48 protein-coding genes (1 of these 48 running past the window's edge) are annotated in these 56876 nt (G+C 73.1%); 26 read left to right on the forward strand and 22 right to left on the reverse strand.

The genetic code is table 11. From position 1 onward, the window contains the following. Positions 1-46: 46 nt before the first annotated feature. Positions 47-277 carry an FmdB family zinc ribbon protein gene (locus tag FRCN3DRAFT_RS0204330; RefSeq protein WP_007518197.1) on the reverse strand — a complete coding sequence of 77 codons (231 nt, stop codon included), beginning with the start codon at positions 275-277 and terminating at the stop codon, positions 47-49. 109 nt (positions 278-386) lie between these two features. Further along, complete coding sequence (locus tag FRCN3DRAFT_RS0204335) at positions 387-1001, reverse strand: J domain-containing protein (RefSeq protein ID WP_007518195.1); 615 nt, start codon at positions 999-1001, stop codon at positions 387-389. Positions 1002-1308: 307 nt separating this feature from the next. Here FRCN3DRAFT_RS0204335 and FRCN3DRAFT_RS42590 point away from each other — a divergent pair, with 307 nt between their 5' ends. Further along, positions 1309-3291 carry a CoA transferase gene (locus FRCN3DRAFT_RS42590; protein WP_198535937.1) on the forward strand — a complete coding sequence of 661 codons (1983 nt, stop codon included), beginning with the start codon at positions 1309-1311 and terminating at the stop codon, positions 3289-3291. A gap of 276 nt (positions 3292-3567) precedes the next feature. Here the strand turns inward: FRCN3DRAFT_RS42590 and FRCN3DRAFT_RS51020 are convergent, their stop codons facing one another. The 3 genes from FRCN3DRAFT_RS51020 to FRCN3DRAFT_RS0204350 all read right to left on the reverse strand — a co-directional run bounded on the left by FRCN3DRAFT_RS51020 (position 3568) and on the right by FRCN3DRAFT_RS0204350 (position 5207). After that, entirely contained in the window at positions 3568-3798 is a 231-nt protein-coding gene (locus FRCN3DRAFT_RS51020; protein ID WP_083401564.1) for a hypothetical protein, read from the reverse strand. A 74-nt stretch (positions 3799-3872) separates the two neighbouring features. Next, a complete protein-coding gene (locus FRCN3DRAFT_RS0204345) occupies positions 3873-4442 on the reverse strand; it encodes a hypothetical protein (protein WP_007518191.1) in 570 nt (189 codons plus the stop codon). A 348-nt stretch (positions 4443-4790) separates the two neighbouring features. Continuing rightward, the gene (locus FRCN3DRAFT_RS0204350; RefSeq protein ID WP_007518190.1) at positions 4791-5207 is read right to left on the reverse strand and encodes a DUF2795 domain-containing protein; all 417 of its coding nucleotides are present in this window, start codon (positions 5205-5207) and stop codon (positions 4791-4793) included. 759 nt (positions 5208-5966) lie between these two features. Between FRCN3DRAFT_RS0204350 and FRCN3DRAFT_RS0204355 the strand changes: the two genes are divergently transcribed. Next, positions 5967-6464 carry a MarR family winged helix-turn-helix transcriptional regulator gene (locus FRCN3DRAFT_RS0204355; RefSeq protein ID WP_007518188.1) on the forward strand — a complete coding sequence of 166 codons (498 nt, stop codon included), beginning with the start codon at positions 5967-5969 and terminating at the stop codon, positions 6462-6464. A 96-nt stretch (positions 6465-6560) separates the two neighbouring features. Here the strand turns inward: FRCN3DRAFT_RS0204355 and FRCN3DRAFT_RS0204360 are convergent, their stop codons facing one another. The 4 genes from FRCN3DRAFT_RS0204360 to FRCN3DRAFT_RS0204375 all read right to left on the reverse strand — a co-directional run bounded on the left by FRCN3DRAFT_RS0204360 (position 6561) and on the right by FRCN3DRAFT_RS0204375 (position 10941). Further along, entirely contained in the window at positions 6561-7115 is a 555-nt protein-coding gene (locus FRCN3DRAFT_RS0204360; RefSeq protein WP_007518186.1) for a DoxX family protein, read from the reverse strand. Positions 7116-7429: 314 nt separating this feature from the next. Then, positions 7430-8089, reverse strand: a complete 660-nt coding sequence (locus tag FRCN3DRAFT_RS0204365) for a phosphoribosyltransferase (protein WP_007518184.1) — start codon at positions 8087-8089, stop codon at positions 7430-7432. Between the two features lie 77 nt (positions 8090-8166). Further along, a complete protein-coding gene (locus FRCN3DRAFT_RS0204370; protein WP_007518182.1) occupies positions 8167-9432 on the reverse strand; it encodes a DUF3089 domain-containing protein in 1266 nt (421 codons plus the stop codon). A 240-nt stretch (positions 9433-9672) separates the two neighbouring features. After that, positions 9673-10941, reverse strand: a complete 1269-nt coding sequence (locus FRCN3DRAFT_RS0204375; protein WP_027140245.1) for an XdhC family protein — start codon at positions 10939-10941, stop codon at positions 9673-9675. 216 nt (positions 10942-11157) lie between these two features. Between FRCN3DRAFT_RS0204375 and FRCN3DRAFT_RS42595 the strand changes: the two genes are divergently transcribed. Further along, complete coding sequence (locus FRCN3DRAFT_RS42595; RefSeq protein WP_269799848.1) at positions 11158-11850, forward strand: nucleotidyltransferase family protein; 693 nt, start codon at positions 11158-11160, stop codon at positions 11848-11850. Here the strand turns inward: FRCN3DRAFT_RS42595 and FRCN3DRAFT_RS0204385 are convergent. Then, a complete protein-coding gene (locus FRCN3DRAFT_RS0204385) occupies positions 11847-12095 on the reverse strand; it encodes a DUF6158 family protein (protein ID WP_007518175.1) in 249 nt (82 codons plus the stop codon). The genes FRCN3DRAFT_RS42595 and FRCN3DRAFT_RS0204385 overlap by 4 nt on opposite strands. Positions 12096-12548: 453 nt before the next feature. Continuing rightward, positions 12549-12827: a hypothetical protein gene (locus FRCN3DRAFT_RS0204390; RefSeq protein ID WP_007518174.1), complete on the reverse strand. Its 279-nt coding sequence runs from the start codon at positions 12825-12827 to the stop codon at positions 12549-12551. Between the two features lie 547 nt (positions 12828-13374). On the opposite strand from FRCN3DRAFT_RS0204390, the gene FRCN3DRAFT_RS0204395 reads away from it, so the two are divergent. Continuing rightward, positions 13375-15747, forward strand: coding sequence for an Hsp70 family protein (locus FRCN3DRAFT_RS0204395; RefSeq protein ID WP_007518172.1), 2373 nt, complete (start codon positions 13375-13377; stop codon positions 15745-15747). Positions 15748-16049: 302 nt separating this feature from the next. Next, positions 16050-19466 (forward strand): pyruvate carboxylase, encoded by a 3417-nt coding sequence (locus tag FRCN3DRAFT_RS0204400; protein ID WP_007518170.1) that lies wholly within the window; start codon positions 16050-16052, stop codon positions 19464-19466. 4 nt (positions 19467-19470) lie between these two features. Here the strand turns inward: FRCN3DRAFT_RS0204400 and FRCN3DRAFT_RS57030 are convergent, their stop codons facing one another. The 3 genes from FRCN3DRAFT_RS57030 to FRCN3DRAFT_RS0204415 all read right to left on the reverse strand — a co-directional run bounded on the left by FRCN3DRAFT_RS57030 (position 19471) and on the right by FRCN3DRAFT_RS0204415 (position 25116). Continuing rightward, on the reverse strand, positions 19471-21462 hold the full coding sequence (locus FRCN3DRAFT_RS57030; RefSeq protein WP_007518169.1) for a serine/threonine-protein kinase: 1992 nt from the start codon (positions 21460-21462) through the stop codon (positions 19471-19473). A 368-nt stretch (positions 21463-21830) separates the two neighbouring features. Continuing rightward, complete coding sequence (locus tag FRCN3DRAFT_RS0204410) at positions 21831-24227, reverse strand: glycosyltransferase family 39 protein (protein WP_007518167.1); 2397 nt, start codon at positions 24225-24227, stop codon at positions 21831-21833. Between the two features lie 259 nt (positions 24228-24486). Continuing rightward, positions 24487-25116 carry a DinB family protein gene (locus tag FRCN3DRAFT_RS0204415; RefSeq protein ID WP_007518165.1) on the reverse strand — a complete coding sequence of 210 codons (630 nt, stop codon included), beginning with the start codon at positions 25114-25116 and terminating at the stop codon, positions 24487-24489. Positions 25117-25438: 322 nt separating this feature from the next. Between FRCN3DRAFT_RS0204415 and FRCN3DRAFT_RS0204420 the strand changes: the two genes are divergently transcribed. Both FRCN3DRAFT_RS0204420 and FRCN3DRAFT_RS0204425 read left to right on the forward strand, forming a co-directional pair. Further along, positions 25439-26185 (forward strand): response regulator transcription factor, encoded by a 747-nt coding sequence (locus FRCN3DRAFT_RS0204420; RefSeq protein ID WP_007518163.1) that lies wholly within the window; start codon positions 25439-25441, stop codon positions 26183-26185. 82 nt (positions 26186-26267) lie between these two features. Continuing rightward, complete coding sequence (locus FRCN3DRAFT_RS0204425; protein ID WP_007518162.1) at positions 26268-26654, forward strand: response regulator transcription factor; 387 nt, start codon at positions 26268-26270, stop codon at positions 26652-26654. Between the two features lie 159 nt (positions 26655-26813). Here FRCN3DRAFT_RS0204425 and FRCN3DRAFT_RS0204430 read toward each other — a convergent pair whose 3' ends face one another. From FRCN3DRAFT_RS0204430 to FRCN3DRAFT_RS42610, 3 genes are read right to left on the reverse strand one after another with little or no spacing between them, the layout of a single operon-like run. Beyond that, positions 26814-29282: an FtsX-like permease family protein gene (locus tag FRCN3DRAFT_RS0204430; RefSeq protein WP_051466132.1), complete on the reverse strand. Its 2469-nt coding sequence runs from the start codon at positions 29280-29282 to the stop codon at positions 26814-26816. A gap of 3 nt (positions 29283-29285) precedes the next feature. Further along, positions 29286-31298 carry a sensor histidine kinase gene (locus FRCN3DRAFT_RS42605; protein WP_007520514.1) on the reverse strand — a complete coding sequence of 671 codons (2013 nt, stop codon included), beginning with the start codon at positions 31296-31298 and terminating at the stop codon, positions 29286-29288. A gap of 31 nt (positions 31299-31329) precedes the next feature. Next, on the reverse strand, positions 31330-32262 hold the full coding sequence (locus tag FRCN3DRAFT_RS42610; RefSeq protein ID WP_007520512.1) for an ABC transporter ATP-binding protein: 933 nt from the start codon (positions 32260-32262) through the stop codon (positions 31330-31332). A gap of 326 nt (positions 32263-32588) precedes the next feature. Between FRCN3DRAFT_RS42610 and FRCN3DRAFT_RS53865 the strand changes: the two genes are divergently transcribed. The 4 genes from FRCN3DRAFT_RS53865 to FRCN3DRAFT_RS0204460 all read left to right on the forward strand — a co-directional run bounded on the left by FRCN3DRAFT_RS53865 (position 32589) and on the right by FRCN3DRAFT_RS0204460 (position 35899). Beyond that, positions 32589-32756: a hypothetical protein gene (locus tag FRCN3DRAFT_RS53865; protein WP_007520510.1), complete on the forward strand. Its 168-nt coding sequence runs from the start codon at positions 32589-32591 to the stop codon at positions 32754-32756. A 202-nt stretch (positions 32757-32958) separates the two neighbouring features. Next, positions 32959-33630, forward strand: coding sequence for a hypothetical protein (locus tag FRCN3DRAFT_RS0204450; protein ID WP_232793918.1), 672 nt, complete (start codon positions 32959-32961; stop codon positions 33628-33630). 284 nt (positions 33631-33914) lie between these two features. After that, positions 33915-34535 (forward strand): TetR/AcrR family transcriptional regulator, encoded by a 621-nt coding sequence (locus FRCN3DRAFT_RS0204455; protein WP_007518389.1) that lies wholly within the window; start codon positions 33915-33917, stop codon positions 34533-34535. A 221-nt stretch (positions 34536-34756) separates the two neighbouring features. After that, positions 34757-35899, forward strand: coding sequence for an acyl-CoA dehydrogenase family protein (locus FRCN3DRAFT_RS0204460; protein ID WP_007518387.1), 1143 nt, complete (start codon positions 34757-34759; stop codon positions 35897-35899). Positions 35900-35979: 80 nt separating this feature from the next. Here FRCN3DRAFT_RS0204460 and FRCN3DRAFT_RS57035 read toward each other — a convergent pair whose 3' ends face one another. Beyond that, complete coding sequence (locus tag FRCN3DRAFT_RS57035; protein ID WP_007518385.1) at positions 35980-37407, reverse strand: amidohydrolase family protein; 1428 nt, start codon at positions 37405-37407, stop codon at positions 35980-35982. A gap of 401 nt (positions 37408-37808) precedes the next feature. Between FRCN3DRAFT_RS57035 and FRCN3DRAFT_RS0204470 the strand changes: the two genes are divergently transcribed. Both FRCN3DRAFT_RS0204470 and FRCN3DRAFT_RS49155 read left to right on the forward strand, forming a co-directional pair. Continuing rightward, positions 37809-38750 carry an acyl-ACP desaturase gene (locus FRCN3DRAFT_RS0204470; RefSeq protein WP_007518384.1) on the forward strand — a complete coding sequence of 314 codons (942 nt, stop codon included), beginning with the start codon at positions 37809-37811 and terminating at the stop codon, positions 38748-38750. A 164-nt stretch (positions 38751-38914) separates the two neighbouring features. Beyond that, a complete protein-coding gene (locus tag FRCN3DRAFT_RS49155; protein ID WP_007518382.1) occupies positions 38915-39328 on the forward strand; it encodes a hypothetical protein in 414 nt (137 codons plus the stop codon). Between the two features lie 74 nt (positions 39329-39402). Here the strand turns inward: FRCN3DRAFT_RS49155 and FRCN3DRAFT_RS0204480 are convergent, their stop codons facing one another. Together FRCN3DRAFT_RS0204480 and FRCN3DRAFT_RS0204485 are read right to left on the reverse strand one after the other, a co-directional pair. Then, complete coding sequence (locus tag FRCN3DRAFT_RS0204480; RefSeq protein WP_027140250.1) at positions 39403-40863, reverse strand: type I glutamate--ammonia ligase; 1461 nt, start codon at positions 40861-40863, stop codon at positions 39403-39405. A gap of 186 nt (positions 40864-41049) precedes the next feature. Next, positions 41050-41736, reverse strand: a complete 687-nt coding sequence (locus FRCN3DRAFT_RS0204485; protein ID WP_007518378.1) for a dTMP kinase — start codon at positions 41734-41736, stop codon at positions 41050-41052. A 122-nt stretch (positions 41737-41858) separates the two neighbouring features. Between FRCN3DRAFT_RS0204485 and FRCN3DRAFT_RS0204490 the strand changes: the two genes are divergently transcribed. The 8 genes from FRCN3DRAFT_RS0204490 to FRCN3DRAFT_RS57350 all read left to right on the forward strand — a co-directional run bounded on the left by FRCN3DRAFT_RS0204490 (position 41859) and on the right by FRCN3DRAFT_RS57350 (position 49812). Further along, a complete protein-coding gene (locus FRCN3DRAFT_RS0204490) occupies positions 41859-42053 on the forward strand; it encodes a hypothetical protein (protein WP_007518376.1) in 195 nt (64 codons plus the stop codon). Then, entirely contained in the window at positions 42050-43165 is a 1116-nt protein-coding gene (locus FRCN3DRAFT_RS0204495; RefSeq protein ID WP_007518374.1) for an AAA family ATPase, read from the forward strand. The genes FRCN3DRAFT_RS0204490 and FRCN3DRAFT_RS0204495 overlap by 4 nt, the downstream gene beginning before the upstream one ends. Before the next feature lie 153 nt (positions 43166-43318). Beyond that, positions 43319-44683, forward strand: coding sequence for a sensor histidine kinase (locus tag FRCN3DRAFT_RS0204500; RefSeq protein ID WP_051466134.1), 1365 nt, complete (start codon positions 43319-43321; stop codon positions 44681-44683). After that, entirely contained in the window at positions 44680-45324 is a 645-nt protein-coding gene (locus FRCN3DRAFT_RS0204505) for a response regulator (RefSeq protein WP_007518370.1), read from the forward strand. The genes FRCN3DRAFT_RS0204500 and FRCN3DRAFT_RS0204505 overlap by 4 nt, the downstream gene beginning before the upstream one ends. A 285-nt stretch (positions 45325-45609) precedes the next feature. Continuing rightward, positions 45610-46737: an ABC transporter ATP-binding protein gene (locus FRCN3DRAFT_RS42625; protein WP_007518368.1), complete on the forward strand. Its 1128-nt coding sequence runs from the start codon at positions 45610-45612 to the stop codon at positions 46735-46737. Then, complete coding sequence (locus tag FRCN3DRAFT_RS0204515; RefSeq protein ID WP_007518366.1) at positions 46734-47708, forward strand: ABC transporter permease subunit; 975 nt, start codon at positions 46734-46736, stop codon at positions 47706-47708. Before FRCN3DRAFT_RS42625 ends, FRCN3DRAFT_RS0204515 begins: the two co-directional genes overlap by 4 nt. A 160-nt stretch (positions 47709-47868) precedes the next feature. After that, complete coding sequence (locus FRCN3DRAFT_RS0204520) at positions 47869-48567, forward strand: molybdopterin-dependent oxidoreductase (protein ID WP_007518364.1); 699 nt, start codon at positions 47869-47871, stop codon at positions 48565-48567. Between the two features lie 3 nt (positions 48568-48570). Further along, positions 48571-49812, forward strand: a complete 1242-nt coding sequence (locus FRCN3DRAFT_RS57350) for a hypothetical protein (protein WP_198535938.1) — start codon at positions 48571-48573, stop codon at positions 49810-49812. Between the two features lie 65 nt (positions 49813-49877). Here FRCN3DRAFT_RS57350 and FRCN3DRAFT_RS0204535 read toward each other — a convergent pair whose 3' ends face one another. Beyond that, positions 49878-50576 (reverse strand): GNAT family N-acetyltransferase, encoded by a 699-nt coding sequence (locus tag FRCN3DRAFT_RS0204535; RefSeq protein ID WP_335341698.1) that lies wholly within the window; start codon positions 50574-50576, stop codon positions 49878-49880. Positions 50577-50793: 217 nt separating this feature from the next. Here FRCN3DRAFT_RS0204535 and FRCN3DRAFT_RS0204540 point away from each other — a divergent pair, with 217 nt between their 5' ends. Beyond that, a complete protein-coding gene (locus tag FRCN3DRAFT_RS0204540; protein ID WP_007518360.1) occupies positions 50794-51414 on the forward strand; it encodes an NADPH-dependent F420 reductase in 621 nt (206 codons plus the stop codon). Here FRCN3DRAFT_RS0204540 and FRCN3DRAFT_RS0204545 read toward each other — a convergent pair. Further along, on the reverse strand, positions 51401-52051 hold the full coding sequence (locus tag FRCN3DRAFT_RS0204545) for a TetR/AcrR family transcriptional regulator (protein WP_035924321.1): 651 nt from the start codon (positions 52049-52051) through the stop codon (positions 51401-51403). The two genes, FRCN3DRAFT_RS0204540 and FRCN3DRAFT_RS0204545, sit on opposite strands and share 14 nt — an antisense overlap. Before the next feature lie 125 nt (positions 52052-52176). Here FRCN3DRAFT_RS0204545 and FRCN3DRAFT_RS0204550 point away from each other — a divergent pair, with 125 nt between their 5' ends. The 4 genes from FRCN3DRAFT_RS0204550 to FRCN3DRAFT_RS0204565 all read left to right on the forward strand — a co-directional run. Then, a complete protein-coding gene (locus FRCN3DRAFT_RS0204550; protein ID WP_007518356.1) occupies positions 52177-52911 on the forward strand; it encodes an SDR family NAD(P)-dependent oxidoreductase in 735 nt (244 codons plus the stop codon). Positions 52912-53342: 431 nt separating this feature from the next. Beyond that, complete coding sequence (locus FRCN3DRAFT_RS49160; RefSeq protein WP_007518346.1) at positions 53343-53975, forward strand: PadR family transcriptional regulator; 633 nt, start codon at positions 53343-53345, stop codon at positions 53973-53975. Positions 53976-53978: 3 nt separating this feature from the next. Continuing rightward, the gene (locus FRCN3DRAFT_RS0204560) at positions 53979-54890 is read left to right on the forward strand and encodes an ABC transporter ATP-binding protein (protein WP_007518344.1); all 912 of its coding nucleotides are present in this window, start codon (positions 53979-53981) and stop codon (positions 54888-54890) included. Then, positions 54890-56876 carry the 5' portion of an ABC transporter permease gene (locus FRCN3DRAFT_RS0204565; protein WP_007518342.1) on the forward strand. It continues 371 nt past the right edge of the window, so the window shows 1987 of its 2358 coding nt (coding positions 1-1987); the start codon lies at positions 54890-54892; the stop codon falls past the right edge of the window. Before FRCN3DRAFT_RS0204560 ends, FRCN3DRAFT_RS0204565 begins: the two co-directional genes overlap by 1 nt.

Consider the following 56876-nt stretch of genomic DNA (forward strand, 5'->3'; position numbering starts at 1 on the left):
CGGGTCACGCGGGGCGGGTCGCGTTGGCCCATCCCCGCCGCCGCCATCAGTGGCAGCCGCAGCCGCCGCCGCAGCAGCCCCCACCGCCGGCGGTGGGGATGGGAGCGCGCATGGGCGCGGACACGCCCCGGGAGACCGCCACCGCGGCGAAGACACGGGAGGTCTCGGCGTGACCGGCGGGGCAGGACACGGCCGAGGCCGGCGCGTCCTCGTGGATGCCGCGCCGCACCTCGAAGGAGGTGTCGCAGACCCGGCAGCGGTAGTCGTATCTCGGCATAGCCAGAGGATAAGAAGTCCTCGCCCCGTCACGCGGCGAAACGGCGCCCGCCGGCCGAGGAGGGCGCCCCCGGCTTCAGCGGGGATCCTGGGCCGGCACGGCAACGGCTCTATTTGCCGGCGGTCCCGCGATCGGTGGTGCGCCCGTCGGCGCGGTCCGCCGTCCGGGCGCGGGGACGGTTCACCACGATGGCCGCGATCGGGGGGATCACCATCGCGACCAGGGCCATGGCCACCGCCGCCGGTACCGAGACCGGTCGCACGACCGTGCCGGCCAGGATGAACAGGGTGAGAGCGACGCCCATCATCGCCAGGTAGCCGCGCCGCGCGGCCCGGCTCACTCCGGGGAAGCCCCCCAGCGAGCCGGGACGATCACCCGACGGTCGGTGCCGGCCGACGGCGTCTCCCCTGGCCGGCGCGCCGCCGGCCGTGCCACCGGGCCAGCCTGACGTGTCCGAGCCTGCTGGGAAGCCCTGCCGTGGCGCCGTCGTGCTTCCGCCGGCAGTGACGGTGCCACCGGCGGCGACGTAGTGGTCATAGGCGGAGCGGCGAGCGGGGTCGGCGAGGATCTGGTAGGCGAGGGTGATCCGTTCGAAGGCTGCCGCCGAGCCACCGGCGTCCGGGTGCAGCACGCGCGCGCCGCGCCGGTAGGCCGCTCTGATCTCGTCGAGAGTCGCGGCCTGGGACACGCCGAGCAGGTCGTACAACGACGTCCGCCTGGCCATGCGCCATCCCCTCCCACGCGCATCGCGTCGCCCGTCCGTCGGCCGAACCTCTTCGATCGGCCTCCCCGGTCCCGCCCCCTAAGTTCCTCCACGTCCAACACTCAGGCCGGCTTTTCCCCGAATTGACGCCTCAGGTCTCCCCGAGCGCCGCGGGGGCACTTCCGCTAGTCATGATGGTCCTGGTTGGGCGGTTGCGCCGGATGCTGTCACGACTGGTGCGATGCTGTACGTGGCGAACCGCCCACTGTCGGACATCAGGTGTGGACAGACAGCGGTGATCCGGACGGGCGCTGAGGTGGATGGGGAGATGGCGGACCAGCTGGATGAACGACCACGGTCGGGCGACACGGCTCGCCCTGCCCCAGCGGCCGTCGCCACGGCGACCGACGAGGCCGTCTCCGACGGCGCCACCAGGTCGGATGGCGACCTCTCGGAGGATGTAGCCGTCACGGACGATGCGGTCGCGGCTGACGGCGACACCCTGGCAGGTGGCGCCGAGCCGGTCGACGGCGACGGCATCGGCGCGGGCGACGCCGACGTGACGGACGGCGCGGACGCCCACCTGACCGAAGCGGTGGTCGACGGCGAGGCCGCCGGCACCGACCCCGCGGCCACAGCGACGGACGCCACGGATCAGGCGCTCGCGACGACCAGCGCGGACGAGACCGCCGAGACGGGCGAGAACGGCGAACCGAGCGCGGACGCCGACGCCGAGACGTTGCCGGCGACGGCTCCTGACCCGGCGGCCGCCACGGCGATCACGGTTGCGACGGCAGGCACGGCACGGGAGGCGCAGGAGGACCCCGACACGGTCAGGGAGACCGCCGGGATCCTGACCGAGTTCGCCGAGGTCGTCGGCGACCCGCGAGCGGCCTCGCGCCTCACGATCACCGGGCCGGTCGACGTCCTGCCGAGCCTCTACCGGGTGACCGCCGCGGCCACGATCTCCGTCGCCGCGGCCGCGCACGGCGCCGCCGAACTGTGGGCCGCGCGGTCGGGCGAGGACGTCCTGCCGGTCAGCATCGACACGCGGCACGCCGCCGCCGCGTTCCGCAGCGAGCGGCTGCTGCGGATCAGCGGGCGGCCCGCGCCGAGCCCGTGGGACGCGCTCTCCGGCTACTACCGGGCCGGCGACGGTCGCTGGGTCCAGTTGCACTGCAACCTGCCGCACCACCGGGCCGGGGTGCTGGACCTGCTCCACACCCGCGCGGACCCGGCCGCGGTCGCCCGGGCGGTGGCCCGGTACAACGCGGCCGACCTGGAGGCCGAACTCCACGCGATGGGCATGTGTGCCGCCATGGCGCGTGAGGAGCGGGACTGGTGGGCGCACCCCGCCGGGCGGGCCGTGGCCGAGCTGCCGCTCACCGAGACCTCGCAGATCGCCGACAGCGCGGCCGCGCGCGGCGGGCCGTCCGCCGTGAGCCCGCCGAGGGGGACGCGGGCGCCGGCCACGCCCGCCCGGGCGCTGTCCACGCAGGCACAGGCCCGTCCGTCGCCGGCCCGCCCGGCGGCCGGCCTGCGCGTCCTGGACATGACGAGGGTGATCGCCGGGCCGGTGTGCGCCCGGGTACTGGCCTCGTTCGGGGCTGACGTGCTGCGGGTCGGCGCCGCGCACCTGCCGGACGCGCGCGCACTGGTGATCGACACGGGCTTCGGCAAGCGGAGCGCCTTCCTCAACCTGCGGGTGGCCTCGGACGCGCGCCGGTTGCGGGAGCTGGTCACGCAGGCGGACGTCGTGGTGCAGGCCTACCGGCCCAAGGCGCTCGACCGGCTCGGGTTCGGGCCGGAGGCGCTGGCCCGGATCCGGCCGGGCATCGTCTGCGCGACGATCAGCGCCTATGGCCGGGTCGGCCCGTGGAGCGGGTTGCGCGGCTTCGACAGCCTGGTGCAGACCGCGGCGGGCATCGCGCTGGCGGGGGCTCGCGCCAGCGGGTCGGACCGGCCGGTGCCGCTGCCCGCGCAGACGCTCGACCACGCCACCGGCTACCTGGCCGCCTACGGCGTGCTGGACGCGCTCGCCCGCCGCGAGCGGGAGGGCGGCAGCTGGCATGTGCGGGTCTCGCTCGCGCAGACCGCCCGCTGGCTCACGTCGCTGGGTGAGCGCGACACCTTCGACCTGGCCGAGCCCAAGGACGGCGACCTCGACTCGTACCGGCGCACGATGCGCAGCGAGTTCGGAGAGCTCTCCTACATTGCGCCCGCGGGCTCCGTCGGCGGCGCGATTCATGGCTACGACCGTCCGCCGAGCTCCCTCGGCGCGCATCAGGCGGGCTGGGCACCCATCCGCTGAAATGCCGATACGCCGCACTTCTCGACCATTAGGTCCACCAGGCGGCGTATCGGCATTTCAGCGTGTGTGAGCGCATAGGCCGGCGGTTTCCCACGCTCAGAGTGGGCGGGAGTCCTGACCTAAGGCGATCACGCAGCCAGGCCATGGCATTCGACAAACCACGGCTCAGGAAAAGCGGATCAGCCCGAGAAATGCACGCCGCCCTGGGGGTGGAACGATGCCCCGCGGTACCTCCCGCCGCGCCCGACGGCTGGCAGGCGCATGTCAGGCGCATGTTCAGCGCTTGGGTTCGTCGGGGTTGTCGCGGCGGCGGCGCGCACGCGTGCGCGTGCCGACATCGACCTGGCGCTCCCGTTGCCCGGCCGCCGCGGCGGCACGGTCAGCATAAAGGCGCTGCCTGATCAGATTGAGGGTCTGCTCCCGCTCCGTCTGATCCAACCCCGCCGCAAGTGTGTGAAACAAACCATCAGAAGCCGGCCGTCGGCCATATTCACTCGTCGCACCCATACCTGAGGACCTACCCGGGTCATTCGACGGCTATTCACCGGGCCCGAGGACGGTTCATGGTCGCCGAGGTCGGTTCATGGTCGCCGCGACGGACTCCGGTCGGGAACCGCCGGCCGCTTCCCCGCCGACGCGCCCACGGCGGCCTCGGGCCTCCTGGCCCCGGCCCGCGCCGCGCCGCCGGGCCGGGCAGGCCGGGCCGCGTCCGCCCGGACCGCACCAGGACCCATGGCACCAGACGGGGAGGCCGGCGAGGGCAGCGGGAGGCGGGCCGCCGCGCGCCGGCCCCGGCGGGCATCCAGGTAGCTCCGAGCCCTGTCCCAGGGCAGACGGCCGCCGGCGCCAGGCCCAGCCGGCGACGCGGACCCTCGCCGGCTCACCCTGGCCCGAAGCCGAGGCCACAGGTCGGCGGCGCCGGTGTCGGCGGGCAGGGCCCAGTCCTCGCCGTAACGCCCGAGGATCAGCCTGGCCGCCACGCACAGCGCCCAGACGCCGAGGACAGCGCCCACCGCGAGCAGGTCCAGCGCCCCGACCAGCCCGGACAGCACGAGAATGACCACCCCGAGCACCAGGCACACGACCACCAGCCGGCCGACGTCTCGGCGGCTGGCCGTGGCCCGGTCCCGCACACCCGCGTATCGCTTCATGTGACCGCTCTTGCCCAGCGGCGCGCCCGCTATGTCGACACAGGGACCTTCGGCCCGATGTTGCCGCCGCCGCCGAAACCAGATCGCACTCCACCGGTTGGTCGGGTCGGCTCGATGCCCCGCCCATCCGTGCCCTCCATGCTCAGCCGTCATTCTCGATGATTCGGCAATGAAGCAGTTGGAAGCCGTCAGAAGCGGTCAGAAGCGGACGACAGTCGGCCGCGGACCCGCCCGTGGGTCGCCGGCTTCAGAGCGCCGACGGCCCCACAGACGAGCCGACAGGCTGACATAAAAGATCAAACAGGTAGAACGAAACAACGGTTCACCTAGCCGAGGCCAGCCAAGGAGTCAGTAGCGTCTGGCCTCGACGTGCGCCCCGTCGTGCAGTGCCCGCCAGAGCTCGCCAAGCGACCCGAACCGCGCCTCCGGCGGTGCCGCCCGCATCTCCTCGACGATGTGGTCCGGGGCGTTCTGGCCGCGCAGATGCGCCAGCACCTCGGCGCGGTCGGCGGGGAAGACCGCCCGACCGAGCCATCGGGCCAGCTCCGAGCGCTCCTCGACGTCGGAGAGGGTCATGCCGGAGGGCGCGCTCCCGCGACCGATCCCGTCCTGGCGATCGAGAGCCTCCGGCACGTCGTCCGTGGGCGGCTCGGGCGACCTCCACTCGACCGCACGAGGATCCCGCCGCGCCCGGACATATCCACGCACCTCCCCGGCCATCGCCTCATCGAGCTGCGGGCCGTGCTTGGCGCTGCCTCGATCCATCGGCTGCTCCCGTCACATCCGGCTGATGCCGACTACCTCGGCCCGGCCCGCTGCCAGGCCACGAGCTGGATCTACCCGGACGGGTATCGGCAAATCGTGGAAGAGTCGTCGACGGTGCTGCTGGGCGGTAGATCCGGTGCTCGCGCCGACGTTCCCAGAGCGGCTCACCCCGTCAGGACGATCAGGCATCGTCGCCTTGTCGCCTGGACGCCAAGAGGGCGGCACTCGGTGTCAAATTGGAGACATCCACTCCGCTTGGGTACTGAAAGCGGAATGTTCGTACATTTTCGGCCGACACGCCACCTTCTCTGGGGTCGAGGCCCTCTTCTCCGGCGATTCCGCCACAGCACGACCTGATGCGGACGATTATGATCTCAACCCATCAACACAGCGCGCCGCCGACCGCCGGGCCCGACACCGACCAACTTCCCGTAAGCACCCTGTCCAACCACATCGCAGCCCTCGGAGCGAGTCCGGCCCGTCATATGCCCCTACTAGGGACCGCCGGGCCAAGCACCGCCATCAGCCCAGCCCTCAGCGGCCCGAGCCCAGTACCGCCGACCGCTATATGCCTCAACCCGAGACCGCGCCGGGGTTCCTGCCGGATCGGCGAAGCCGACCTGGTAGGTCCGGGGCGCGAAGCGCCCGATGACGAGGCGCTCCCCGCGCCCCGTCCTAGGTGCCCGAAGCGAACGGACGCAGACCCTGAACACGCAGATGCTTCCCGACCATTCGGCAGGGAATGGTGGACGGACCACCGTGTCGGAACCGTCCGGAACCGCCGTCGACGGCGCGGCGGACCTGTCGGCCAACCCAGGGCACCTCGCCCGCCGCCTCCAGCAGGTGATCCACCAGCTGTGGACGGCCTCGGTCTCCACGGAGACCACTCCACCGCAGTTCGTCGTACTCAACAGCCTGCGGGCGTCGCCCGACATCGACCAGCGGACCCTCGGCGAGCGTGCCTGCCTCGACCGCTCCACGGTCGCCGACGTCGTGGCCAGGCTCGTCCAGCGCGGGCTGATCCGCCGCGTGCGCGACCCGCACGACGGCCGGCGCAACGTGCTTCGGCTGACGGTGCGCGGAGAGAACACCCACACGGAGGTGGCCCAACGCGCCGAGGCGATGAACGAACAGCTGCTGGCCCCGCTGGCCAGCGAGGAGCGGATTGCCCTCGTGTCCCTGCTGGGCCGGGTCGTCGAGGCGCATCCGATGAGCCGATCCGGCTCCCAGCCGGCGGAACCCGCTGGCGAGACGTAGAAACGGGGGAAGGGAGCCATCCCACCGGCCTCGGCGCGACAGCTCCCTTCTCCGTGCTCGGGCCTCCACGTGCGTACGGCCCGGCCGATACGCGCGTTACGCGTCCTGCTTGGCCTGCGCGTCCGTGGTGGCCACGGGGGCCGGCTTCGGCGACTCGGGGCGCCAGAAGGTGATCAGCAGGCCGGCCGAGCCGACCACGCCCAGCACCAGGGCGATCAAACCGCCAAGCCAGCCGTCGACGTTGTCATCGATCGTGATCGCGTGGTCGAGCGAGGCGTACCCGGGACCGAACGTCGCGATGGCCAGGCAGACGACCGCGATCATCAGGACGTACTCGTAGCCCTGGCCCGGCTTGAAGATGAAGAAGCCGTTCTTGCGGTGCGCCGTCATCCCGGCGACGACCATGATGCCGATGATCGCGCCGGCGCTGACCGGCGTGAGGAACCCGACGGCCAGACCCACACCGGCGGCCAGCTCGATCAGGCCGCTCGCCCAGGCGTGCATGATGCCAGGCTTGAGCCCCATGCTCGCGAACCAACCCGCGGTGCCCTGGATGCCGCCCGGCCCGAAAATGTGGTTGTAGCCGTGCGCGACGATCGTCAGCCCGACGACGACCCGTAGCACGAGGTCCGCGGTGTCCGCTGCGGTCACGAGGATCTCTCCTTCCCTATGTGGTCAACTGCCTCGCCGGCTCCGCCGCGGCCGGCCGCCTGCCGGTGCGCGAGCCATCGCCGGGGGGAGCGAACACGACAACACGAGCCCATCAGCCGGGAATCTATAGTTTGTGGGCGCTCACTCGCTCGCCGAAGCCGGGTTTACCCGGGCACGACATGCCCGTATCACCCCTTCTCCGCCGATTGGCTAGTCGGGAGCTTGGCACACGTCACGCGTCCGGCGCGCCTACCAGCCGCCAGCCATCGCGGATCTCCGAACCGACCCCACCGAACCCGGCGGGCGCCAGACCGTCACCTGGCCGATCGGTGGGGCATGAGAGCCCCGAGCAGGTCACGGACCTCGTCGTCGGACGTGGCCGCGAAGTCGTCGTAGAACTGGCCGACGGCCAGGAAGTCGGGTGGGTACAGCGGGCAGACGAGCTCGTCCACCTCGGCGCGCACCGCGTCGGCACCCTCGGGTGAGGCGACGGGAACGGCCGCCACGAGCCGACTCACCCCGGCCGCCCGGGCGGCACGCGCCGCGGCGACCATCGTCGCGCCGGTGGCCAGGCCGTCATCGACAAGCACCACCGTCCGGCCGGCGAGCGCCGGCGGCGGGCGGCCGTCCCGGTAGGCGTGCTCGCGGCGCGCGAGTTCCGCCGCCTCCCGGACAACGAGCGCCTCCACCTCGCCATCGGTCAGACCGAGCCGGCCGACGATCGTCTCGTTGACCACCTTGATCCCGCCGGTCGCGATCGCGCCGAGGGCGAACTCCGGCTGTCTGGGGGCACCCAGCTTGCGCACCCCGAACGCATCCAGGGGCGCGGACAGCCGACGCGCGACCTCGGCGGCCACCGGAACACCACCGCGCGGCAGGCCGAGCACGACCACGGGCTCTCCCTCGGGGACGACGAGAGCCACCCGGTCGGCCAGGGCAAGCCCCGCCGCCCGCCGGTCCGAATAGCCAGCCATGCCGAACTCCCTCCCCCCGATCGATCTGCCCGATCCGCCATCCCCTTACCCGCCGATCCGCCTACTCGCTGCGCGCGCTACCCGTGGTTGCCAGCCGGCGGCTGGTGCGCGCCCAGGTAGGCGGCGGTCTGGCGGCCGGCGAGCTCGACGAGGTCCCCGAGCGTCAGGGAGAACTCGTCGAAGTGCAGACCCCAGGACGGTGGCGACTCGATGGCCGGCAGCGACCGGGTGTCGCCGTTCGGGGCCGGCTCGGGCGTCACCGTGAGCCAGGCTCGCCCGCCCGCCTGCTGGCATTCGGCCGTGAGGAAGTCCGGATAGGTGACGAAACCGGTGCCGGCGGCCGGCAGGTTCGCGGGCGACAGCCCAGGTAGGGAGGCGCCGATGAGTGCGGCGGTGGGCAGGTAGGGCTCGAGCACCGCCTTGCCGCCCCCGAGCGCCGCCGGGTTGGTGCACAGCGTCCGCAGGTCGGTGGGGGCGGCCTCGAGGTCGGCCGTGGCCGCGGTGCCGCGCGACGGCGCCGAGGGCAGGCCGAACCGAGCGTCGGCCGGCGCGTCCCCCTCGTAGGCCGAGTACGCGACGACGCAGCCGAACTCGTCGTGCCGCTGGCAGGCAGGGATCTTCGTCAGGTCGCCGCCGGTGAGCGCGCCCGCGTCGGCCGCGACCCGCACGTCCGCGCCGACCAGCAGCGCCGAGACGAGCAACGCCCGCTGGCCGGCGTCGGGCTCGATCTCCTCCTGAAGCAGCCGCAGCAGCATCTCCGCGCCCTGGTCGTCGCCGACGAGTACCACCGGCCGGCCCTGGTTGTCGTTGAGCAGGTAGTCGTTCCAGGCCGACTGGACGTCGGAGAAGGCGATGGAGCGGGCGATGTCGGACGGCCCGTCCGGCTGCAGTCGGGACACCACGGAGTACTGCTCGTAGGCCGGCGCGAACACGCGGCAGACCGTCGCGAACCGGGCCGCCTGTGCCCGGACCACCGCGATCTCGGTGTCGGTCGCCTTCAGCGGCGCGTTGCCGGCCGCGACCCGCGAGACGGTCGGGTACAGGTAGAAACAGTCGGCGCCCGGGTTCGCCGCCGGGCCGAATGGCTCCGTGCCCATCGGTCCGGCCGGGCCGACGGTGGTGGCGTCCAGCCCGGCGGCGCAGTTGTCGTCGACCGTCCCCGGCCGGCACACCCAGACGGTCGGATGCGCGACGGTGAGGTCGGCGGTGTCGATCGCGGGATTCGTCGGCGAGGCCGGCGCGGTCGCCGGGTCCGAGGCCGGAGTCCGGCCGCAGGCGGAACCGAGCAGAAGGGTCAGCAGCAGGGTCAGGACGGCGGGCGGACGGGCCGAGCAGCGGCGCATCGAGACCTCTGAATCGTTGACGAAGGTCGATCGTGCCGGTGCCGGCGGCGGGCGACAAAGAAAACCGGCGGCCCTTGGCCGTCCGTCGGCCACCGCTTTACCGAACAGATCACCGCGTTGCGGGACAGTATGCACCGCCCGTTCCGTCGCTCTCGACCGGATGCCGGTCCGCCGCCCGAAGGGGCGTCTCAACCCACCACCTCGTGGGGGCGCCTCAACCCATTTCCCCGAAAGGGCGTCTCAGCCCGCCACGTCGACGGAGACGCCGTGGATGCGACCCGCCGTGCGGCCCAGCGGCGCACCGGTGCCGCCCCACATCGTCTGGATGATCTCGGCGGCGATCGAGACCGCGGTCTCCTCGGGGGTTCGCCCGCCGATGTCCAGGCCGATCGGAGAGCGCAGGCGGGCCAGCTCGTGGTCGGCGAGGCCGTCCTCGCGCAGGCGACGCAGCCGGTCCTCGTGCGTCCTGCGGGAGCCCATCGCGCCGACGTAGCCCGCGGGCGAACGCAGCGCCGCGCGCAGCAGCGGAACGTCGAATTTCGGGTCGTGCGTCAGCACGCAGACCACCGTCCGCTCATCCACCGGGACCCGGGCGAAATACCGCGCCGGCCATTCGCAGACCACCTCGTGCGCGGCGGGGAAGCGCCGGGTGGTCGCGAAGACCGGCCGCGCGTCGCAGACCGTCACCCGGTACCCGAGGAAGCGGCCCAGCGAGACCACCGCGGCGGCGTAGTCGATCGCGCCGAACACGAGCATCCGCGGCGGCGGCGCGAACGACTGCACGAACACCGTGACCGCGTCCGCCGGCAGGCCGGCCGCCTCGGCCGCGATGCCGGGGGCGGCGATCCGCGGCTCCCGTTCCTCGCCGGTGGTGCCAGGACCTGAGGGAGTGGTGGCGGCCGCGTCCACCGGGGAGCGCTGTCCCGAGGGACCGTAGTGGCGCAGGCCGGTGTGGCCGGCGGCGAGCATGCCACGAGCGTCGTCGATGACGGCGTGGTCGAGCCCCGGCGCGCCCAGGCTGCCCACCACCCGGTCCGCCCAGACGGCCACCTGCCGGCCGACCGGCATCGAGCTGGTCGACCGCTCCGCGCTGGTCGATGGGTCCGCGCTGGTCGGTGGGTCGGCCGGGCCCGAGAGGACGGTGACGAGGGCGACCGGGACGTCGGCCGCGATCGCGTCCAGCACCTCGAAGAGCGGCTCGCCCGCCGGCGAGACCAGCACGTCGATCACGCCGCCGCAGGTCAGGCCGACGGCGAAGGCGTCGTCGTCGGAGATGCCGTAGGTCTCGAGCACGGCCGTGCCGGTGGCGAGCACGTCGGTCGCCACCTGGTAGACGGCGCCTTCCACGCACCCGCCCGACACGCTGCCGAGCGCCTCGCCCGTCGCGTCGACGGCCATCGCCGCGCCGGGCTGGCGCGGGGCGCTGCCGCGCACCCCCACCACCGTCGCGACCGCGAACGACGTCCCGGCGCGGCGCCAGCCGCGCAGCTGCTCGGTCAACTCCCGCATCGTGCCGTCACCCTCCGCCATCGCCAGCCCGCTCGGGTGCCTCAAGGGTTGCGCGCTCGCCGGACACACGCATCCGCCTCCGTGCCGGCCTTCGGCACATTGGGCTATCGCCCAACATTAGCGAGGCATGCCGCCATGGGCCCGGGTATCGAGGTCTCGGTATCGAGGTTTTGGAGTGACCGTCGCGGCGCGGACCGGTAAGAACCACCTGTGCGAGTGGCGGGGCTTCTGTTGGCGGCGGGAGCCGGCCGGCGCCTTGGGATGCCCAAGGGGTTGCTGACGTGGGCCGGCACGCCGCTGGTGGTGAGGGGCGCCCGCCTGCTGACCGCCGGGGGCTGTTCACCGCTGGCGGTGACCGTCGGGGCGGCGGCCGAGGAGGTCGCCGCCGCCCTGGCCGGCGCGGGCGCCACCGACGGCGGCCCGCCGGCCGTGGCGCCGGCACGGGTCGTCCGGGTGGACGACTGGGCCGAGGGCATGGGTGCGTCGCTGCGCGCGGGCCTCGCCGCGTTCACGGCGGATCACGTGGACGCGGTGGTCGTCGCGCTCGTCGACCAGCCGCTCGTCAGCCCCGCGCTCATCCGCCGCCTCATCGGCGCGGCGAACACGGCCGCCGAGGGTACGGACGCCGAGGGCGCCGGCGAGCGGCCGAGGCCGGCGGCGATCGTCGCCGGCTACGCGGGCCGGCCGCGCACCCCGGTGCTACTGCGCCGTGAGGTCTGGCCGGACGTCGCCCAGCTGGCTCGCGGTGACGTCGGCGCCCGTGCCTGGCTGCGCGCCAACCCGGACCGCGTGCTCCAGGTGCCCTGTGAGGACGTCGGCAGTCCCGACGACATCGACACCGCCGCCGACCTGACCCGCCTGACGGCGGACACCAGGCTCCAGCTCGAGCGGCGGGAGGGCCCGGGCTAGGCGGGAAGGCCCGCCGCGCGGCGCCGGCCGGCGCGGGTGCGGCGCGGGTCGGGGCTGGCCGCGTCCGGGAAACGGCGCAGATACTCGCGCTCCAGCTCCATCATCCGCCGGGTATGCGTCTCGAACGCGTCCTCGCTGCCCTCGAGAAACGTCGCGTGCCGGGTCCGGTGCAGCTGGCGCACCTCACGAACCAGAGCCGCGTCGGACAGCTCGCGGCCGGGGATGCCGTCTGGGCGGTGGCTCATTCTCCAGAGCTACCCCCCACCCCAACCCATCAACCCCCTGTCAATGAACCAGCACCAACCGTACTCAAGATCACCCTTCAACCACGGCGACTCCGAACCCGCGACGCACCCGAGCTGGCGCAGGCGCGGCCCCGAGCGACGGGATCCCTGCGGAATCTGCGAAGCCGATTCCGCAGGTCGTGAGGTGGCCCCGCGAGCGTCGCGGCTTCGGTTTGGTGACGTTCAGCGGTGGGTGACCGTGCTGGCGCGGAGGCGCGCCTCGCGGAGGCCCGGCCCCGGAGCGAAGCGAACGGGGTTGGGCCGCAGCGAGGTCGCCGCAGCGCCCATGAGCGGAGGAGGACGGCGCGCGGAGGTCCCGTGGGAGCGACGGGGTCCCTGCGGAATCGGCGAAGCCGATTTCGGAGGTCGTGAGTACGGGGCCGGAGCGCGCCGCCCGCACGGAGCGAACCAATGTCACAGCGGTTCCGGCGTAGGGATCGGCGGAACGGGAATGTCGGGGCCTGGCACCGGCGGGAACGGGTCCGGCGCCGGTGACGGCGGGACCGGGTCCGGATCGGGGACCGGGAGCGTGGGGTCCGGGCCCGGCCCCGGGGGAACCGGCTCGCCGGGGCCCGGCGTCGGACCGGGCGACGGCGGCGGCAGCACCGCGCGGCGCGGCGGCGGCGCCGTCGGCGCCAGGCGCGCGGCCCGGGCCGTCATCCTCGTGCGGCTTGGGAGTGTTGTGGAGCTCATATCGGCCTCCTCTACTGCACCTACCCAACGTCACCCTTCTACCGCCGATCTCGCTCCCCCATGCCCACCAACACAGCGAAATACGGCGCTTGGGGTCCGGCCGCGCTCCGCCCGCCCTACCTGACGCCGATGATCACGGGCGTCGGCGGCCGAGCCCGTTCCGGAGCATTCGCCAAACGCTGGCCCAAATCGGCCACACTGAGCGATGGGGCCAACACGAAAAGGGGGTGACTACCCGCGCGAAGGCGTCCATGCGGCACTCGGCTAGGATCGGCCGGACAAGTCGACCGCCTGGCGATGATGCTGGCCGACGACCACGGGGGCCACCCGTAGCGGATGGTGGGCCGGCCTTGTGCCGGTGATGGGTGACAACCTGGACCGGCGAAGCCGATTCGGAAGGAGCCCCAACCGCGACGGGGTGGAGGGCACACAGCGGCCCGGAGCGGATGGCGCGCTGATACCAGGCGGCAGACGCAACGGGTCAGCGGTATTTGTTCGAGCACCGGCGGCTCGCGCGCGAGGCCCGGCAAGACAGACGGAGGGCGCGGTGGCTGAGCCGATCCTCGCGATCGACTACGGCACCTTCCGTGCGTCCGCGGCGTACGTGGTCGACGGTCAGGTCGAGCTGGTCAGGGAGTCCGCCAGCGGAGCGGTGTCCTGGCCGTCCTCGGTGTTCGCGGACGGCGAGAATCTGATCATCGGGACGCTCGCCGAGCGTCGCAAGCGGATCTGGCCCGCGGCGTACCGCGGCGAGGTCAAGCGGGACCTGCGCCGTGAGGCACCGGTGGTGCTCGACGGGCGGACCTACCCGCCGGCCCGGCTGGTCACCGCGACGATGGCCGCGCTGAAGACCGAGGCGGAGGCGCAGCTCGGCGGGCCGCTGCCACGCGCCGTCGTCACCATTCCCGCGGTCTACGACCCCACCGGCCCGCTGCGCCGGCTCATGATCGGTGCCGCCGAGGCCGCCGGGTTCGTCGACGTCGACCTGCTCGCCGAGCCGGTCGCCGCCGCCTGGGCGCCCCTGGGCGCGGGCCGCCCGCACCCTGGCGACCTGATGCTGGTCTATGACCTCGGCGGCGGCACGTTCGACGCGGCGTTGATCGCGGTCGGTTCATCCGGCCGGCACGAGGTGATCGGGCACTCCTCGCTCTTCGACTGCGGCGGTCGCGACCTCGACCAGCTGCTCTTCGACGAGATCCTCAGCATCCACGGGCCGAGCCTCGAGCCGCTGCTCAACCCGACGGGCCCGGGCGAGGTCTTCCAGACAGCCGCCCGGCGCACCCGCCACGAACTGATCGACTTCGCCAGGACGCTGAAGCACCAGCTCACCGACGTGCCGATGGTCGAGGACGTGTTCGGCCCGGCGGGGCTGCTCGTCGGCATCGACCGTGAGCGCTTCGTCCAGCTCGCCTCGCCGACGCTGGCCCGCACGATGGCCTGCTGCCAGCACCTGCTCGACGCCGCCGACATCCCGGCGGAGAAGCTGGGCGGGGTACTGCTCGTCGGCGGCGGCTCGCGGATGCCGGTGGTCGCGGACATCCTGTCCGGCAAGCTGGGCGTCGCCACCGACTGGCCGTCCCAGCAGCTGTTCGTCCCGTCGGACCCGGAACTCGCGGTCGTACGGGGCGCGGCGGCCTGGGCCGCGTCGGTCTCCACCCGGCGCACGGTCGCGGCCCGGCCCAGCCCCGTCGTCCAGCCGGCCCGCTGGGAGATCCCGGGCGGCACGGCGACGATGGTCCGCTGGCTCGCCGAGCCGGGCGCCCGGTTCGAGGCGGGGACGGTGCTCGCCCGGGTGCGGCTGACCGACGGCTCGCTGTTCGACCTGGCCGCGGAGGCGTCCGGCAGCCTGCTGCACACGCACGCCAGACCGGGCATGTCGATCACCGAGCACGACTGGATCGCCACCACCCTGCCGACCTCGCCGGTGCCGCTCGGCCAGTCGCGGGGTGGCGGCGGCGGTGGCGCCGACCGCGGGGGCGCCGACCTGCGCGGCGGGACGATGGAGCGCTCGCACCGGCCGGCGCACCTCGTCGAGGTCAGCATGCGGGCAACCCTGGCCGGCCACGAACGCGACGTCACGAGCTGCGACTTCTCTCCCGACGGCCGGGTGCTGGCCACCACCAGCAAGGACGGCATCCAGCTCTGGGACGTGGCCACCGGGCGGTCGGTGGACGAGCTGGTCGTCCCCGGCCGCAAGAGCTCGATCCCGAACAGCTGCGCGTTCTCCCCCGATGGCAAACTGCTCGCCATCACCGGCAGCGACAAGATCATTCGACTCTTCGACGTGGCGACCAGGGCCGAGACGATGACGTTCTCCGGACACAAGGGCCCCGTCTACGGCTGCGCCTTCTCCCCCGACGGGACCCTGCTGGCCACCACCAGCACCGACCGGACCGTCAGGCTGTGGGGGGTCTCGACCGGCAAACAGATCGCCAGCCTCACCGGCGAACACCGCGGCTCGATCTACGGCTGCGCGTTCTCCCCCGATGGGCGGCTGCTGGTCTCGGCTGGCGCCGAGGCGATCTTCCTCTGGGACGTCGCGCTCGGCGAGAGCATCATGAAGGTGCCCGGGCACACGAACTTCGCGAACGGGTGCGCCTTCTCGCCCGACGGCCTGCTGCTCGCGACCACCAGCAACGACGGCACGCGGGTGACCGACGTCCCGACCGGCACGACGACGATGACGCTCGGTGGTTCGGCGCAGAGCTGCGCGTTCTCTCCGGACGGCCAGCTGCTCGCGACCGCGAGCACCGACGACGTCGCCCGCCTCTGGGACGTCAGCACCGGAGTCGAGGTCGCAACACTGTCCGGCCACAGCGGCACCGTCATGAGCTGCGCGTTCGCCCCGTTCGGCCTGCTGCTGGCGACGACGAGCACCGATGCCACCGCCCGCCTCTGGGAGATCATCTACACCCGCTAGGCACGGTCCAGCCGCCGGACGCCGTCCGTCGGGTACCGCGTCGCTTGACGCGTAGCCGACGGATGGCTGATCGTTGACGCTCCGATGGCCAGCTCTCGACGCCCGGAACCACGCATGGAATCGTCCGCGTGGCCTAATGACTACGTGGTGTGTCGACCCGTCATGGTGAGTCACCCCACGTTGCCCTGGTCCCCCCTTCTGACGCCGGCCAGAATGGGCCGTTAACCGCAGGTTCCCCGTCCGTCTGTCCGACGCCGGCGCCCGCAGGGCGCCAGAGACGCCAAGCCCGATGAGGAGCGCGCGTGCACAAGGTCCTGGTCGCCAATCGGAGTGAGATCGCGGTCCGGGTGTCACGTGCTGCCCATGAGCTGGGTCTGCGCACGGTCGCCGTGTACACCCCCGAGGACGTGTCGTCACTGCACCGGACGAAGGCCGACGAGGCCTATGAGCTGGGTGAGCCGGGGCATCCGGTGCGCGGCTATCTGGACATCGAGGAGTTGCTGCGGGTCGCCAAGCACGCCGAGGCGGATGCGCTGCATCCGGGGTACGGGTTCCTGTCGGAGTCGGCGGCGCTCGCGGAGGCGTGCGCGGCGGCGGGGGTGACGTTCGTCGGGCCGCCGCCGGCGGTGTTGAGGTTGACGGGTGACAAGGTCGCGGCGCGGAACGCGGCGATCGCGGCGGGGTTGCCGGTGTTGCGGGCGTCGGTTCCGCTGGTGGACGGCGCCGGGGCGGCCGCGGCCGCGGAGGAGGTCGGGTTCCCGCTGTTCGTGAAGGCGTCGGCGGGTGGTGGCGGGCGCGGGCTGCGGCGGGTGGAACGGTCCGCGGACCTGGCGGACGCGGTGGCCTCGGCGGTGCGGGAGGCGGCGGCGGCGTTCGGCGACGGGACGGTGTTCCTGGAGCAGGCGGTGGACCGGCCGCGGCATATCGAGGTGCAGGTCTTCGGGGACGCGACGGGCGCGGTCATCCATCTGTTCGAGCGGGACTGTTCGGTACAGCGCCGTCACCAGAAGGTCGTGGAGATCGCGCCGGCGCCGCGGCTGGATCCGGCGGTGCGTGCCGGGCTGTGCGACGCGGCGGTGCGGTTCGCCCGGCACGTCGGCTACGTGAACGCGGGCACCGTCGAGTTCCTGGTCAGCGCGGACGGCACGTACACGTTCATGGAGATGAACCCGCGGATCCAGGTCGAGCACACGGTGACCGAGGAGGTCACCGGCGTCGACCTGGTCGGTGCGCAGCTGCGGATCGCCGCCGGGGAGACGTTGGCGGACCTCAACCTGTCCCAGGACAACATCACGATCCGGGGTGTGGCGATCCAGTGCCGGGTCACGACCGAGGACCCGGCGCAGGACTTCCGGCCGGACACGGGGACGATCTCGTACTACCAGTCGCCGGGCGGTCCGGGGGTACGTCTGGATGGGGCGACCTATTCCGGCGCGGAGGTCAGCCCGTACTTCGACTCGCTGCTGGTGAAGCTGACGTGCCGGGGCGTCACGGTGGAGAAGGCGTCTCGGCGGGCGCGGCGGGCGTTGCGGGAGTTCCGGATCCGCGGGGTGCGGACCAACATCGAGTTCCTGTCCCGGCTGCTCGCCGACGAGTCGTTCCTCGAAGGCGGCGTGACGACGTCGTTCATCGAGGAACGGCCGTGGCTGCTGGCCGGGGATGGCGGGGCGGACAAGACCAGCCGGATGCTGGCCCGGTTGGCGCACGCGACGGTCAACGGCCACAAGCGGCCGGTCGGCGCGGCGTTCACCGACCCGCGCCGGCTGCTGCCGCCGTTGGACTCGACCGACGGCCCGGACGGGCTGGACGGTTCGGACGGGCTGGACGGGCTGATGGCCGGGTCGCGTCAGCTGCTCGCCGAGGTCGGACCAACCGAGTGGGCGGCCCGGCTGCGGGCCCAGACCGCGTTGGCGGTCACGGACACGACGTTGCGGGACGCGCACCAGTCGTTGCTGGCGACCCGGCTGCGTAGCTTCGACATCCTGGCCGCCGCCCCCGCGTTCGCCCGGCTTACCCCGAACCTGCTCAGCCTGGAGTGCTGGGGCGGGGCGACCTACGACGTGGCGCTGCGGTTCCTGTCCGAGGACCCGTGGGACCGCTTGGCGGCGCTGCGGGAGGCGGCGCCGAACATCTGCCTGCAGATGCTGCTGCGCGGCCGCAACGCCGTCGGCTACACGCCCTACCCGGACGAGATGGTCGAGACGTTCGTGCAGGAGGCGGCGGCCACCGGCATCGACCTGTTCCGGATCTTCGACGCGCTCAACGACATCGAGCAGATGCGCCCCGCCATCGACGCCGTCGTGAACGACACGGCCGCGATCGTCGAGGGCACCCTGTGCTACACCGGGGACCTCACGGACCCGGGCGAACAGATCTACACCCTCGACTACTACCTGCGCCTCGCCGAGCAGTTGGTCGAGGCCGGCGTACACGTGCTGGCGATCAAGGACATGGCCGGGCTGCTGCGCCCACCGGCGGCGACCCGGCTCGTCACCGCGTTGCGGGAGCGGTTCGACGTCCCCGTCCATCTGCACACCCACGACACCGCCGGCGGCCAGCTCGCCACCCTGCTCGCCGCCGCGAACGCCGGCGTCGACGCGGTGGACGCCGCGGCGGCCCCGATGTCCGGCGGCACCAGCCAGCCGAACATGTCCGCGCTGGTCGCCGCCACCGACCACACCGATCGCGCCACCGGCATCCCGCTTGCCGCGCTGTCGGCGCTGGAGGCCTACTGGGAGGCGGTCCGCGACCTCTACGCACCCTTCGAAGCCGGCCTACGCGCACCGACGGGCGCCGTGTACCGCCACGAGATCCCCGGCGGCCAGCTCACGAACCTGCGCCAGCAGGCCATCTCACTGGGTCTGGGCGACCGCTGGACACAGGTGACCGAGTGCTACGCGATCGCGAACGAGCTCCTCGGCAAGCCGATCAAGGTGACGCCGACGAGCAAGGTCGTCGGCGACCTCGCCCTGTTCATCGCCGGCGGCAACATCGACCCGGACACCCTGCGCACCGAACCGGAGAAGTTCGACCTGCCCGCGAGCGTGCTGGGCTACCTCGCCGGTGAGCTCGGCACCCCGCCAGCCGGCTTCGCCGAGCCGTTCCGCGAGCGGGCGCTCGCCGGCCGGCGCCCAGCCCCGCCGGACGCCGAACTCGCATCCGACGACCGGACCGCGCTGGCCGGCGAGGACCGGCGGGCCGCACTGTCCCGGTTGCTGTTCCCCGGACCGTGGCGCGACTACAACAAGGCCTTCGAGCAGTACGGCGACAGCTCCGTCATCCCCACCGAGGCCTTCCTCTACGGCCTGCTGCCCGGCGAACCCGCCAGCGTCTTCCTCGAACCCGGGGTCGAGATCATCGTCGAGCTCGAAACCATTGGCGAACCCGACCGCGCCGGCATCCGCACCCTCTACCTGCGCGTCAACGGCCAGCCCAGGCCCGTCCGCGTCCGCGACGAGTCGATCACCGCCGTCTCCGCCGCCGCCCGCCGCGCCGACCCGAACGACCCCGGCCACATCGCCGCCGGCCTCCCCGGCATCGTCACCTACGCCGTCAAGGTCGGCGACACCATCGAGAAGGGCGCCCGACTCGCCGTCGTCGAAGCCATGAAAATGGAGGCCGCCGTCACCAGTTCCATCTCCGGCACCATCACCGAACTCGCCCACACCACCGGCGACTCCGTCGAGGTCGGCGACCTGTTGGCCGTCATCCAACCCTAGGGGCTCAGGGCAGGGCGTCGAAGTCGGTCCACCACTCGTAGAGGCCGCGGCCGTCCTCGTCGAAGGTGATGAACGCGACCAGGTCGGCGTCGTAGGTCCAGTAGATGTAGAAGTCACCGTTCTCGTGGCCGCAGATCAGCGCGCCCTGCTCGGCGGTCTCGCCGGTGTAGTTCCACCGGCCGACGTGGTCCTTGCCGTTCTTGCAGGAGCCGGAGTCCGTGACCTCGTCGTCGCGGGTCTTGGTGAACTGCGCCAGTGAATCCGCGTCGAAGAAGCTGAACGCGGCGACCGCGTGTTTCTCCCCCGTCGAGATGCAGGTGACGGCGGCCTGGACGGTGAAGTTCTCCTGGCTGGCCGCCGGCTTGCAACCCGACAGCGAGCCGGAGTCCAGCTTGGCCACGAGCGCCTGCTCCGCCAGGCTGAGCGCCGCGGTCGGCGTCGACGGCGGGGCGGAGGGCGGAGCCTTGACCGGAGTTGTCGGCGCCGTCGTGGGCGGAGGACTCGCCGACGTGGTCGCGCCCGGCGACGCGCCGCTCACCACCGTTCCGGTGTCGTCCTTCGGCCTGGCCACGATCACCAGGACGACGATCAGAACCACCAGTACGGCACCGATGGCGACACCGCCGATGATGAGGTTGCGCCGGCTGTTGTCGCGCGCGGGCGGCGGCGGAGGCGTCGGAGTTGGAGGCGGAGCGCCCTGGTATCCGCCCGGGCCGGAAGCCGGCTGGCTCCCGTATCCAGGCCCCGCTGAATAGCCACCGAAGCCCGCCGGCGGAATCTGTCGGACGCCGCCGGGTGCCGGCCGGTTCGCGGCGTTGTGGGCTGGCGTTCCGTATCCCACGCCCGGGAGATAGGGGGTGGTCGGGGCGAGGCCGGTCGGAACCGGCGGAAATGGGGAGGGCGGTACCGGGGAGGGCGACGGCATTGGGGGCAGCGGCGTGGAGCGCGGCGGAACGGAGGGCCGCAGCGCGGGAAGCTGCGGCATCGGAGGTGCCGGCACCGCTGGCGCTGGCGTCGCGGGTGCTGGCGTCGCGGGTGCTGGCGTCGCGGGTGCTGGTGTCGCGGGTGCTGGTGTCGCGGGCAGGCCAGCCGCTGGCATGGCCAGGCGGGAGGAACCCCTCGCGGCGGCGCGGACGTCGTCGTCGAGGTCGACGGGGGTCTGGGCTCGGTCCATCCAGCCGGGCCCGAGAGTGGCCGCGGCGGCCTCGGCGAGGTCGAGCGCGAACGCCCGGGCGGACTGCTGGCGGTGCGCCGGGTCCTTGGCCAGGGCCGTCAGCAGTGCCTGGCTGACCTGGGCCGGCACGCCGGGCGGCGGTGGGGGCGGGGTGTGCAGGTGCGCATCGCGCAGCCTCAGGTAGCTGTCCGTGTCGCCACCGAACAGGGGCATGCCGGCGGCCATCTCGTAGGCGACGACCGCGAGCGCGTACACGTCGACGGTGGGACGTAATGGCTGCCCCAGGAACTGCTCTGGAGCCATGTAACGCGGCGTCCCGACGATGGAGCTGGTGACGGACGCCGTGCCAGCGATGTCCTTCGCGATGCCGAAATCCGTAAGCTTCGCCCGGCCGTCCGCCGTGAACAGTACGTTCGCCGGCTTCACGTCGCGGTGCAGCAGCCCCCGCCGATGCGCCGTCTCCAATGCTCCCGCCACGGCGAGCACCACCGCGCAGGCCCATTCCGGCGCGGCCCGCGACTGCCTCAGCTTGGCCTTGAGGTCGCCGTCCGCCAGCAGCTCCATGACGATGAGGGCCAGTTCGCCAGCGGGTACGAAGTCGTACACCCGCACGATGTGGGGATGCTCGAGCCTGGTGAGAATGAGCGCCTCATCCTCGGGGTGCGTGCCCGATTCCGGAGCGCTCGGCAGCACCTTTATGGCCACGTCGCGGCGCAGCCGGTCCTTGGCCGCCAACACCGTGCCGGCCCCGCCGCGACCAACCTGCGCGCCCAGCGCATAGCCCGGAAGGGCCCGCTCGACGAGCGTCCGATCCACGATCACGGAAGAACACGTCTCCCATCTCCCGGGGCTCGCGCCCACCCGCCGGCGCCGCGCCTCCCCACAGGCACCACGCCTCGCCGGCCGACGACCGGCGAGAGCCGACGCCATCGCGAGCGAGAGGCGGCTCGGCCGAAAGCCCGCCTTCGACGCACCCAAGCATCGCGCCCGCGCGCCGCTCGACCGGATCAACCGTCTCTCACCCGACACGATGCGCCAGGTGCCCCTAATTCTCCACGTTCCGCGATGCCCGCCGTGGCCGGACGAGCACGGCGGGCATCGCGGATCTGCCAGCGCCAGCACCGGCCCGAACGCCGGCGTCAGAGCCAGAGCCATGGGCAACGGGCCACGGGCCGGCCTCAGCGCCGACCTCAGGTCACCGTCGTTCCGCCGTTGCCCGTGCCGCCACCGCTGCTCGTCGCCCCGTCAGGGTTGGTAGTCAGGTCATAGACGGTGACGCCGTCGACCGTGGAGGCGGTGAAATTCTGCTGGACCCACGCGGTGATCGCGGAGGCCTGCTGGCTACCGCCGTTCCCGCGCCCGGAAAGCCCACCACCGATGAAGTAGTGGATCTTTCCGTCGGCGACGTACTTCTGGAACTGCGCGAGTGTGGGCGACGGGTCGGTGCCATTGAAGCCACCGATCGCCATGACCGGCTCATCGGCCGCCAACTGGTACCCGGCGGCGTTGTTCGAGCCGACGGCGGCCGCGGACCAGGTGTACGCGGAGCTGTTCTGCTTCAGCAACGCCACCAGGTCCGCGCCCGGGTCGGTCGCGCCCAGCAGGCCGCCCATGCCGCCGCCCCCGCCGGGGAACCCACCGCCGCCCTGACCACCGGTACCCCCCTGACCACCGGTACCCCCCTGACCACCGGTGCCGCCCTGGCCACCAGGGAAGCCTGGTGTCCCGCCACCGAGACCACGGCCGAAGCCGCCACCGGGTGCCGTGCCGCCTTGCCACGGGAAGCCGCCCTGCCCCTGTTGTCCCTGACCTTGCTGCCCCTGACCCTGGCCCAGTTGGCCCTGGCCGCCGGGAAAGGCGCCGGCGGCGGGACGAGCGTTCCGGCCGCCGGCCGCCGGGCCCGCGCTCGGGAGCGCGCCGGTGTGCGGCGCATCCGCGGTCGCCAGCGCGTAGCTGGTCGGACCGAGCAGGCAGCCGACCAGAGCCAGACCCGCGACGGCGAGACCCGCGCGAGCCGGCATCCGGGACACGCCCAGGAGCAGCACCGCGCCTGCGAGCCCCACGACGAGCACGGCCGGGCGCAGCCAGTCGTGCCAGCCGGCGGTGCGGCCGAGCAGGTGGGCGCACCACCACGCCGTGAGGGCCGTGACAGCGGCGAGCGTGCCGGCGGCCGCCAGGTGCTCGCGGCGCTCCCACAGCGCCACCGACCCCATGCCGACCAGCGCGCCGATCGCCGGGGCGAGCGCGACCGTGTAGTACGGGTGGAAGATCCCCTGCATCTGGCTGAAGACGATGCCCGTCACCAGCAGCCAGCCGCCCCACACCAGGAACGCCGCGCGCGCCCGGTCGGTGCGGGGCGCCCAACGCGGCTGCCGGGCAGCCTCGTCGCCGGCCGCGGAGGGCACCGACGGCGGCGTGGCCCGCCACGTCACCCACAGGCCGGCGACGAGCAGCGCGAGCGCGGCCGGCAGCAGCCAGGCGACCTGGCCGCCGATCTCGCTGTTGAACATCCGGCCCCAGCCGGTCTGGCCCCAGCCGCCGCCGGCCGTCGGTGGGCCGAACACCCGTCCGGCCGCGCCGCCGGCGCCGCCGCCGGGACCCCCGCCCACGCTGCCTGTCTCGTCGCCGGTCAGCCGGCCGAAGCCGTTGTAGCCGAGGGTCAGCTCCAGGATGCTGTTGTGCTGGGAGCCGCCGATGTACGGGCGGGCCGACGCCGGAACGAGCTCGACGACGGCGATGTACCAGCCGGCCGAGGCGACCAGCGCGAGGCCGGAGAGCAGCACGTCGCGCACCCGCCGGCCGATCCCCGTCGGCGCCGCGACCAGGTACACCGCGGCGAGCACCGGCACGATCAGGAACGCCTGCAGCATCTTGGTCAGGAAGCCGAACCCGACCAGCACGCCGGCGAGCGCGAGCCAGCGCGCGCTCGCCCGCTCGACGGCCCGCAGCGTGGCGTACGCGGCGCCGATGAGCAGCAGCACCAGCAGCGCGTCCGGGTTGTTGAACCGGAACATCAGTACGGCCACCGGCGTCGTCGCGAGGACGAGCCCGGCGATCAGGCCGGCGGCCGGGCTGAAGGCCCGCCGGACGGTCGCGTAGAGCAACCCGACGGAGGCGACGCCGCACAGCGCCTCCGGCACCAGGATGCTCCACGAGCTCAGCCCGAAGATCCGTACCGACAGGCTCATCAGCCACATCGCGACCGGCGGCTTGTCGACGGTGATCGAGTTGCCGGCGTCCGAGGACCCGTAGAAAAGCGCCTTCCAGCTCTGCCCGCCCGCCTGCGCCGCCGCCGAGTAGAAGGCGTTCGCCCATCCGGACCGGCCCAGCCCCCACAGGTAGAGCACCGCCGTCGCCGCCAGCAGCGCGAGCAACGCCGGCCGGGCCCACCGCGGGTCGTCCGGCCGCCCCCGAGCGACCCGCGCGAGCCGTCCTCGCCACCCCTGGCCGCCGTCTCTCAGGCCGGGCTGCCCCGCCCGATCGGCCTGATCCGCGGCTCCCGGCTGGCCGACCGGTTCGTCCAGACCCGTCGGCATGGCCGGAGCGACCATGGCGGTGGCGCGCGACATCGGCTCGTGCGTTGTCATGTGTTCAGGGTCGCCGGGGCGGCTGTGGTTTTGCTGAACGAGTTCCTAAACGCTGCCAGCAGCCCGGGCGACGCGGCGTGCCGTCCGTCGGCCCCGGGCGTCGCCCTCGCCGGTCCCGCGCGACGCCGCTCCATGATCCGGTGAGATTTTCCGACCTCTGGCGCCGAAGATCCCACCAGATCATGGAGCGGGTCCACCGGGGCGCGCGAAGGATCGGCGCCTCCCGGGGTCCGCGCGATCGGGCGGGGGCCCGCCGGGGTCAGCCCATGGTGCGGGCGCCGTCGAGGGACTCGCGGATGATGTCGGCGTGGCCGGCGTGCTGGGAGGTCTCGGCGATGAGGTGCAGGAGCATGCGGCGGGCCGACCAGCTCGCGCCCGGCTCGAACCAGGGCGCCTCCGGCAGCCGGTGGCCGGCCCCGAGGTCCGGGATGCCGGCGATGATCTCCTCGGTGCGCCGGGCGACCTCCTCGTAGCTCGCCAGGACGTCGGCGAGCGTCTCGCCCTCCACCAGGCGGAACTCGGTGTCACGCTCGCTGAAGCCGTTCGCGAACGCGTCCGCGCCGCGCAGCACGAAGTCCAGCCACCGCCTCTCGGTGAGCGCGACGTGCTTGACCAGACCGCCGAGGGTCAGCTGGCTCACCGTGGTGCGGGCGGCGGCCTGCTCGTCGGTCAGGTCCTTCGTGGTGAAGCGCAGGAAGAACCGGTGGCGCGCCAGCGTCTCCAGCAGGTCGGTGCGCTCGTCGGCGAGCGCGGGGGCGCCGACACCGACCGCGCCGACCTCACCGACCGCGCCGACCTCACCGGTCGCGGCCTCGCCGGCGCCGGCGGGGTCGGCGGCGCCGACCTCGAGGGTGGCGGTGCCGGCGGTGGTGCTCGTGATGGTCGCCATCGTCGCTGGTCCTTCCTGTATGTCCTGCGCCTGTCGGGAGATGACGTCCGACGCCGTGGGATCAGCACGTTCCCGAGGCCCGGGGGCTCCGCCGCCGTCGTCGTCAGAACCGACGCTAGAAGCGATAGCGGCCAGATCCTGTCCTCAATCGACCGGGATTTTCGAGCGACGTGATTTCGGACCAGATCCCGCCGCGCCGGCCCGCGCGCTACCCGGAGCAACACCACCCCTGGGCCGATTTCGGCGCTCCGTCGCCGACGAGACATATGTCCGCGCATGGGCGACCGCCACGTCGACGCGATCGTGCGCTTAGGGTTAGACGGTGGCCATCCGAGTACTGCTCGCCGAGGACGATGCGCTGCTACGGCATGGCCTCGCCACCCTGATCGAGCGGACCGACGGGGTGGAGCTGGCCGGCGCCGCCACGGACCGGCCGTCGGTGGAGCAGGCCGTCCGCGAGCTGTCCCCGGACGTCGTCGTCACCGACATCCGGATGCCGCCGACGCGTACCGACGAGGGCATCCAGGTCGCCGCCTGGCTGCGCCGCGAGCATCCGCACGTCGGGGTCGTCGTGCTCAGCCAGTTCGCCGAGGCCACCTACGCGCTCGCGCTGCTGGAGGGTGGCTCCGCCGGGCGGGCGTACCTGCTCAAGGAGCGCGTCGCCGGGCTGGACGAGCTGCTGCGGGCGATCCGCGCGGTGGCGGCCGGCGAGTCGGTGATCGACCCGGCCGTCGTCGAGGGCCTCGTCGCCGCCAACACCCGGCGCACCCATTCCGAGCTCGACCGGCTGACGCCGCGAGAGCGCGAGGTGCTCAGCCACATGGCCCAGGGCTGGAGCAACGCGGCGATCGCCGCGAGCCTGGTGCTCTCCGAGCGCGCGGTCGAGAAGCACAGCAACTCGATCTTCGCCAAGCTGGGTCTGACCGACGAGCCGGACCTGAACCGCCGCGTCAAGGCCGTCCTGCTCTACCTGCACTCGGGGCAGCAGAGCACCGCCAACGCCCCGGACGGATCGTCGAGCGCCCGCCAGACGCGCCCCGGCGCCGGCCGCGCGGCCCGCGGCGGCTGAAGCAGCGGGGGGGTTAGCCACACCCCTCGACTTGGGTGGTCGCATCCTGGGTTAGAACGGGACGGGCGGACACACTGAATTCATGACCTCCCCCTCCGCCGTCTCGGTCCTTGTCGTGGACGACCAGCGGCCCTTTCGCCTAGCGGTACGCGCCGTCGTCCGGCGCGCGCCGGGATTCGTCCTGGCCGGCGAGGCGGACACGGGCGAGGCAGGTGTCGCCGCCGCCGAGTCGCTACGCCCGGACCTCGTCCTGATGGACGTGAACCTGCCCGGCATCGACGGCGTCGCCGCCGGCAGCCGGATCCGCGACGCCGACCCGCATACCGTCGTGATCCTCTGTTCCACCTACGGCAAGACCGAGCTCCCGGCCACCGTCGCCGAGAGTGGCATGGACTACCTGCACAAGGCGGATCTCGCGCCCGCCGTCCTGCGCGCGCTCTGGGAACGCCGCCCCTTCGACGGCGACTGACCCCAGCCAGCAGCCACCAGTTACCGGCTACCGCCCACCGGCCACCTGTCGCCGGCGGACAGCCCGCGCCGCGGCCGCCCCGCCCTCCGACCGCCTCCTAGGTCGCCTCTGACGGCCTCCGGCCACGCGAGGCTCCGCCATCGTCGCGTGGCCTTTGGCCTAGCCGGACCGCGAGTGGACCGAGGGCCGCAGCCAGGCATTGCGCGGAGCCGGGACGAGAGCGGCGAGCGCTCCGATGACCAGCGCCGCCGGCGGCAACATCAGCAGCAGCCCGCCCGGGAACGCGGCGTCGCCCCCGACACCGGTCGCGCTCGCGATCTCCCACCACACCAGGCGCCCGACCCCGAGGCCGAGGGGAATCCCGACGCCGACCGCGCCGAGCGCCGTCACGCAGGCCGCCGTCACCGCGGCCGCGGCCGTCTGCGCCGGCGTGCTCCCGAGCGTGCGCAGGACGCCGGCCTCGCCGGCGCGCCGGCGCCAGCTGGTCGTCACCGAATGGACCAGCGCGATGGCCGCGAGGCCGCCGAGCACCATCTGGAGCACCTCCGGCAGCCTGCCGATGCCGCCCAGGTTCGCGACCTCCGTCGGCGGCTGCCGCGGTGCCACCTCGTACTCGTCGCCGAGGTCGCCGACGAGCGACGCCACCGGCACGCCGTCGGCGGCGGTGACCAGGCCGTCCCACCAGGGTGCCGTCCGTTGGGTCCGTTCCAGCACGCCCGGGTCGAGCAGCAGGTTGTCACCGAGCCGTTCGCCGCCGACCGGCGGCCCGAGGCCGATGCCGACCACGGTGACCCGTGCCCCGTCGCCGTCGCCTGGGCTGGGCGCGAGGTTGAGGACGTCGCCGACCTCGACGCCGAGGTCATGGGCGGCGTGCGTTCCGACCACCGCCTCGCCGGGGCCTCGGCCAGTTCGCCCGGAGAGCATCGTCCAGCCCTGCTGGCCGGTGGCCGAGTGGACGGCGTACGCGGTGACCTCCACGCAGCCGGGACCCGGCCTCGCCGCGGGCGCCGCCCGGCTCCCCTTGCTGGGGCCCTCATCGGCGGTATCCGCCGGGTCGCAGCCGTCGCCCGCCAGCACCGTCGACCGGGCGACCAGGCTGACGGCGGCTATCCAGGGGTCCACCTTCAGCCGCGCGACGATGTCGGGCCGGGCATCCAGCAGGTCGAGGTCGGCGGTCCAGCCGTAACGGCTGGGATCGCGTATGAGCCGGTCGATGCCGTGCGCGACCGTCGCCGCCGCCACCAGCGCGGCCACCGAGATCATGGCGGTGATGACCGATGGGCGCCGGCCCGACGACGGCCGGTGTCCGGTGAGCGCGAACCGCGTGCCCACCCACAGCCAGGCTGGGCCCGCCCAGGCCGGGCCGGGGCTCAGCCAGCTGGCCCGCACCGGGCCGGCGGCGCGCGCGGCCCCAGTGGCGGCCCGGCCGCGGCCGGCGCGGGCCGCCGACCATCCCGAGAGGGCCAGGACGAGGCCGATGGCGGCCACCTCGGTGATCCCCGCGACCGCGAGGTTGGGCGTGTAGCCAGGATGGGGTTCCAGGTCGGCGAGCGGGCCGATCGGTTCCAGCCGGCCGGCGAGCAGGGGCCCCGTCGCCGCGACCAGCCCGGCGAGCGCCGCCGCCGGGACGGCCGCGAGCACCCGCGCCGCCGCCCTGCCGGCCGGCGTCACGCCGAGCACGGCCTCGATCCGCTGCTCGGTCAGCCGTGCGTAGTGATGGCGCCCGAACGCCACCGCGGCGGTGGCGAGCCCGGTCACCCCGACGACGACGGCGAACGCGACCAGGCCGGTCAGCAGCACCCGGGTCGTGGCCCCGACCCGGGCGTCCGAGTCGGTCGCCGGATGCTGCACCTCCAGGAGCGGGAACTCGGCCGCCTGGGGGTCCTGCTCGTCGCCGGCCGTCGCCGCGGCGCGGGCGAGCGCCGTGTCGGCACGGGCCACCGCGTCCGGCGCCGACACCAGCTTGATCATGACGGTGATGCCGACGGTGGCGATGTCGCCGGCGACGGCGGGCGAGAGCAGCAGCGGTGTCTGCTGGGCCGTCGCGCCGGCCATCCGGACAAGGCCGGTCACCCGCACCGTGAACCGTGCCCCGTGCGGCGTCCCGAAGCCGGTGTCGAAGTTGAAGTAGTCGTCCCTGGTCAGCGCCCGCAGGGTCAGGACGTCGTCGACCTTGACCCCGAGTGACCTGGCGGTCCGCTCGTCGAGGACCGCCTCCGCCGCGTTCGGGTCGTAGTTCCGGCCCTTCACGACGACCGGCGTGTACACGCCGACGTCCGAGCCGACCGGGTGGCCGGCGAGCATCCCGAGGTACACGACGCCCGGCCGGTTCTCCACCCGGGCCGCGGACGCCGCGGTGACCCAGACGGACTGCAGGCCGGGTACGACCGCCGCGGCCCTGGCCGCGAGCCCCGGCCCGGCGGGCACGGTGATCTGCAGATCCGGCACGGCGGTCGCGCGTTCGAGCCGAGCCGGCGCGGTCCCGGTGCGCCGGGTCAGCGCGGCCGCGCCGCCGACGACCGCGCCGACCAGCCCGACGAGCAGCCCGAGGGCGACCAGGCTGGGCCAGCGGCGCCGCAGCTGCCCGAGGGCGATCATGCGGACGGCGCCGAACACCGGGGCTGCCATGTCTCAGCCGCCGTTCCGACCGGGCTCGCCCGGCACCGGCGTCGCGCGCTCGTCCGGCTCGGCCGCGCCGGCAGGAACGCCGCCCGTCAGCGCGTCGCCGCCGCCTGTGGTCGCCGGCCCGCCAGCGGCTGTCGCCCCGCCAGCCGCCGAAGGAGCGACGGCCACCGACGCGACCGCGGCGACCGAGTCCGGGGCGCCATCACCACGGCCGGCAACACCGGCACCGGCACCGGCACTGACGCTGGCACTGGCGGACGGGGTCACGCGACCGGTGGAAGGAGCGGCGAGGCCGCTGGCGACGCTGCCCGTGTTGTCGGCCAGCGGGACGACGCCGTCCAGCCGCACGCCCGCGGCCGGCGCCGACTCGATCACGAGCGAGCCGCCGATCGCGCCGATCCGGTCGCGCATGTTCGTGAGGCCCTGGCCAGCGAGCCGCCGCCGTGGGTCGAAACCGGGGCCATCGTCGGCGACCGTGAACGCCAGCGCGTCCTCGCGCTCGGTCAGGACGATCTCCACCTGGCTGCCGGGCGCGTGCTTGGCGGCGTTCTGCAGTGCCTCCAGGCAGCAGAAGTAGACGGCCGCCTCGACGTCCGGCCCGTGCCTGCCGACGCCGTCCGTGGCCAGCCGCACGCCCAGCGGGGAGCGAGCGGCCGCGGCCCGCAGCGCCTCGGTCAGGCCGGAGGAGCGCAGCAACGGCGGGTAGATGCCCTGCGCGAGGTTGCGTACCTCGGCGATCGCGGCGCTCACCTGCTCGGCCATCTCGCCGATCAGCTCATCGGCGGCCTCGGCGTCCTCGGTGACCAGGTCGCGCACCAGCCGCAGGCCGATCGCGAGCGATACCAGCTGCTGCTGGGCGCCGTCGTGCAGGTCCCGCTCGATCCGGCGCCGCTCGGCGTCGGCGGCGGCGACCAGCCGGGCCCGGGACACCCGCAGCTCGTCGTTCACCCGGCGCAGGTCGACCAGCGCATCCCGCAGGTTCGCGTCGAGCTGCCGGTTGTGCAGCACGGCGCCCAACCGGGTGCCGAGCTCGGCGAGCAGCCGGTCCTCGGCCTCGCTGAACCGCGGGTCGTCCACCGTCCGCTCGACGACGAGCAGGCCGAGCAGCGCGCCGCTGGCCCGCGCCGGGACGACGCGCAGCTGGGTGCCCGGCCGCGCCCAGACCAGCCGTGGCACCCACAGCGTCAGCCAGCCGGGACCCGCCACCCTGGCTCGCGACAGGGCTACCAGGTCTCCGGCGGACAGGGTGAGCGTGCCGCCCGGCCGGCCCCGGCCCAGGCCGTTGTCGACGCGCTCGGACCCGCTGCCCTGGTTGGCCGCCGCCGCCGTGGCCGTGGCCGCCGTGGGTGTGGGCGTGGCCGGCGGCGGATCGAAGGACCGGCGCGGCGGGGGCTCCGGCAGCACGACGGCGGCCGTGAGCCGTCCGCCGGCCCCGGTCCAGATCTCGACGCGGCGAAGCGTCAGCGTGCGGCGCAGCGCGTCGGCGAGCTGCACGAGCGCCTGTTCCAGCGGCACGTCCCGGCTGGTCTGCTCGCCGAACGTCGCCAGCACGTCGTCGGGCCGGAATCGCCCGCCGCGCACGGCTCGGCGGGCCGCGCGCCTGGCCGGTATCCGCAGCGCGACGCTGAGCGTCGCCGCGGTCGCCGCGCTCACCAGGACGGGCATGAGGAAGCCGGCCCCGTTGTCGGCGGGGATCCGGCCGAGCGCGACCACCGAGGCGGCGAGCGCACCGGCCCCGACCAGCGCGAACGAGGCGACGTCAGCGCCGAGAAGCAGCACCTGCTCCGCGTGCCGCCGTGGGCCGCCGAACCAACCGGCGACCGTGCCAGCGACGGGCAGCAGCACCGCCGCCGCGATCGGCAACCACCAGGGCGGGTAGCCGGCGCCCAACAGCCGCGGCACGGCGCACAGCGCGGCGATGCCGGCGGCGGCGAGCACGGCGGCGATCAGCAGCAGGCGCCGCGGCCGCGGCGTCGTCTCGCGCGCGCCCGGCGCCGCGGCGGGCGGCAGCAGGCTCACCGGCGCACCTCGCCGCGTCCAGGCCGTCCGGTCATGGCAGGTCCTCGCGGACGGACGGGCTCTCGACCTGGCCGTCGCGCATGGTCACGATCCGCTGCGCGCCGGCCGCGACCGCGGCGTCGTGGGTGACCATCACGATGGTCTGGCCCCGCGCGTGCAGCCTGGTGAACAGGTCGAGCACCTCGGCGGCGCCGGCGGAGTCCAGCGCGCCCGTCGGCTCGTCGGCGAGCAGCAGCGTCGGGCTCCCTGCGAGCGCCCTGGCGATGGCGAGCCGCTGACGCTGGCCACCGGACAGCGTCGCGGGCAGCGCCTCGGCTCGTTCCAGCAGGCCGAGCACGTCGAGGAGGTCCTGCGCGCGGCGGATCGCGGCACGCCGGCCGAGACCGGCGAGCCGCGCGGCGAGCACCACGTTGTCGGCCGCCGTCATGCTCTCCAGCAGGTGGAAGAACTGGAACACCATGCCCACGTGCCGGCGGCGCAGCCGGGCGAGCCTGGTCTCGGACAGCTCGCCGAGCGCCTGCCCGGCGACGACCACGGAGCCGTCGTCCGCGCGCTCCAGCCCGGCGATGACGTTGAGCAGGGTGGACTTGCCGCTGCCGGACGGACCCGTGACGGCGACGAACTCACCGGGCCAGACCGTGAGCGACGCCCCGCGCAGCGCCTGGACCGGGGCCACCTCCGCGTCGAAGGTCCGGTGCACGCCGACCACGGCGACGACCGGCTCCGACGAGGGCTCCCACCGCTCGGGGCCGCCCGCCGGGTCGTCGGCGACGCCCTCGGCGCGGGTGTGCTCGGCGGGGATGCCCTCACCGGGCGTGGGCGCGGCAGGCGTGCCCGCGCCACCTGGACCGGCCGAGCCCTGGCCCGTCGCGATCGCGCCGACAGCGGTACGCATCCACACCCCGTCTCCCCGGCCCAGCTCCCGCACCTCGCGACGGCCGGCGTCGCGTTCCCATGTTCCCAAGGACGTCCGCCTCCGGGGGCGTGTTTCCAACCGCATGATCGCGCCCCTGGCGGGCTGGCAGGCCTGGTCCGGACAGCGCGGATCACCCCGTAGTTCGGGGACACCAGGATTCCAACGTGTTCTCGCGCCGAGGGGAAGCGGGATAACCGCCCCACCTGGGTGGTGCTGGCCTCCCCGGCGGCTCGCTGGCTGGCACCGTCGCTCCGCGGTGCCGCGCTGACGCACAGTCGTCCCGCTGCCCGCTGCCCGCTGAGCCCATCGGCGCACGGCCGGCAACGAACGGACCACAGCGACTTCCGCCCCGACGTCTCAACGAGGAGACCGCGATGACCAGCACCAGCCCGACCACCTTCCCCTACGGCGACGTCACCGCGGTGCCCGCCGCGGGCAAGGTCGCCTCGACCGGCCAGGACCCCTCGGCCGCGGGCGCGGACGTCAGCACCGACGACGCCGCGGACCGGACCACGGCCGACGCCGTCAGCCGCGCGGCCTGACCACGTCCGAGGGGCACTCCTGGGCGCCGCGGCATCGAGGCGCCCACACCGGGACACGAGCGGGCTATTGATCGGGTATTCCGCATCCGCGACGCTTCGTACACAGTCGTGCGCCAAATACCAGAGTGGTCTGTCAGCAGTCCGACCGTTTCTCGCCGCGATTCACCTGAATGAGCCGAGCACACTTGGGGATGTGCAAACCATGGCCCGACACCGAGTCGACTCCCGGACCGCCCCGCGGGTAGCCACCGCCGCGCCCCACCGCCGTTCCGGCGGTCGGCACGCGGCTCGCCCCGCGACCCAGGCGACCTCCCGGGCCGTGGTTGCGCGGCGCATCGCCATGCCCGCGGCCACGGTCGCGGTCGCGAGCGTGGTCACCATCGGCGGCGCCGTCGCCTTCGCGACCAGCTCGCAGGGCGCCACCAACGCCACGCACGCGACCACGTCCATCAGCAACGCGCCCACCGGCGCGACGGCCCCGAACAGCGCGCCGCCGGCGGCGGGGGCCGTCGGCGCCGCCTCGGGCGCGGCCCAGCCCACCGCCGGCGCGGCGGTCGCGCCGTCGCCCGCGGACGCGGCGGCGATCACTGCCGCGATCCGGTCGAGCGAGCTGACCAGCCTGGTCTCCCCGACCTCCTACGAGGTCGCCGACATCGAGATCGCCGGCAGCGACCCGAACTGGGCGCGGGCCGAGCTGACGCCGGTCACCGCCGACGTCGACCGCGCCTACGGCGTGCTGCGTCGGACCGCGTCCGGCTGGCAGCTGGCGCAGCTCGGCAGCTTCGAGGTCGGCTGCACGCTCGTGCCGCCCCAGGCCCGCGCCGACCTGGCGCTCGACTGCCCGCCGCCCTCGGCCACGACCTACAGCGCCTAGGCCGGCCATCACGTAGGCCGACGGGGCTCGGCCGACCGGTCACCTGACCGGTCGGCCGATTCTCTGTTCCCCTGACGGCTGGTCCCCTGACGTCTGGTCCACTGGCTGCCGGCGGCGTCCTCGGCCGGCGAGGGCCTTGGCCCGACGCCACAGCGCCATCCGAGATCAACCCATCGTTACCGGTGTCGGGATTTCCATCCCGGGATGACTACCAGGCCCGCCCGATCCACGACCAACAGTGCGCGCTCACAACGAACGCGCGTTTTGGCAGGCAGACTGGGCTGATGGCATTGCGCAGTCCCGCCGCCGGGCGCCGTCGCCAGCCGGAGGTCACCCGGGACCGGCTGCTCGCCGCCGCCGTCGACCTGTTCGCCGAACGGGGTTATGACGGCGTTCGCGTCCGTGACATCGCCGACCGGGCGGGGGTGACCACCGGCGCGATCTACTCGCACTACCCGGACATGGCCTCGCTGCTCGCCGACGCCGCCGGACGGGCCGTCGACCATGCCGTGCAGGCGGTCGCGCACGTCGGGCACGGCGAGCTCGGCGACGCGCTGCTGGCCGCCGCCACGTCGACCGCGGCCGGCCGTCGGCTGTCCCGCGAGCAGGCGCTGCTGCTCGAGGCCATCGTCGCCGCCCGCCGGGAGCCGACGCTACGCAAGGCGCTCGGCGAGGTGCTGCGCGAGCGGTTCGAGCTGGTGCGCGGCGCCATCGAGCAGGCGCGCCAGGACGGCGAGTTACGCGACGATCTTTCCCCCGACGCCGTCGCCTGGTTCCTCTACCTGGCCCCGATCGGGTTGCTCACCGGCCGGGCCGCCGGACTGGCCGGCCCCGATCTCGACGAGCTGCGCGCGGTCTTCGAGGCCGTCGTCAGCGGCCTGCGCATCCCGCCGGCGGCCAGCTGAGCCGAGCGCCTCGCGCCCCGGACCTCCCGATCGCCTCGCGCCCGGCGGGAACCGGGGCATGCGTGCCCCCGCCGATCAGCCGATCAGCCGATCACGAGAATCGCATAACAGTTGTTAGCTATCGTCTAGTCCGCCACTGTCCAACGAGGCCGGGCGCGACGCGGCGCGCGGCCTCGGACGGCCGCCGCGCTCCGGCGGCCGGCGGGTACTCGGAGGAAATCATGCGGCGCACCCTGTTCGGCGAGGAACACCTACTCCTGCGGGATGCGTTCCGCGCCTTCCTGGCCGAGCACGTGACGCCGTACCACGCCGACTGGGAGAAGGCCGGGATCGTCGACCGGGCGGTCTGGACGGAGGCCGGCAAGCAGGGCTTCCTCGGATTCGACGTTCCCGAGGAGTACGGCGGCGGCGGGCAGGACGACTTCCGCTACAACGCCGTCGTCACCGAGGAGTGCGGGCGGGCGGGCACCACCGGCCTCGGCTACGCGCTGCACAACGACGTCGTGGCGCCCTACCTCATCAAGCTCTGCACCGACGAGCAGAAGCGGCGCTGGCTGCCCGGCTTCTGCTCCGGCGAGATCGTCACCGCGATCGCGATGACCGAGCCGGGCGCGGGCAGCGACCTGCGCGGCATGCGGACCTCGGCCCGCCGGGACGGGAGCGACTGGCTTCTCTCCGGCTCCAAGACGTTCATCACCAACGGCATTCACGCCGACCTCGTGGTCGTCGCCGCGCGCACCTCCGAGCTGAAGGGCGGCCGCGGGCTCTCGCTGTTCGGGGTGGAGCGCGGGATGCCCGGCTTCACCCGCGGGCGCAACCTCGACAAGGTCGGGATGAAGGCGCAGGACACCGCCGAGCTGTTCTTCGACGACGTCCGGGTACCGGCGGCGAACCTGATCGGCGAGGAGGGGGCCGGATTCCTGCACCTCGTCGGCAACCTGCCCCAGGAAAGACTCTCGGTCGCGGTGCTCGCCGCCGCGTCGATGGAGGCGGTGCTCCAGTACACCGTCGAGTACTGCAAGAGCCGCAAGGCCTTTGGCCAGTCGATCGGCAGCTTCCAGAACAGCCGGTTCCTGCTCGCCGAGCTCGCCACCGAGACCCAGGTGGTACGCACCTTCATCGATCGGTGCATCGAGGAGCTGGTCGCCGGCAAGCTGACGGCCGAGGACGCGGCGATGGCGAAGTGGTGGTCGACGGAGCTGCAGGTCAAGCTCATCGACCGTTGCCTGCAGCTGCACGGCGGCTACGGCTACATGACGGAGTACCCGGTCGCCCGCGCCTACCTCGACGCCAGGGTGCAGACCATCTACGCCGGCACCACCGAGATCATGAAGGAGATCATCGGCCGCGGCCTCGGGGTGTGACCCGCGCTGTGTGAACGACCCTCACGTGCACGAGCTCGGCCGGCACGAGCTCGGCCGGCACGAGCTCGGCCGGCACGAGCTCAGCCGGCGCCGGATGGCGGTTTCGCCGACCGCTTGGCAGCGGCTGGCTTCTTGGCGGGTTCCCGCTTGGCCGGTTCCCGCTTGGCCGGCTCGGCCGCGCTCGGCCGCCCCGCCGGTCGCTTCGCCACGGCCGGCTTCGCGGGTCCCGCCTTCTTGGCCGGCGCCCGCTTGGCCGGGGCCCGCCTGCTCGCCGCGCCGGCTGGCCGCTTCACCGCCGCCGGCTCGCCGGCCGGCTCCGCCAGGCCGTAGACCCGGCGCGCATTGCCCGCGCCCACCATGACGGCGACGCGGTCCGCGTCGTCGGTCGTCCAGTCGCCGTCCGCGATGCCCGCGGCCAGGAAGGCCGTGAGGGCCCGGCGGAACAGCCGCGCGCCCAGCAGGTACAGCTCGGCAAGAGCGAACGCGTCCGTGGAGAACAGCAACTTGCCGAACGGCGCAAGCTCCAGCGCCTCGGCGAGCACGGTCGCGCTCGCCCGCCCGACGTTGTGGGTCGCCAGGCCTACGTCCAGGTAGACATGCGGGAACACCTGCGCCAGGTAGCCCGCCTCCCGGTGGAACGGGTAGCAGTGCAGCAGCAGCACCGGTGCCTCGGTGGCTGCGAGCGCCCGGAGTAGCTCGGTGAGCAGCAGCGGGTTGGCCCGCGTCAGGTGCAGGTCGGTGTCCCCGTAGCCGGTGTGGATCTGTATCGGCAGACCCAGGTCGGCGCCCGTCCAGATGAGGAAGCTGTGCAGCACCGGATCCGCGAGCCGGATCGGGGCGCCGGCGCGCAGCCGGCCCACCCAGGACCGTACCGCCGCGATCACCACCCGGTCGGTGGGACGCTCGGCGGGCAGCTCCAGGCCCACCCGGTACGCGGCCACCGACTTCACCCCGACGACGGGAGCCCTGTCACCGGCGGCGGGGCGGGCCCCCGGCCCGCCGCCGGCCGCCGCCCGCGCCGCGAGGCGGGCACGCACCTGGTCGGGGAAGTGGGCCACGCCCACCTGGCCGGTGACGATGTCGAGCGCCACCTGCTCGGCGAGCGGCTCGAGTCGGACGACGTCGTGCCCGCGGCCGCCCGCGGCCGCGGCGAGATCCGCGGCGCTGGTGAGCCGCTCCGGGGCGAACCCGGTGTCGACGCAGAAGTCGACGATGCCGGCGGACCGCAGCATCCGCGCAGCCACCTCGTCGGCGCCGAGCTCCGCCCGGCGGGCGAGGTAGTCGTCCGGCCGGGCGTGCGCGGGCAGGTCGAGCACCGGCGCGCAGTAACGCCGCAACGCGAAGCCGAGCTGGCTGTCGAAGAACGAGGTACCCGGCGGGCCCGGCTGGTCGGCCTCCGTCATGACCCGTTCGAAGTCCGGGCGGTCCAGCTCGCGCCGCACCAGCCCATGGCAGTGGTGGTCGACCAGCGGGAGCGTTTCGAGCGTCTCGATCCGTGGCACCGACACGCCGAGGGCTTCCCCCGGATCGCCACGCCGCAAGCATGGCTGGCCCTCCGCACGAGCTCAGCCTGTGGATAACCTGTGGAGAAGTGGGGGTGGCCTGTGTACAAGTAGGCCGACCGGCCTCCCGCTACCGGGCTTACCGGCTTCGACCGTCCTCTGTGCAGGGGTTTCCAACGCCCCGTCACCTGTGGACGGCTGTGGACAGTGTCTCTGGTTCGCTCCGTGCGGGCACCGCGCTCCGGCCCCTCACTCGCTTCGCTCCCGAGGGACCTCCGCGCCCACACGGTCACCTACCGCTGAACGTCACCAATCCAAGGTAACTGTTCCCCGGGAACAGTTCAGCCTCGGAAAGTCCACTCCGCTGGGACATGGCCGGGCCGGCATCCAGCTGCGATGGTCAGTTCATGACCTCACCCACGGAACTGGATCTGCTGCGCGAGCTGGAGCCGGTCGCCGCGGCGAACATCGACCGGCACCTGGGTCTCGCCGCCGAGTGGATGCCGCACGAGTACGTGCCGTGGGGTCTGGGGCGTGACTTCGACACCCTGCCGTGGGAGCCGGAGCAGTCGGCGCTGTCCGACGTCGCCCAGATCGCCTTCGAGGTCAACCTGCTCACCGAGGACAACCTGCCGAGCTACCACCGGGAGATCGCCTCGGCGTACGGCCGCGACGGCGCCTGGGGCACCTGGGTCGGCCGGTGGACCGCCGAGGAGGGCCGGCACGCGATCGCGATGCGGGACTACCTGATGGTCACCCGCGGCGTCGACCCGGTGGCGCTGGAACGCGGCCGGATGCACCAGATGGAGCTCGGCTACGACAGCGGCAACAAGACCCCGCTGCGGGTCATGGCCTACGTGACCATCCAGGAGCTGGCCACCCGGATCAGTCACCGCAACACCGGCCGGTTCACCCAGGAGCCGGTGGCCGAGAAGCTGCTGGCCCGGATCGCCGCCGACGAGAACCTCCACATGATCTTCTATCGGAACCTCGTCACCGCCGCGCTGGAGCTCGCCCCGGACCTGACCGTGTTGGCCATCCGCGACGAGGTCCTCAACTTCGACATGCCCGGCACCGGCATCCTCGACTTCAAGAGCAAGGCCCGCCAGATCGCCGACGCCGGCATCTACAACCTGCGCGTCCACCACGACGAGGTGGTGACGCCAGTGCTGCGGCAGTGGCAGTTCTTCGCGCTGGAGGGCCTGGGCGGCGAGGCCGAGCAGGCCAGGGCCGAGGTCGCGACCTTCCTCGAGGGACTCGACGCCTTCGCCACCCTCCAGGAGGAGAAGCGCGCCGCCCGGGCCGCCCGAGCCGGCCGGGCCACCGGCGAGCTCGCCGCCCAGGCCTGAGCCGGGCAGGATCTGGCCACTCCCTCCGCAGCCGCGGGGAGGGCGACCGGCCCACCGGTGCGCGGTGCCAGCTCAAACGGTCGTGCCGGCCCCAACGGCGGCCGGGTACGTGAGGTAGTCCATAGTGTCTCCTCGTGGGCAGCCATCGCCGCCGGAAATGGCACGTGACCACATTCCCAGTCGTGGTCGCGACCTTCGGCGTCGTCGCCCTGGCCATCGGGTTGATGTTCGGCGGACTGGGTGGCGGCAGCGAGAACACCGACCTGCTGCTGACGAGCCCCTCACCCAAGATCTCGGTCTCGCCCGCTCGCGAGTCCTCGTTCTCGGCGCGCGACACGCCGACGTCGTCCTCGACCGCGTCAGACGACGCGACCTCGACCGGGACGGCGAGCCCGGCCGCGTCGCCCGCCACCCGCCCGTCAGGCGGCGCCACCCCGCGGCGGACCGCCACGCCGTCCCCGTCGCCTGACCCGGACACCGGACCAGGCGACGGCGGAGGGGGCGGAGGCGGAATACAGCTCCCCCCGATCGACCTGCCCACCTGCGTGCAGACCGACCACGGCCTCCGCTGCCACTGAGCCGCTGCCACTGGGCGGCGTGCGGTCCGGCTACGCGAGCCCCCACCGGTTCGGCTGCGCCTCTGGCCGGCTGGTCAGTGCCGCCAGAGCGTCTGGGCGACGACCTCGTCAGGGGTGGCGTCCGCGAACTGGTCGATCTCCGCTCGACGGACGAGAAGAATCGTGTCGTGCAGCTCGGGGCCGAACGCATCGAGCAGGACGGCGTCCGCCTCGAACGCCGTCACGGCGTCGGCGAGCCGGGCCGGCAACGGCACTATGCCGCGCCGCGCTCGCTCGTCCTCCGCCAGCGAGGCCGGGTCGACGTCGACCGGCTCGGGCAGGCGCGCTTCGCGGGCCGCGACACCTGACCGCCCGGCGGCCAGCAGGCCCGCCAGCAGCAGGTACGGGTTGGCGGTCAGGTCGAAGCACTTGACCTCGAGGTTCGGGGACGCGGCGGCCCATCGCTCGGGGCTGAGCTTGACGCCCAGCTCGGCCTCCACGTCCGGCGAGTGCACCGACCGTCCGCCGACCGCGAGGCCGGTCACCAGCCGCAGCGCGGCCTCTCGGTTCTCCACCCCCCAGCAGGCGAACGCGCCCGACCAGCGCGACGGCGCGAGCCGCAGGTAGGAGGCGACGCTGGGCGCGCCGACCGCCAGCAGCGCGGGCAGGTGGTCGAGTATCCCGGCGGCGAACCGTTCGCCCAGCTGGCTCAGTCCAGCCGGGCCTCTCCCGTCGATGAGCACGTTCCAGCGTGGGTTGTCCTCCATCCCGAGGCTCAGGTGCACATGCCCGCCGTTACCGACGCCGTTTGGGACGACCGCCGGTGAGAACGAGGTACGCAGTTGGTGCCGAGCGCCGACCGCGCGCACGGTCTGGCGGACCAGAACGCTGCTGTCGGCCGCCCCGAGCGGGTCCTCGGCCGCGACGGACACCTCGAACTGACCTGGCGCGTACTCAGGGTGGATCTGCTCGACCACCAGCCCCTGCTCGGTCAGCGCCTGGACGACATCGCGCAGGTAGTCGGAAAGCTCGATCACCCGATCCATGCCGTAGGCGGGCCCCCTGGCTATCGAGCCTGGCGCCGAGAGGTGCTGCCAGCCCTCGGCGTAGACGTTCCATTCGATCTCGATGCCCGCCCGCGCCTGGAAGCCGTCGCCGCCGTGGAGGCCGGCGAGCGCGTCGATCTGGCGGCGCAGGACCTCCCGGGCGTCCTGGGGATGCGGCCGGCCGAGCTGGTCGAACCGGTCGGCCGGCGCCCAGGCCCAGCCCGGCTGGGCGGCCAGCGGCACCAGCCGGTCCAGGTCCGGGCGCAGTCGCAGGTCGCCGACCGGGCCCCCGGCATAGCGGCCGGACGCGATCCCGTCGGTCAGCCCGAACGCGTCGAACACCGGTGAGACCCCGACGCCCGCCTGGACGGCTCGTTCCAGTCTGCCGACCGGCACGCCCTTGACCCGGGTGATGCCGCTGTTGTCGACCCAGGTCAACGCCACCACCGCGACGCCGCGCGAACGCAGATCCGCCGCGATATGCGCCGCCTTGTCCTCATCCGCCGACATGCCGACGCCATCGCTCACGGGCACCCCTCATGGCCAGATGGGTGACACAGAAGCCCGCGCGCGCGGGCCACTTCCGTCAGTGTGCCGCCACGACCACCGAACGCACCAACACGCGGACGACGGGTGGAGACCATCGCGGCCGCGCGGCCGAGTTGAGACAGCCCGCCGGAGGGCACAACCCACGCGTCAGCGCAGGTTGTGCAGCACTTTCCCGACGGCGGCGTCGACGGTGGCCGCCATGGCGTCGACACCGGGCGCCGAGGCGCCCGCGGTCTCGGCGCGGTCGACGGTGAGCCACGGCGCGACCCAGCCGGAGCGGGCCAGTTCGTCGTACTCGTGCGCGACCCGGGCCTGCAGCGCGTCGTCCGCCTCGAACCTGTCGACGCCGCGCCCAGCGTCCGCCGCCGCGCGGGAACGCGCCTGAGCTCGGGCGACCTGGACAGGCACCCGCAGCAGCACCTGCAGGTCCGGACGAGGAAGCGCCAGGTCGCCCAGCTCGATCGCGGCGACCCAGTCGCGGAAGCCGGCGCGTTCCTCGGCCGGTAGCCGGGCGGCGCCGTAGGCCGCGTTCGAGGCGACGTAGCGGTCCACCAGTACCACCCCGTCACCGGCCGCCGCCGCGTCGAGCTCGGCTCGCGCGTTCGCCCGGTCGAGCGCGAACAGCAGGGCGCCGGCGCGCGCCGAGGCCCCGAGGGGTGCCAGCGCCGGGTCGCCGGTGAGCATCGCCCGCACCACCGGCCCGAGTGGGGCGACCGAGTAACGCGGGAACCCGAGTGTGCCGACCCGGCGCCCGGCCGCCGTCAACGCGGCGGCCAACGCCCTGGTCAGCGTGTTCTTACCCGCCCCGTCGATCCCCTCGATCGCGACGATCACGCGCGGCCCCCTTGTACTCCCCCGGGAACGTCCGGGAAAGAGGTCCACGCTACCGGCGCGCTAACGGAGACCGAACTTCAGCGCCTGGGGCGCCTGAAACGGCTCGTCCGGCGCCACACCCCATGGCCCGGTCCCATGCCGTCTATGCGCTGTTCCTCGGCCTGTGCGTGCTCGGCCTGCGCGACTGGCGGCGGGCGGCGGCACCCTCGGCCGCGGTCACGTCCGCGGCGGTCGAGGCGGCGGCCGACGGATCGCCCTACGGTGGCTCGTCCTGGCGGACCGGACCCACCCCCACGACGGGAGCGGACGGTCGGTGACGCGCTATCGGCACGGTTTCATCGTCGGCAAGTTCTACCCACCGCACCAAGGTCACCGCCAGCTCATCGACACGGCGGCGCGGACCTGCGACGAGGTCACCGTCCTGGTCGAGGCCGGCGCGACCGAGACGATCCCGCTCGCCGATCGAATGGCCTGGCTCCGTGAGACGCACGCCGACACGCCGCACGTGACCGTGATCGGGATTTCTTGCGACGTGCCGGTGGACATGGCCAACCCGACCGTGTGGACGGCACAGGTCGAGGTGATGCGGGCCGCGTTGCGACAGCACGGCCGGCCGCCCATCGACGCGGTCCTCTCCTCGGAGGCCTACGGCGACGAGCTCGCGGCCCGGCTCGGGGCGCGCGCCCACGTGCCGGTCGACCCTGGTCGGGAGCGGATACCGGTGTCCGCGACCCGGGTACGGGCGGACCTCGCCGCCGGCTGGGATCTGCTCGAGCCCCCGGTGCGGGCCGGCCTTACCTGCCGGATCGTCGTGGTCGGCGCCGAGTCGACCGGCACGACGACGATCTCCCGGACGCTCGCCGAGCACTACCGAGCCCGCGGCGGGGCCTGGGCGCGCACCCGGTGGGTCGAGGAGTTCGGGCGCGAGCTGACCGAGCGTAAGTGGGCCGCCGAGCGAGCCGCGGCGGCCAAGCGCGGCGAACGCCCGCCCGAGCTTGCCGACATCACCTGGACCGCCGACGACTTCGACGAGGTCGGCGGCGAGCAGACCCGCAGGGAGAACGCGGCGGCGCTGGCTGGCTCGCCCCTGCTCGTCTGCGACACCGACGCGTTCGCCACCATGATCTGGGAACGTCGCTACCTCGGCCCGGACGCCCGGCCCCCGCGGCCGTGGGCGACGAACCTCCCGCCGCGTGCGCTGTACCTGGTCACGGACCACCGGGATGTGCCCTGGGAGGACGACGGCATGCGCGAGGGAGACCTTGACATCCGCGCCACGATGACCACCTGGTTCATCGACGCCCTGACCGTCGCCGGCCACTCCTGGATCCCGCTGACCGGTCCGCTGCCAGACCGTCTCGACCTCGCCATCCGCGCGGTCGACGCCGCGCTCGCTCGGGCCGCCACCTTCGGCCCGCCGGCCGGGTAGCCACCGGGCGGTCGGAAGCCGGCCGGCTTCGTCGGCATCCGCGAGCGTCCCGTGATCGACGGCGGGAGCGCGAACGGATACGGCCCGGCGCGTAGCGCGGGATACGCGCCGGACCGGATGTCAGGGGCGGCTTTGGGGGTTACCGTCGCCGGGATGGACGGAACGTGGCTTCGGCGGAACCTTCGGTTCCTGCTGAGGGACCTGCTGGTCACCGCCGCGTTCACGATGTTGTTCTTCCTGACCGCACCCAGATGGAGCGAGACGCAGGTCCCCGCGCACCAGGCCATCGACGCGGCGGGGTACGCCCTGCTCGCCGCGATCGCGGCCGGGATGCTGGTCCGCCGCTGGCTGCCGCTGTACGTGCTCGGCGCGCAGAGCCTGCTCGTCGGCGCCCTCCTCGCGGCGGGCTACCCGCACGGCCCTTACTTCCTCGCGGTGGCGATAACCGGGCTCACCGTCGGCCGGACGAGCCAGCGCCGAGTGGCCGCCGCGGGCGCGATCTGCGCCACCATCCTGATCGCGACCGGCGAGCTGACGAGCTTCTTGCGCGGATACACGGGCGGCGGCTGGGATCTCTCCGTCGGGCTGGGGGTGGTTCTGCTGTTCGGCGTGCTCCCGGTCGTCGGCGGCGTGCTGCTCCGGGAGCATCGGGCCTGGCGGGCCAAGGCGGAGGAGGAGACGACCCGCCGGCGCGTGGACGACGAACGGCTGCGCATGGCCCGCGAGGTTCACGACGTCGTCGGGCACAGCCTGTCGATCATCTCGTTGCAGGCCGGCGTCGCGCTGCACGTCCTAGACCGCCGGCCCGAGCAGGCGCAGCTCTCGCTGGAGGCGATCCGCCGGACGGCGATCGAGGCGCTCGACGAGCTGCGCGCCACCCTCGCGCTGACCCGCGCCGGCCAGTTCATGCGCGGCTCGGCCCCGCTGGAGCCGCCGCTGGCGGAGCCAGCACGCCCGGAGCCATCACCCGCGGACCAGGCCGTGCCCGCCCCGCGAGCGGTGTCGCCGCCGCCGCCGTCCTCGGCGACCGAGCGGGCCGCCGAGCGGACGGCCGACCGGACGCCGCTGACGGGGCTCGGGAGGCTGCCCAGCCTCCTCGCCGAGGTCCGGCTATGCGGAATCCCGGTCGAGGCGTCGACCAGCGGGCCACTCGACACGCTGCCCGCCGACGTCGACCTGGCCGCCTACCGGATCGTGCAGGAGTCGCTGACGAACGTGCTCCGGCACGCCGCCGCGTCGCGGGTCACCATCGAGGTGACGGTCTCCGGCGGCGCCGTGTCCATCGACGTCGCCGACGCTCCGGACCCGCCGGCCGCCCAGCCGGTGGTACCCCCGGGCCACGGGCTCACCGGCCTGCGCGAGCGGGCCGAGGAACTGGGCGGGCGCCTGACCGCCGGCCCTTGCCCGGGCGGTGGCTGGCGCGTGCGCGCGCAGCTCCCGGTCACCCGGGCGCGACCGGTCGGCGGTCCTGGCGGCAGTCCCGGCGGCGCTGGCAGCCGTAGTGGAGGAAAACGTTGATCAGGGTCGTGGTGGCCGACGACCAGCCGCTGATCCGGCTGGGGCTGCGGGTGCTCGTCGAGACCGAGGACGATCTCGAGCTCGTCGGCGAGGCGGAGGACGGCCGGGCCGCCGTCGAGCTGGTGCGGCGCGCGAGGCCGGACGTCGCGCTTCTCGACATCCGGATGCCCGTGCTCGACGGGCTGGCGGCGCTGCGGGAGATCACCGACGATCCGGCGCTGAGTCATACCCGGGTGGTCATGGTGACGACCTTCGAGCTCGACGAGTACGTGTTCGAGGCGCTGCGCGGCGGCGCCTCCGGCTTCGTGCTGAAGGACAGCGAGCCGGCCGACCTGCTGCGGGCGATCCGGGTCGTCGCCGCCGGCGAGTCGCTGCTCTCGCCGGCCGTCACCAGGCGGGTGATCGAGGCGTTCGCGCGCCGGCCGGTCGCGCCCAATGCCCCCGACCTCGACGGGCTGACCGACCGGGAGCGGGAGGTGATGGGGCTCGTCGGCCATGGCCTGTCCAACGACGAGATCGCCGGCCGCCTGGTGATCAGTCCCGCCACCGCCCGGACCCACGTCAGCCGCGTCATGGTCAAGCTCGGCGCTCGGGACCGCGCTCAACTCGCCGTCCTCGCCAACCAGGCCGGCCTCGTCTGAGCCCCTCCTTCGTCGCCCGTTCGGCCTGAGCGGTAGGGCGGGTAGGTCGGGTACGGCGGTGGGCGTAGGGCGGATGCCGATGCTGGGGCGACGACGGGAGCTGGCGCGCGCCGCACGCTGATCGGCATGACCCAGTCAACGCATCAACGACGACGCGGGGAGAGCCGGCCCGTCTCGCCTCCCGCCTCGCCGCCCGCAGGGCCTCCGGCTCAGGTCGCCGCGCGGCCCGGCCCACCGTTCGGCGAGGCGCCGCCTGTCGAGGACGCGCATCCCGCCGCGATCGACGTGCGCGGCCTGTCGAAGCGGTACGGCCGGCGGACCGTCGTCCACGACCTCGACCTGCGCATCCCGGTCGGCGCGGTGGCCGGCTTCATCGGCCCGAACGGGGCCGGGAAGACGACCACCCTGCGCATGCTGCTCGGCCTGGTCCGCCCGACCACGGGGCGGGGCACCGTGCTCGGCCGCCCGCTGACGGAGCCGGCCGGCTACCTGCCGCGGGTCGGCGCGCTGATCGAGAGCCCGGCGCTTTACCCGCGGCTGTCGGCCCGCCGCAACCTCGAGGCCCTGGCGATCCTCGCCGGCCAGTACCACCCCGCCTGGATCGAGGAGGTGCTCGACGAGGTGGGACTCGCCGAGCGGGCCGACGACGAGGTGCGGTCGTACTCCCTCGGCATGAAGCAGCGGCTCGCGATCGCCGCCGCGCTGCTCGGCGACCCGGACCTGCTGGTGCTCGACGAGCCGACGAACGGCCTGGACCCGATGGGCATCCGGCTGATGCGCGAGCTGATCCGTGACCTGGCGGTCCGCGACAACCGGCCGCGAACCATATCGGCTGACGGGTCCGCGGCCGGGCGAGGCTCCGCCATTGTCGCCCGGCCGCGAACCATATCGGCTGACGGGTCCGCGGCCGGGCGAGGCTCCGCCATTGTCGCCCGGCCGCGAACGGTCATCGTCTCGTCCCACCTGCTCGCCGAGGTCGAGCAGATCTGCGACTGGATCATCGTCGTCGACCGGGGCGAGCTGGCTTACCAGGGCCCGCCGGACGGGCTGCTGTCCGCCGGCGCGGCACGGGTGACGCTGCGTCCCGAGCACCTGGACGACCTCGGCATGCTGGCCGACCTCGCGGCGGGGCTTGGTCTCACGGTCGAGCGTGCCGGCGACCTGGTGACGGCGGTGCTGCCCGCCGAAGGGGCACCGGGCCGATCGGCACGGCCGCCGGCGCCGGGCACGCCGGACAGCGAGCTCGACGATCCCCGGCAGGCGATGCACGCGCTGCTCGGCGACCTGAACAGGGCCGCGCACGCGCATGGGATCACGCTGGTCGAGATCGCCCCGAGCCGGGTGACCCTGGAGGAGCGCTACACCGGCCTGGTCGCCCAGGGTGCCGGCCGGCTGATGGGAGACGCGGCATGACCGCCCAGCATCTGACCACACAACCCCTCGACGGTCAGGCCGGCGCCGAGCGGACCACGGGCGTCCGGGCATTCGACGACCAGGCCGACAACGGCCGGGGCGCCGCCCGGACCGACGGTGCCCCACCTGCCGCTGGCCGAAGCCGATCGGCGGATCGCGGCCCGTTGCTCGCCATAGCCCGCAGCTACCGGTCAGAGGCGCACAAGCTGCGCCGTCCGACGACCGTGGCGGCGGTCGGCGCGCTCGCCGCGTTGTCCGTCCTGTCGACCGTCCTGACCTTCGCACTCGCCAAGGACGGCCCGCCCAGCGCGTTCGGCAGCTCGGACGGGCTGCTGCCGCCACTGTCCGCCCTGGCCACGCCGGCAGGGCTCGTCCTGGGATTTCGGATCGGCTCGACCTTCACCGGTCTGCTGCTGCTCCTGCTGTGCGCGGCGATGATCGCGACCGAGTACGGCCAGGGCACGATCAGAATGATCTTCATGCGGGAGCCGCGGCGGGTCTCCTGGCTCGTCGGCAGGATGGGCGCTCTCCTCTCCGTCCTCGTGGTGGCGCTCATCGGGGCGTTCGTGATCAGCGCGGCGACGGCGGTGCTGATGGCGCGGATCCGGGGAGTGGACACCGGGCAGTGGTGGACGGACGACGCGCTGCGCCGGGCCGGCAAGGACTATCTCAACGTGCTGGTCGGGACGACCTGCTTCGCGATCGCGGGCACGGCGCTGAGCCTGCTCATCCGCTCGACCACGGCGGCCGTGCTCATCGCCTTCGCCTGGACGGGCCCGCTGGAGCACATCATCGAGAACGCCTGGCCGGATGCGATCAAGTACCTGCCTGGTCTCGTGTTCGCCAACATCAGCACGGGCGGCACCTCGGACTCCGGTTACCGCGGCCCGCTCCTGCTCGGGATCCTCTACGCGGTCGCGTTCGCCACGGCCGGCATCACCAGCCTGGCGCGGCGCGACGTCACGGCGTAGTCCCAGCCGACAGGCCGGTGGGCCGGGCTGCCGCCCGGCCACCGGCCCGCCGCCGCCGTCGCCTGGCTGACCACCGCCCACGCGCCGACTATTACGAAAGTCGAACGGATTGCCGGGTGGGTTCACCGCGCCGCCGGGACGGTGTTCACTGGAAGCCGTGGTGCAGGGCGCGCCGGTGGGTCGCCGGGTGGTGCTGGGGCTGATCGCCCTGGGTGCCGCCGGCGTGGCCGTCGGCGCGGAGGTCGAGGAGGGCGTCGACAAGGTCACCGCGCCGCTGCGCCAACGGGACCCGACCGGTCTCACCGAGCTCATCCCGGGCACCGGTTTCGAGATCTACTCAGTGGCGTCGTCGGTGCCGCGGCTCACCGCCGCCGACTACCAGCTCAAGGTGCATGGCCTGGTGAACCGGCCGATGACGCTCACGCTCCCCGAGCTGGAGGCCATGCCGCAGACCGCGATGACCGAGGACTTCCAGTGCGTGACCGGCTGGCGGGTCAGCGACGTTCACTGGTCCGGCATCCTGCTCCCCGACCTGCTCGACCACGTGGCGACCCAGTCCTCGGCCAGGGCCGTCACCTTCCGCTCGTTCGACGGCCTCTACGAGGAGAGCCTCACGATCGAGCAGGCCCGTCGCCGGGACGTGCTCGTGGCGTTGCGCATGCTGGACAAGCCGGTCAGCTACGAACACGGCGGGCCAGTCCGGCTCTACGTCGCCCCGATGTACGGCTACAAGTCGATCAAGTGGCTTGGCGAGATCGAGCTGGTGGACAAGGTGACGCCGGGTTGGTGGGAAGTGCGCGGTTACGACGTCGACGCCTGGATCGGCAAGTCCAACGGCCGCGACGACGAGCCGGTCTGAGCCATGGACGCCACCCGGCAGGGCCGGGACAAGCAGGACCGCCAGGTGTCCCAGGGATATGGAGAAACGGCGACGGGGCCGCGCGACGGAGAGATCCGGCGGTTCGGGCCGAGCACCCGCTGGGTGCACCGCACGACCGCGTTCCTGTTCGGCGTGTGCATCGCGACGGCCGCCGTCCTCTACCTGCCACAGCTTTCGATCCTGGTCGGCCGGCGAGCACTGGTGATGACCATCCATCTCTACAGCGGCCTGGCACTCCCCATCCCGCCCCTGCTCGGCTGGCTGCTCAGCCATCGCGGCGAAGCCTCGCACGGGCGGAGGCAACTCAGCGGACACAGCCAAAGCCCGCGCGACGATGGCGAAGCCACGCGCGGGCGGAGGCAACTCAGCCGACACAGCCAAAGCCCGCGCGACGATGGCGAAGCCACGCGCGGGCGGAGGCAACTCAGCCGACACAGCCAAAGCCCGCGCGACGATGGCGAAGCCACGCGCGGGCGGAGGCAACTCAGCCGACACAGCCAAAGCCCGCGCGACGATGGCGAAGCCACGCGCGGGCGGAGGCAACTCAGCCGACACAGCCAAAGCCCGCGCGACGATGGCGAAGCCACGCGCGGGCGGAGGCAACTCAGCCGACACAGCCAAAGCCCGCGCGACGATGGCGAAGCCTCGCGCGGGCGGAGGCAGCTCAGCGGATACAGCGGGGGCTTTCGTCGTGACGCTGCCGAGCTCAACCGTTTCGGCTCCGCCGACGGCGTGTGGCTGCGCGACCACCTGCCGGCCGGCCCCGTCCGCCGGTTTCGCCGCCAGTCGTGGGACTCGGCCGCCGGCGGGCCGACCATCGGCGCCGTCCCGGCGCCTGGTGCCGCGGACTCGGGCGAGGTGCGCCTGGGCGGCAAGTTCAACGCGGGCCAGAAGCTCTATGCCGCCGGCGTCGCCGGCTCGATCGTCGTCTTCCTCGGCACCGGCCTGCTGATGTGGTTCGGCGCCGACCTTCACGTGCCGGACCGCTACCGCACCGGCGCGACGTTCGTCCACGACGTATTCGCCTACGGAATCTTCTTCGCGATCTGCGGCCACCTCTGGATGGCCTCGCGCGACCCGTTCTCCCGAGCCGGGATGCGCACCGGCTACGTCCCCACCTGGTGGGCAAGCGCCGAGCATCCCCACTGGGACACGGGAACGGACCGGGAGACGGAAACGGACGCCGCCGCCGCGGGCCGGCCGACCGACCAGCCGTCCGGGTAACCGCCAGCCGTCCGGGGAGTCGAGAACTCGGCCGGGAGGCACGCCCGGTGGCCTCCCGGTGCGGCTCAGTCTGTGCGGCGGGGGTGGTAGGTCTTGTAGGGCAGAAAGCGGTGCATGACGTAGAGGTCCACCTCGCCACTGCGGGGGTGGCGGAAGGCGGACGGGAGCGTGCCGATGACGCGGAACGCGAGCACCCGCCAGATCGCGACCATCCTGGTGTTGCCCGCGACCACCGCGGTGGACTGCATCGCCCGGTAGCCAAGCTCGGTGGCGTGCTCGATCGCGGCCTGGGCGATCTCCCGTTCCAGCCCTTCGGCGGCGTGCGCCGGGTCGACGATGAAGATCAGTTGCGCCACGTGGTCGCCGAGGCCCGCCTGCGCGGGAGCGATCTGCGCGGAGGCGACGATCCGCCCGTCCCCCCCGTCGTCCTCCATCACGAGCACGACGGCCGGAGGCGGCAGCATCCACAGTTTTTGGGCATCCGCCTCCGACGTGTCCGGGCGCCACACGAGTAGATCGCCGGTAGACACCTGTCCGTGCCAGATCGGCCAGATCCCGGCCCAGTCATCGGCAGATGCCGGCCGTGTCCACACCCTCCTGATCCTGCCCGTCCGTAACCGCCCCTGAAAGCGATAACCGCGGGTCACCCCACCTGACGGGCAAAAGCGAGCCCGCCCGTTACTGCAGAGTCGCTCTTCGTGGCCATCACGTCGCCGAACCGGAGAAGCAGAGGTAGATCCAAGTTGGTACCGATCGGTGTGCATAGCTTGCGTTCCGGCCGACCGTTGGTTAGGTTAAGCACACAGGCCTGTGTACCTAATAGGGCGTCTGCGCGCAAGCGCCCTGAAGCAGCGGGTCTGAGGCGATGAGCGGGGTGCGGCAGTGCCTGACAAGCGGCACGCCCAAGCCTGTCGGAGCCGACGCGTTGAGCCTGATTCGGGACGAACGTGCCAAGCGAAACATCGCGGTGGAGGGCACATCATGAGCGACGTAAGCATCATCGGCTCGGGGAACATGGCCAGCGCCATCGGCGCCCTGGCCCTCAAGGGCGGCAACGCCGTCGAGATCGTAGGTCGCGATGCGGCCAAGGCCGCGGCCCTGGCCCGGGCGCTCGGCGACGGCGCCACGGCCGGAACGTGGGGCGCCGCCCCGGGCGGCGACATCGTCATCCTCGCCGTTCTGTTCGACAGCGCCGTGCCGGTCGTCAGCCAGTACGGGGACGCGCTGGGCGGCAAGATCATCGTCGACATCACCAACCCCTTCAACCCCGGCGCCACCGGGCTGGCCATCCCTGACGACACCTCCATCGCACAGATGGTCGCCAAGGCCGCCCCCGCAAGCGCCCGCGTCGTAAAGGCGTTCAACACCATCTTCCGCGACGTCCTGGCCGCGGGCGGCCCGCTGGACGTGTTCATGGCCGGCGATGACGCGCAGGCCAAGGCAAGCGTGTCAGCGTTCATCACGAGCCTCGGACTGCGCCCGCGGGACACCGGCGACCTGACCATGGCGCACTGGCTGGAGGGAGCGGGCCTGCTGTCGGTGGGCCTGGGCCGCTATGGCGTGGGGAGCTTCAACTTCTCCCTCGGCGTCAACGTCGGCTGAGCTCGCCGCCGCATCCGGCACGCGGCCCCGTCCCGGCTGACAGGTGCCGGTCTGCGCCGGGAGGCACCGCCGCCGTGGGGATGGCGTTGTCGATGAGGACCGCTGCCATGGCGGCGGCGGTGGAGAAGGTTGAGGTGTTGAGGACTCGGCTGCGGGCCGAGGCGCCATCCAGGAGCAGCGCCAGTTGCTCGCCGAGCTGTTCGGGGTTGGTGGCGCCGGCCTCGCGGGCGGTTTCGGTGAGCCGCGCGGCAAGGGCCTTCTTGTAGTCGCGGGCGTATACGCGTGCCGGGTGGCCCGGGTCGTGGATTTCGACGGCCGCTGCGATGAACGGGCACAGCGGCGGGTGGATGTCGAAGGCGGCGAGGAGTCGTTCGCGGGGTGTGAGGTCGGCGCGGTCGAAAACCTCGGGCAGGATATCGGGATCGAATCGGCGCAGGTGTTCGGCGATCAACTCGTCCTTGCCGGGGAAGTGCTGGTAAAGCGTGCGCTTGGACACCTCTGCCACCGCGCAGAGCTGGTCCATGCCGGTGCAGTTGATGCCTTGATCGCGGAACAGTTGTTGTGAAGCGCTGAGGATGCGTTCTCGTGCGCCCCTGCCGCGACGCAGCCCTCGCGGCCCCTTCTCCAGCTCCGTCATAGGCCTAGCGTACCCCAGATGGTACTGACCGGTGTGCATAGCTTGCATTCTCCCTCGATCGCAGATATGTTAAGCACTCTGATCGGTGTACATAGCATCGGAACCATCCATCGAATGGAGTGATCGTGGGAAAGCTCGATGGCAAAGTCGCGGTGATCACAGGTGCGACGAGTGGTATGGCGCTGGCCGGTGCCAAGCTGTTCGTGGACGAAGGAGCTCACGTCTTCATCTCGGGCCGACGGAAGGACGCGCTGGACGAAGCCGTCGAGCTGATCGGCCGGAACGTGACCGGCGTGCAGGCCGATTCGGCCGACCTCGACGATCTGCACCGTTTGTTCGAGACGGTCAAGGAGGAAAAGGGCGTAGTTGACGTGTTGTGGGCAAGCGCCGGGATGGGCGAGCAGCGCAGGCTCGGCGAGATCACCGTGGAGCACTTCGATGCCGCCTTCTCGCTGAACGCGCGCGGCACGCTGTTCACGGTCCAGAAGGCGCTGCCGCTGTTCAAGGACGGAGGCTCGATCTTCATGACCGGGTCAAACGCTTCGCTCAGGGGCTACCCCAATTGGAGTGTGTACGCAGCGAGCAAAGCCTTGCTGCCCGCCTACGCACGGGTGTGGATGTCCGAGCTGAGGGACAAGAAGATCCGGGTGAATGTTCTGACCCCCGGCCAGGTCGCCACGCCGGCTCTCGAGGAGGTGATGGACGAGGAGACAAAGGCGCAGTTCGAATCCCTGATCCCGCGGGGAAAGATGGGCCGCCCTGAGGAGATCGCGTCGGTCGCGTTGTTCCTCGCCTCGGACGATTCGAGCTATGTCAATGGCATGGAGCTGGTTGTCGACGGCGGCACCACAGTGATCTGAGTGCGTCGCCGGTGCGTCGCCGCGCCGCGCCGCGCCCGACCGCCGTGGCGGAGTCCGGCCTGCGCGCGGCGCGGCGACGCACCGGCGCGACATCCTCGAACGCCGTCGACCAGCGGTCCATCAGCGAGCCGCGCTCGCGGCCGCCGCTGGGACTGGCGTATTCCGCCTCGAAGCCCGTGCCTTGCAGCCGTGCCAGCACCCGCCCGACCGCCGCCACCGCCCCTCCCGAAGCCGCCAGCCAGGCCAGATCTGCTGAGACACGACAGTCACCCCGCTCGGGGACGGCGAGTGACCGTCGCCGTGGGGTTGGGTGTTGACGGCAGTACCTAACGGCTGTACATAACCGTTATGCAGAACCGTTATGTAGGCGCGACCGCGGCGGCGAGCACGCACGCGGCGACGCCGTTCCACGCGGTGCCGTGAGGTACCTGATGCTCGCCCTCCTGGACCGTGGGCCGGCCCATGGCTACGAGCTCAAGCGCGCGCACGACGAGCTGTTCGGCGACGTGGCGCCACCGATCAACGTCGGGCAGATCTACGTCACCCTGACCCGGCTGGAGCGGGACGGCAGCGTCGCGCACCACGTCGAGAAGGGCAGTGACGGCCCGGACCGCAAGGTCTACGAACTCACCGAGATCGGCCGCAAGGCGCTGCGCGGCTGGCTGGACGAACCGAGCGACCTGCCCGTCGGCAAGAGCGACGTCGTCCAACGGCTCATCGCCGGCCTGATCTACGACGCCAACACGGCCGGTGCCTCGGGCTCCGGCTCCGGAACCGGCGCGACCGGGAGCAACGGCAACAGCGTCGCCCGCACCCTCGCGGCCCACCGGACCCGGTGCCTGCGGGCGCTGCGGGCGCTCGCCGAGGCCACGCCGGCACGGGACGCCGACGGCGGCGCGGCCGACCACGAGCCACATTCCACCTCGCCGGGCGCCAGCCTGGCCGACCCCGCTGTCGCCGGCATCGGCGACCTGCTCCGCGAGGCATCGGTGCTGCACCTGCAGGCCGAGCTGCGCTGGCTCGACATCGTCGAGGCTCGCCTCGTCCGCCCCGGGAGGACCTGACCGATGGTCATCATGGACACGACCACCAGCCCCACCGATCCGCCCGCAGCCATTCTCACGATCACCGAGCTGGCCAGGTCGTACGGGCGCGGCGAGCGTGCCAGGGCGGCGCTGCGCGGCATCTCACTGACGGTCGCCGCCGGCGAGTGGGTCGCCATTGTCGGCCCGAGCGGCTGCGGCAAGTCGACATTGCTGCATCTGATCGGCGGCCTGGACACGCCGGACGCCGGCTCGGTCCGCATCGGCGGCGAGGAGATCAGCACGATGCCGCCGGCGAGGCGCGCGCTGCTGCGCCGCCGCCGGGTCGGCTTCGTCTTCCAGTCGTACAACCTGGTCCCACACCTGAACGTCGGCGCGAACGTCGAGCTCGGGCTGCGGGTCGCGGGCCTGGGCCGGCGGGCGGCCAGGGCGCGGGCCACCGAGGTACTCGAGGCGGTCGGCCTCGCGGACCTCGCGCACGTGCTTCCCTCGACGCTGTCCGGCGGGCAGCAGCAGCGGGTCGCGATCGCCCGCGCGGTCGCCGGCCGGCCGGACCTGGTGCTCGCCGACGAGCCGACCGGCGCGCTCGACACCGCCGCCTCCCGCCACATCGTCGAGCTCCTGCGCGACGAGCACCGGCGCGGCCAGACGCTGGTCATGGTCACGCACGACTACGCGGTCGCCGCCGCCGCCGACCGGGTGGTGTTCCTGCGCGACGGACAGATCGTCGACGAGCGCCGGCCCGCGGGTGGCCGGGCTGGCGGGGGCCGGGCTGGCGGGGGCGCGCCGATGAGCCCGGGCGCCACCGCGGCCACCGACGACGATGCCTCGGGCACGGTCGGGGCGACGCTCGACGAGGACGCCGCCGCGTCGTCGCCGAGCGGTGGCGGCCAGCGCAACGACCTCGCGGACCTGCTCGGGCTGGGGAGCTGGTAATGCGTACTGTCCTCATGCTCGCGTTCGCCGGGCTGCGCGGCAGGGGCCGGGTCGGCCTCGCGGTCACCGTCGGAATGCTCGCGCTGTCCGCCATCGGGTTGTCCACCGGCCTCGCCGTCTCCAGCGCCGGTGACGATGCCGTCGACCGGCTCGCAGCGCGCACCAACGTCGCCGACGTCGTTGTCTGGGCGAAGTCGCCGACCATCAGTACCAATGCCGGCAGCACCAGTGCCGACTCTGGCAATCGTGACCTGGGTGCCGCACTCGCCACCGAGTCCGGCGTGCGTGCGGTCACCGGGCCGCTGCGCGACCTCGGCACCACCCTCGTCGTCCCGCGATCCGACGGTGCGGGCAAGGAGTACATCGGCCAGGTCACCGCGCTGGACGATCCGGACGTCGCGGTCAACCACCCGCTGCTGGTCGCCGGCCGCTGGCTGCGTGGCCCGGACGAGGTAGTGCTGGAGCGCAGCGCGGCCGAGGATCTCAACCTGCGCCCTGGTGACAGGGTCGCGCTGCGCGGACCGAGCGGTGACCTCCCCTTCACCGTCGCCGGCACGGCGAACGAGCTCACCGACTGTGGCTTCCCGCAGTGCGACCAGGTCAGGATGTTCGTCGCGGACGCGGGCCTGTCCCGGATCGGCCAGCCTGCCGCGGGCACGCCAGCCGAGACGGACGGCGTCACCTACTGGCTCGACGTCTCCGACGGGGTCTCGTCCGAGGCCGTCGCCAGCGCGGTCGTGCGGTCCTTCGGCGACCAGATCCGCGGCACGAACACCTGGCCGGACACACGTGGCGACCTGCTCAGCGTCGGGCAGATCTTCGGCAAGCTCGTAAGCGCGTTCGGCGCCTTCCTGCTGGTCGCGATCGCGGTGATCGTCGCCGGGTCGATGACCAGCAGGATGGTGGCCCGCCGCCGCGAGATGGCGCTGCTCGGCGCGGTCGGGGTACGCCCGGCGCAGCTGACGGCGGCGCTGCTGGCCGAGCATCTGGCCCTCGGTGTGGTCGCGGCCCTGCTCGGCTGGCTCGTCGCCGGCGTGCTCGCGCCGAGCCTGGATCTCGGCGCGACCGTGACCGGCCGGCAGGGACCGCACTGGGAGATCGCGGGCCTGCTGCTCACCGGCGCGATCCTGCTGGGGCTGCTCACGATCGCGACCGTGGTGGGCGCGGTGCGGGCCGGGCGGGCCTCGATCGTCGACACGCTGCGCGACGCACCGGCCTCGGCGCGCCGCGGCGGCCCGCTCGCCCGGCTCACGGCGCTGGTGCCCGGCCGGCTCGCCTTCCTCGGCGTCGGCAGGCTCGCCGCGCGGCCGGGCCGGGCCACGCTCACGGGACTGACGATGCTGGTCGCGGTGACCGGCGCGGTCGTCGCCGGCGGGTTCATGGTCACGGTGACGGAGGCCCTCGAACGGCCGTCGTTCACCGGCGATCCCTGGCAGGTGTTCGTCGACCGCGGTGATGTCGCGCCGGCGACGGTCGAGGCGGCGTTGCGCCAGACGCCGGGGATCGGCGGCTGGTGGTCGGAGGCGGAGCGGCGAGGCAGCTATGACGGCCAGACGTTCCGGGTCCGCGCGCTCGGCGGCGAAACTCTGCCCGGCTACTCGGTCGGTGCCGGCCGGCTGCCGTCCGCGCCGGGCGAGGTAGCCCTCGGCTACGGCCTGCTGGACCAGCTGGGACTGCGGGTCGGCCAGACGGCAACCGTCGAGATCGCCGGCGTCGCCCGCGACGTCCGCATCGTCGGCTGGTACCGCACTGGGGAGGACTCCGGGCGGCTGTTCGCTATGCGGCTGGCGGACCTGAACGCGATCGACCCGGCGACGGCGCCCGACCAGTACCGGATGACCGTCACACCGGGCACCTCGCCGGACGCGGTGCAGTCGGCGCTCGAGGCCCGGCTCGGTAGCGGGGTGGAGCTGAAGACGTACAGCTCGAACGTCGGCGGCCGCACGGTGATCGAGACGGTGACGACGCTGATCGCCGGGGTGCTCG

The sequence above is a fragment of the Pseudofrankia saprophytica genome, from assembly GCF_000235425.2.
In the GTDB taxonomy this organism is placed as follows: domain Bacteria; phylum Actinomycetota; class Actinomycetes; order Frankiales; family Frankiaceae; genus Pseudofrankia; species Pseudofrankia saprophytica.

Coding starts and splice junctions, on each gene's coding strand:
- FRCN3DRAFT_RS0204415 (WP_007518165.1), bottom strand. CDS start 25,116: ATGGCGACCATCACGAGCACCACCGCCGGCACCGCCACCCTCGAGGTC.
- FRCN3DRAFT_RS0204460 (WP_007518387.1), top strand. CDS start 34,757: ATGCGGCGCACCCTGTTCGGCGAGGAACACCTACTCCTGCGGGATGCG.
- FRCN3DRAFT_RS0204335 (WP_007518195.1), bottom strand. CDS start 1,001: ATGGCCAGGCGGACGTCGTTGTACGACCTGCTCGGCGTGTCCCAGGCC.
- FRCN3DRAFT_RS0204345 (WP_007518191.1), bottom strand. CDS start 4,442: ATGAAGCGATACGCGGGTGTGCGGGACCGGGCCACGGCCAGCCGCCGA.
- FRCN3DRAFT_RS0204535 (WP_335341698.1), bottom strand. CDS start 50,576: ATGCACACCGATCGGTACCAACTTGGATCTACCTCTGCTTCTCCGGTT.
- FRCN3DRAFT_RS0204470 (WP_007518384.1), top strand. CDS start 37,809: ATGACCTCACCCACGGAACTGGATCTGCTGCGCGAGCTGGAGCCGGTC.
- FRCN3DRAFT_RS53865 (WP_007520510.1), top strand. CDS start 32,589: ATGACCAGCACCAGCCCGACCACCTTCCCCTACGGCGACGTCACCGCG.
- FRCN3DRAFT_RS0204515 (WP_007518366.1), top strand. CDS start 46,734: ATGACCGCCCAGCATCTGACCACACAACCCCTCGACGGTCAGGCCGGC.
- FRCN3DRAFT_RS0204490 (WP_007518376.1), top strand. CDS start 41,859: ATGGCCCGGTCCCATGCCGTCTATGCGCTGTTCCTCGGCCTGTGCGTG.
- FRCN3DRAFT_RS0204450 (WP_232793918.1), top strand. CDS start 32,959: ATGGCCCGACACCGAGTCGACTCCCGGACCGCCCCGCGGGTAGCCACC.
- FRCN3DRAFT_RS0204350 (WP_007518190.1), bottom strand. CDS start 5,207: ATGGATCGAGGCAGCGCCAAGCACGGCCCGCAGCTCGATGAGGCGATG.
- FRCN3DRAFT_RS0204455 (WP_007518389.1), top strand. CDS start 33,915: ATGGCATTGCGCAGTCCCGCCGCCGGGCGCCGTCGCCAGCCGGAGGTC.
- FRCN3DRAFT_RS0204330 (WP_007518197.1), bottom strand. CDS start 277: ATGCCGAGATACGACTACCGCTGCCGGGTCTGCGACACCTCCTTCGAG.
- FRCN3DRAFT_RS0204500 (WP_051466134.1), top strand. CDS start 43,319: ATGGACGGAACGTGGCTTCGGCGGAACCTTCGGTTCCTGCTGAGGGAC.
- FRCN3DRAFT_RS57350 (WP_198535938.1), top strand. CDS start 48,571: ATGGACGCCACCCGGCAGGGCCGGGACAAGCAGGACCGCCAGGTGTCC.
- FRCN3DRAFT_RS0204430 (WP_051466132.1), bottom strand. CDS start 29,282: ATGGCAGCCCCGGTGTTCGGCGCCGTCCGCATGATCGCCCTCGGGCAG.
- FRCN3DRAFT_RS49160 (WP_007518346.1), top strand. CDS start 53,343: ATGCTCGCCCTCCTGGACCGTGGGCCGGCCCATGGCTACGAGCTCAAG.
- FRCN3DRAFT_RS0204385 (WP_007518175.1), bottom strand. CDS start 12,095: ATGAGCCACCGCCCAGACGGCATCCCCGGCCGCGAGCTGTCCGACGCG.
- FRCN3DRAFT_RS0204545 (WP_035924321.1), bottom strand. CDS start 52,051: ATGACGGAGCTGGAGAAGGGGCCGCGAGGGCTGCGTCGCGGCAGGGGC.
- FRCN3DRAFT_RS0204365 (WP_007518184.1), bottom strand. CDS start 8,089: ATGGCTGGCTATTCGGACCGGCGGGCGGCGGGGCTTGCCCTGGCCGAC.
- FRCN3DRAFT_RS0204375 (WP_027140245.1), bottom strand. CDS start 10,941: ATGCGGGAGTTGACCGAGCAGCTGCGCGGCTGGCGCCGCGCCGGGACG.
- FRCN3DRAFT_RS0204540 (WP_007518360.1), top strand. CDS start 50,794: ATGAGCGACGTAAGCATCATCGGCTCGGGGAACATGGCCAGCGCCATC.
- FRCN3DRAFT_RS0204370 (WP_007518182.1), bottom strand. CDS start 9,432: ATGCGCCGCTGCTCGGCCCGTCCGCCCGCCGTCCTGACCCTGCTGCTG.
- FRCN3DRAFT_RS0204410 (WP_007518167.1), bottom strand. CDS start 24,227: ATGACAACGCACGAGCCGATGTCGCGCGCCACCGCCATGGTCGCTCCG.
- FRCN3DRAFT_RS0204560 (WP_007518344.1), top strand. CDS start 53,979: ATGGTCATCATGGACACGACCACCAGCCCCACCGATCCGCCCGCAGCC.
- FRCN3DRAFT_RS42590 (WP_198535937.1), top strand. CDS start 1,309: ATGGCGGACCAGCTGGATGAACGACCACGGTCGGGCGACACGGCTCGC.
- FRCN3DRAFT_RS0204425 (WP_007518162.1), top strand. CDS start 26,268: ATGACCTCCCCCTCCGCCGTCTCGGTCCTTGTCGTGGACGACCAGCGG.
- FRCN3DRAFT_RS0204480 (WP_027140250.1), bottom strand. CDS start 40,863: ATGTCGGCGGATGAGGACAAGGCGGCGCATATCGCGGCGGATCTGCGT.
- FRCN3DRAFT_RS0204390 (WP_007518174.1), bottom strand. CDS start 12,827: ATGAGCTCCACAACACTCCCAAGCCGCACGAGGATGACGGCCCGGGCC.
- FRCN3DRAFT_RS51020 (WP_083401564.1), bottom strand. CDS start 3,798: ATGGGTGCGACGAGTGAATATGGCCGACGGCCGGCTTCTGATGGTTTG.